At 66.3% G+C, this 57,671-nt stretch carries 48 protein-coding genes, 1 other RNA gene and 1 pseudogene (1 of these 50 running past the window's edge); 18 read left to right on the forward strand and 32 right to left on the reverse strand.

The features are described 5' to 3' along the window. The 4 genes from BLU17_RS25890 to BLU17_RS25905 form a co-directional block, all read right to left on the reverse strand. On the reverse strand, positions 1-613 hold a 613-nt coding region (locus BLU17_RS25890), incomplete at its 3' end, for an electron transfer flavoprotein subunit beta/FixA family protein (RefSeq protein WP_092003365.1). Positions 614-822: 209 nt separating this feature from the next. Next, positions 823-1,632 carry a MetQ/NlpA family ABC transporter substrate-binding protein gene (locus BLU17_RS25895; RefSeq protein ID WP_092003368.1) on the reverse strand — a complete coding sequence of 270 codons (810 nt, stop codon included), beginning with the start codon at positions 1,630-1,632 and terminating at the stop codon, positions 823-825. 55 nt (positions 1,633-1,687) lie between these two features. After that, on the reverse strand, positions 1,688-2,341 hold the full coding sequence (locus tag BLU17_RS25900; protein WP_092003371.1) for a methionine ABC transporter permease: 654 nt from the start codon (positions 2,339-2,341) through the stop codon (positions 1,688-1,690). Beyond that, entirely contained in the window at positions 2,331-3,365 is a 1,035-nt protein-coding gene (locus BLU17_RS25905; RefSeq protein ID WP_092003374.1) for a methionine ABC transporter ATP-binding protein, read from the reverse strand. The genes BLU17_RS25900 and BLU17_RS25905 overlap by 11 nt, the downstream gene beginning before the upstream one ends. A gap of 340 nt (positions 3,366-3,705) precedes the next feature. Here BLU17_RS25905 and BLU17_RS25910 point away from each other — a divergent pair. Then, positions 3,706-4,538: pseudogene (locus BLU17_RS25910) on the forward strand (lysophospholipase). A 15-nt stretch (positions 4,539-4,553) separates the two neighbouring features. On the opposite strand, the gene BLU17_RS25915 reads toward BLU17_RS25910, so the two are convergent. Then, positions 4,554-5,366: an enoyl-CoA hydratase gene (locus BLU17_RS25915; RefSeq protein ID WP_092003377.1), complete on the reverse strand. Its 813-nt coding sequence runs from the start codon at positions 5,364-5,366 to the stop codon at positions 4,554-4,556. A gap of 49 nt (positions 5,367-5,415) precedes the next feature. Then, on the reverse strand, positions 5,416-6,342 hold the full coding sequence (locus BLU17_RS25920; protein WP_092003379.1) for a histone deacetylase family protein: 927 nt from the start codon (positions 6,340-6,342) through the stop codon (positions 5,416-5,418). Positions 6,343-6,557: 215 nt separating this feature from the next. On the opposite strand from BLU17_RS25920, the gene mltB reads away from it, so the two are divergent. Continuing rightward, a complete protein-coding gene (gene mltB, locus BLU17_RS25925; RefSeq protein ID WP_092003382.1) occupies positions 6,558-7,850 on the forward strand; it encodes a lytic murein transglycosylase B in 1,293 nt (430 codons plus the stop codon). Between the two features lie 69 nt (positions 7,851-7,919). On the opposite strand, the gene cysM is transcribed toward mltB, so the two are convergent. From cysM to gyrA, 16 genes are all read right to left on the reverse strand, one after another. Then, on the reverse strand, positions 7,920-8,822 hold the full coding sequence (cysM, locus tag BLU17_RS25930; protein WP_092003385.1) for a cysteine synthase CysM: 903 nt from the start codon (positions 8,820-8,822) through the stop codon (positions 7,920-7,922). Between the two features lie 274 nt (positions 8,823-9,096). Next, positions 9,097-9,447: a ComEA family DNA-binding protein gene (locus tag BLU17_RS25935; protein ID WP_092003388.1), complete on the reverse strand. Its 351-nt coding sequence runs from the start codon at positions 9,445-9,447 to the stop codon at positions 9,097-9,099. 73 nt (positions 9,448-9,520) lie between these two features. Next, positions 9,521-10,513 (reverse strand): ADP-glyceromanno-heptose 6-epimerase, encoded by a 993-nt coding sequence (gene rfaD, locus BLU17_RS25940; protein WP_092003391.1) that lies wholly within the window; start codon positions 10,511-10,513, stop codon positions 9,521-9,523. Positions 10,514-10,618: 105 nt separating this feature from the next. Then, positions 10,619-11,563, reverse strand: coding sequence for a D-glycero-beta-D-manno-heptose-7-phosphate kinase (gene rfaE1, locus BLU17_RS25945; RefSeq protein WP_245747018.1), 945 nt, complete (start codon positions 11,561-11,563; stop codon positions 10,619-10,621). 19 nt (positions 11,564-11,582) lie between these two features. After that, the gene (locus BLU17_RS25950) at positions 11,583-12,980 is read right to left on the reverse strand and encodes a UDP-glucose dehydrogenase family protein (protein WP_092003396.1); all 1,398 of its coding nucleotides are present in this window, start codon (positions 12,978-12,980) and stop codon (positions 11,583-11,585) included. Positions 12,981-13,049: 69 nt separating this feature from the next. Further along, the gene (gene lapB, locus BLU17_RS25955; RefSeq protein ID WP_092003399.1) at positions 13,050-14,225 is read right to left on the reverse strand and encodes a lipopolysaccharide assembly protein LapB; all 1,176 of its coding nucleotides are present in this window, start codon (positions 14,223-14,225) and stop codon (positions 13,050-13,052) included. A gap of 64 nt (positions 14,226-14,289) precedes the next feature. Then, entirely contained in the window at positions 14,290-14,583 is a 294-nt protein-coding gene (locus tag BLU17_RS25960) for a lipopolysaccharide assembly protein LapA domain-containing protein (RefSeq protein ID WP_092003402.1), read from the reverse strand. Positions 14,584-14,877: 294 nt separating this feature from the next. Beyond that, the gene (locus BLU17_RS25965; protein WP_092003404.1) at positions 14,878-15,201 is read right to left on the reverse strand and encodes an integration host factor subunit beta; all 324 of its coding nucleotides are present in this window, start codon (positions 15,199-15,201) and stop codon (positions 14,878-14,880) included. Positions 15,202-15,227: 26 nt separating this feature from the next. Continuing rightward, positions 15,228-16,958: a 30S ribosomal protein S1 gene (gene rpsA, locus BLU17_RS25970; RefSeq protein WP_342713866.1), complete on the reverse strand. Its 1,731-nt coding sequence runs from the start codon at positions 16,956-16,958 to the stop codon at positions 15,228-15,230. A gap of 222 nt (positions 16,959-17,180) precedes the next feature. Then, positions 17,181-17,864, reverse strand: a complete 684-nt coding sequence (gene cmk, locus BLU17_RS25975) for a (d)CMP kinase (RefSeq protein WP_092003408.1) — start codon at positions 17,862-17,864, stop codon at positions 17,181-17,183. Positions 17,865-17,892: 28 nt separating this feature from the next. After that, positions 17,893-19,197, reverse strand: a complete 1,305-nt coding sequence (aroA, locus tag BLU17_RS25980) for a 3-phosphoshikimate 1-carboxyvinyltransferase (protein ID WP_092003411.1) — start codon at positions 19,195-19,197, stop codon at positions 17,893-17,895. Between the two features lie 58 nt (positions 19,198-19,255). Continuing rightward, positions 19,256-20,200 (reverse strand): prephenate dehydrogenase, encoded by a 945-nt coding sequence (locus BLU17_RS25985; RefSeq protein WP_092003413.1) that lies wholly within the window; start codon positions 20,198-20,200, stop codon positions 19,256-19,258. 154 nt (positions 20,201-20,354) lie between these two features. Further along, the gene (gene pheA / locus BLU17_RS25990) at positions 20,355-21,440 is read right to left on the reverse strand and encodes a prephenate dehydratase (RefSeq protein WP_092003416.1); all 1,086 of its coding nucleotides are present in this window, start codon (positions 21,438-21,440) and stop codon (positions 20,355-20,357) included. 43 nt (positions 21,441-21,483) lie between these two features. Further along, entirely contained in the window at positions 21,484-22,566 is a 1,083-nt protein-coding gene (serC, locus tag BLU17_RS25995; RefSeq protein WP_092003419.1) for a 3-phosphoserine/phosphohydroxythreonine transaminase, read from the reverse strand. Between the two features lie 220 nt (positions 22,567-22,786). Continuing rightward, positions 22,787-23,392, reverse strand: a complete 606-nt coding sequence (locus BLU17_RS26000; protein ID WP_092003624.1) for a DUF2059 domain-containing protein — start codon at positions 23,390-23,392, stop codon at positions 22,787-22,789. A gap of 176 nt (positions 23,393-23,568) precedes the next feature. After that, on the reverse strand, positions 23,569-26,166 hold the full coding sequence (gene gyrA, locus BLU17_RS26005; RefSeq protein WP_092003423.1) for a DNA gyrase subunit A: 2,598 nt from the start codon (positions 26,164-26,166) through the stop codon (positions 23,569-23,571). Between the two features lie 558 nt (positions 26,167-26,724). Here gyrA and ompA point away from each other — a divergent pair. The 4 genes from ompA to ssrA all read left to right on the forward strand — a co-directional run bounded on the left by ompA (position 26,725) and on the right by ssrA (position 29,551). Beyond that, positions 26,725-27,369 (forward strand): outer membrane protein OmpA, encoded by a 645-nt coding sequence (gene ompA / locus BLU17_RS26010; protein ID WP_042260999.1) that lies wholly within the window; start codon positions 26,725-26,727, stop codon positions 27,367-27,369. A gap of 210 nt (positions 27,370-27,579) precedes the next feature. Continuing rightward, on the forward strand, positions 27,580-28,278 hold the full coding sequence (gene ubiG / locus BLU17_RS26015) for a bifunctional 2-polyprenyl-6-hydroxyphenol methylase/3-demethylubiquinol 3-O-methyltransferase UbiG (protein ID WP_092003426.1): 699 nt from the start codon (positions 27,580-27,582) through the stop codon (positions 28,276-28,278). Between the two features lie 91 nt (positions 28,279-28,369). Then, positions 28,370-29,092: an HAD-IA family hydrolase gene (locus tag BLU17_RS26020; RefSeq protein WP_092003429.1), complete on the forward strand. Its 723-nt coding sequence runs from the start codon at positions 28,370-28,372 to the stop codon at positions 29,090-29,092. Between the two features lie 89 nt (positions 29,093-29,181). Beyond that, positions 29,182-29,551: a transfer-messenger RNA gene (gene ssrA / locus BLU17_RS26025) on the forward strand. Positions 29,552-29,744: 193 nt separating this feature from the next. On the opposite strand, the gene BLU17_RS26030 is transcribed toward ssrA, so the two are convergent. Both BLU17_RS26030 and BLU17_RS26035 read right to left on the reverse strand, forming a co-directional pair. Beyond that, positions 29,745-30,011, reverse strand: coding sequence for a hypothetical protein (locus tag BLU17_RS26030; RefSeq protein ID WP_092003627.1), 267 nt, complete (start codon positions 30,009-30,011; stop codon positions 29,745-29,747). Positions 30,012-30,160: 149 nt separating this feature from the next. Further along, on the reverse strand, positions 30,161-31,228 hold the full coding sequence (locus BLU17_RS26035; RefSeq protein WP_092003432.1) for a substrate-binding domain-containing protein: 1,068 nt from the start codon (positions 31,226-31,228) through the stop codon (positions 30,161-30,163). 130 nt (positions 31,229-31,358) lie between these two features. Here BLU17_RS26035 and BLU17_RS26040 point away from each other — a divergent pair, with 130 nt between their 5' ends. Genes BLU17_RS26040 through BLU17_RS26055 form a run of 4 tightly spaced genes read left to right on the forward strand, consistent with a single transcriptional unit; the run spans position 31,359 to position 36,633 of the window. Continuing rightward, entirely contained in the window at positions 31,359-31,883 is a 525-nt protein-coding gene (locus tag BLU17_RS26040; protein WP_092003435.1) for an NAD(P)H-dependent oxidoreductase subunit E, read from the forward strand. Continuing rightward, positions 31,880-33,439 (forward strand): formate dehydrogenase beta subunit, encoded by a 1,560-nt coding sequence (locus tag BLU17_RS26045; RefSeq protein ID WP_092003437.1) that lies wholly within the window; start codon positions 31,880-31,882, stop codon positions 33,437-33,439. The genes BLU17_RS26040 and BLU17_RS26045 overlap by 4 nt, the downstream gene beginning before the upstream one ends. 13 nt (positions 33,440-33,452) lie before the next feature. Further along, positions 33,453-36,389 carry a formate dehydrogenase subunit alpha gene (gene fdhF / locus BLU17_RS26050; protein WP_092003440.1) on the forward strand — a complete coding sequence of 979 codons (2,937 nt, stop codon included), beginning with the start codon at positions 33,453-33,455 and terminating at the stop codon, positions 36,387-36,389. Positions 36,390-36,393: 4 nt separating this feature from the next. After that, a complete protein-coding gene (locus BLU17_RS26055; RefSeq protein ID WP_092003444.1) occupies positions 36,394-36,633 on the forward strand; it encodes a formate dehydrogenase subunit delta in 240 nt (79 codons plus the stop codon). A gap of 43 nt (positions 36,634-36,676) precedes the next feature. Here BLU17_RS26055 and BLU17_RS26060 read toward each other — a convergent pair whose 3' ends face one another. The 3 genes from BLU17_RS26060 to BLU17_RS26070 all read right to left on the reverse strand — a co-directional run bounded on the left by BLU17_RS26060 (position 36,677) and on the right by BLU17_RS26070 (position 39,975). Beyond that, the gene (locus BLU17_RS26060) at positions 36,677-38,359 is read right to left on the reverse strand and encodes an FAD-dependent monooxygenase (protein WP_092003447.1); all 1,683 of its coding nucleotides are present in this window, start codon (positions 38,357-38,359) and stop codon (positions 36,677-36,679) included. Between the two features lie 120 nt (positions 38,360-38,479). Further along, a complete protein-coding gene (locus BLU17_RS26065) occupies positions 38,480-39,658 on the reverse strand; it encodes a cation diffusion facilitator family transporter (RefSeq protein WP_092003450.1) in 1,179 nt (392 codons plus the stop codon). Further along, on the reverse strand, positions 39,655-39,975 hold the full coding sequence (locus BLU17_RS26070) for an ArsR/SmtB family transcription factor (protein ID WP_092003453.1): 321 nt from the start codon (positions 39,973-39,975) through the stop codon (positions 39,655-39,657). The genes BLU17_RS26065 and BLU17_RS26070 overlap by 4 nt, the downstream gene beginning before the upstream one ends. Before the next feature lie 131 nt (positions 39,976-40,106). On the opposite strand from BLU17_RS26070, the gene BLU17_RS26075 reads away from it, so the two are divergent. Beyond that, complete coding sequence (locus BLU17_RS26075) at positions 40,107-42,035, forward strand: tetratricopeptide repeat protein (RefSeq protein WP_092003456.1); 1,929 nt, start codon at positions 40,107-40,109, stop codon at positions 42,033-42,035. 88 nt (positions 42,036-42,123) lie between these two features. Here BLU17_RS26075 and tcuC read toward each other — a convergent pair whose 3' ends face one another. Then, on the reverse strand, positions 42,124-43,419 hold the full coding sequence (gene tcuC, locus BLU17_RS26080; RefSeq protein WP_092003459.1) for an MFS transporter: 1,296 nt from the start codon (positions 43,417-43,419) through the stop codon (positions 42,124-42,126). 344 nt (positions 43,420-43,763) lie between these two features. On the opposite strand from tcuC, the gene BLU17_RS26085 reads away from it, so the two are divergent. Together BLU17_RS26085 and BLU17_RS26090 are read left to right on the forward strand one after the other, a co-directional pair. Then, positions 43,764-44,294: a GNAT family N-acetyltransferase gene (locus tag BLU17_RS26085; RefSeq protein ID WP_092003465.1), complete on the forward strand. Its 531-nt coding sequence runs from the start codon at positions 43,764-43,766 to the stop codon at positions 44,292-44,294. A gap of 218 nt (positions 44,295-44,512) precedes the next feature. Continuing rightward, positions 44,513-45,589 (forward strand): hypothetical protein, encoded by a 1,077-nt coding sequence (locus BLU17_RS26090; protein ID WP_092003468.1) that lies wholly within the window; start codon positions 44,513-44,515, stop codon positions 45,587-45,589. Between the two features lie 95 nt (positions 45,590-45,684). Here the strand turns inward: BLU17_RS26090 and BLU17_RS34630 are convergent, their stop codons facing one another. The 4 genes from BLU17_RS34630 to BLU17_RS26115 all read right to left on the reverse strand — a co-directional run bounded on the left by BLU17_RS34630 (position 45,685) and on the right by BLU17_RS26115 (position 49,959). Then, complete coding sequence (locus tag BLU17_RS34630; protein WP_425434142.1) at positions 45,685-45,987, reverse strand: DUF2968 domain-containing protein; 303 nt, start codon at positions 45,985-45,987, stop codon at positions 45,685-45,687. 66 nt (positions 45,988-46,053) lie between these two features. Next, entirely contained in the window at positions 46,054-46,152 is a 99-nt protein-coding gene (locus tag BLU17_RS34635) for a DUF2968 domain-containing protein (RefSeq protein WP_092003474.1), read from the reverse strand. Positions 46,153-46,653: 501 nt separating this feature from the next. Next, positions 46,654-48,051, reverse strand: coding sequence for a gamma-glutamyl-gamma-aminobutyrate hydrolase family protein (locus tag BLU17_RS26110; protein WP_092003481.1), 1,398 nt, complete (start codon positions 48,049-48,051; stop codon positions 46,654-46,656). 150 nt (positions 48,052-48,201) lie between these two features. Continuing rightward, positions 48,202-49,959, reverse strand: a complete 1,758-nt coding sequence (locus BLU17_RS26115; protein ID WP_092003483.1) for a cation:proton antiporter — start codon at positions 49,957-49,959, stop codon at positions 48,202-48,204. A gap of 217 nt (positions 49,960-50,176) precedes the next feature. On the opposite strand from BLU17_RS26115, the gene BLU17_RS26120 reads away from it, so the two are divergent. The 5 genes from BLU17_RS26120 to xdhC form a co-directional block, all read left to right on the forward strand. Next, the gene (locus BLU17_RS26120) at positions 50,177-51,577 is read left to right on the forward strand and encodes an amidase (protein ID WP_092003486.1); all 1,401 of its coding nucleotides are present in this window, start codon (positions 50,177-50,179) and stop codon (positions 51,575-51,577) included. Positions 51,578-51,712: 135 nt separating this feature from the next. Continuing rightward, positions 51,713-52,243: a disulfide bond formation protein B gene (locus tag BLU17_RS26125; RefSeq protein ID WP_092003489.1), complete on the forward strand. Its 531-nt coding sequence runs from the start codon at positions 51,713-51,715 to the stop codon at positions 52,241-52,243. 377 nt (positions 52,244-52,620) lie between these two features. Then, positions 52,621-54,183 carry a xanthine dehydrogenase small subunit gene (gene xdhA / locus BLU17_RS26130; protein ID WP_092003491.1) on the forward strand — a complete coding sequence of 521 codons (1,563 nt, stop codon included), beginning with the start codon at positions 52,621-52,623 and terminating at the stop codon, positions 54,181-54,183. Next, positions 54,180-56,612 carry a xanthine dehydrogenase molybdopterin binding subunit gene (gene xdhB, locus BLU17_RS26135; protein WP_092003495.1) on the forward strand — a complete coding sequence of 811 codons (2,433 nt, stop codon included), beginning with the start codon at positions 54,180-54,182 and terminating at the stop codon, positions 56,610-56,612. The genes xdhA and xdhB overlap by 4 nt, the downstream gene beginning before the upstream one ends. A 47-nt stretch (positions 56,613-56,659) precedes the next feature. Then, positions 56,660-57,671: the 5' portion of a xanthine dehydrogenase accessory protein XdhC gene (gene xdhC, locus BLU17_RS26140; protein ID WP_092003498.1), read on the forward strand. 38 nt of this gene lie beyond the right edge of the window; the window shows 1,012 of its 1,050 coding nt (coding positions 1-1,012); it begins with the start codon at positions 56,660-56,662; its stop codon lies off the right edge, out of view.

Genomic DNA, 57,671 nt, shown 5'->3' on the forward strand with positions numbered 1-57,671 from the left:
CGGGCTTGATCGTTTCGAGCGGCTTCTTCTTCGCCTTCATGATGTTCGGCAGCGTCACGTAGCGCGGCTCGTTCAGGCGAAGGTCGGTCGTGACCACTGCGGGGAGCGTCAGCGACAGCGTTTCCGCGCCGCCATCCACTTCGCGCGACACGGTGGCCTTGCCGTCAGCCACGACCACCTTCGACGCGAAGGTGGCCTGCGGCAAGCCGGCCAGCGCGGCGAGCATCTGGCCGGTCTGGTTCGAATCGTCGTCGATGGCCTGCTTGCCGAGGATCACCAGTTGCGGCTGCTCCCTGTCGACCAGCGCCTTCAGGAGCTTGGCGACCGCGAGCGGCTGGAGGTCTTCACTGGACTCGATGAGGATCGCGCGGTCCGCGCCGATGGCGAGCGCCGTGCGCAGCGTTTCCTGCGCCTGGGCGACCCCTGCGGACACCGCGATCACTTCGGTCGCGACACCGGCTTCCTTCAACCGCACCGCTTCTTCCACGGCGATTTCGTCGAACGGGTTCATCGACATCTTCACGTTGGCGATGTCGACGCCCGTGCCGTCCGACTTCACACGGACCTTCACGTTGTAATCGACTACGCGTTTGACTGGCACAAGGACTTTCATTCACATGCTCCGAAGTTACGAATACGTCAACCTGGCGGACATTATAGCGATAGCCTCCGTAAGGCCGATCTGCCGCCTGCATTTTTTACGAACCACCCTGCCGCCACGGGTCACCAATATCGAACGATCGTGCGATTTTACGGTGAAAAAAACCCGGGCTTCAAGCCCGGGCGCCGACCGATATCTCTAAACTCACGGCGTCAAGCCGCTTACCAGGAAGAAATGACCGCGCCGCCAAACTTCGCATCGATGAATTGCTTCACCTCCGGCGAGTGGTACGCAGCCACCAGTTTCGCTACCCACGGCTTGTTGCGATCGGCCTCGCGAATCGCAAGGACGTTCACGTACGGGCCCTTCGGGTCTTCGATTGCGATCGCGTCCTGTTTCGGCTTCAGACCTGCTTCCATCGCGAAATTCGTGTTGATCGCGGCGGCGTCCACGTCGTCGAGCGAGCGCGGAATCTGCGCGGCGTCGAGTTCGACGATCTTCAGCTTCCTGGGGTTTTCCACGATGTCGAGCGGCGTCGCCTTCAGGCCGGCATCGGCGCGCAACTTGATGAGGCCCTGCTTCTGCAGCAGCAGCAACGCACGGCCGCCGTTCGTCGGATCGTTCGGCACGGCAATGCGCGCGCCCGGCTTCAGGTCGGCCAGCGACTTGATCTTCTTCGAATAAATGCCCATCGGGAACGTGACCGTGTCCGCGATCTTGATGAGCTTGTAGCCGCGATCCTTTACCTGCGCATCGAGATACGGCGCGTGCTGGTAGCTGTTCGCGTCGAGATCGCCGCCCGCGAGCGCCGCGTTCGGCTGCACGTAGTCGGAAAACTCGACGATCTTGATGTTCAGGCCGTTCTTCGCGGCCACGTTCTTCACGACTTCCATCACCTGCTCGTGCGGGCCGCCCGTCACGCCTACCTTGATGGTTTCGTCCGCGTGCGCCGTGACCGGCGCAAAAAGCGGGGCGATGAGCGAGGCGGCACCGAGCGCCGCCGCGAGCCGGATCATGAAACGACGTTGCATACCAAACCTTTGTCCTGTGTAGTTATGTTGATCGAAAGAGCGCTTGTTTTAAGGCTTATTTATGGCTCAGCCGCCGCACGAGCCAGTCGCCGAACGACTGCACGAGCTGCACGAACACGATCAGGATCACGACGACGATCAGCATGACTTCGGGCTCGAAGCGCTGATAGCCGTAGCGGATGCCGAGGTCGCCGAGACCGCCGCCGCCGATCGCGCCCGCCATCGCCGAATAGCCGACGAGCGAGATGAACGTGATCGTGAGCCCGGCCACCACGCCCGGCAGCGACTCGGGCAGCAGCACCTTGAAGACGATCTGGCTCGTGCTTGCGCCCATCGCCTGCGCGGCCTCGATGAGACCGCGGTCGACTTCGCGCAGCGCCGCTTCGACGAGACGCGCGATGAACGGCGCCGCGGCGATGGTGAGCGGCACGATGGCGGCCGCCGTGCCGATCGACGAGCCCACCACGAGGCGCGTGAAGGGAATCACCGCGACGAGCAGGATGATGAACGGCGTCGAGCGCACCGCGTTGACGACCACGCCCATCGCGCGATTCGCGGCGAGGTTCTGGAGCACGCCGTCGCGGTCGGTGAGATAGAGCAGCACGCCGAGCGGCAGGCCGACGGCCGCGCCCACGAGCCCCGAGATGCCCACCATGACGAGCGTCTCCCAGAACGACTGGACGAACATGTCGAACATTTCACTCCACATGGGACAGCTCCTCCACCACCACGCCTTGCTCGCGCAGCCACGCAATGGCCTGCGCCACCTTTGCCGGCTCGCCGCCCGCGAGCACCGCGAGCGAGCCGAACGCCTGCCCCTGGATCTCGTCGATCTGCCCGTGCAGGATGTTGAAATCGAGCTCGAAGCGGCGAATCGTCTCCGAAAGCACCGGCTGGTCGACGCCCGTGCCCGTGAAGGCGAGGCGCAGCAGGTGCCCGTTGCCCTTCGTGAGGCGCTCGGCCACGCGCGCCTTCAGCGCGGGCGGCAGTTCCTGGGCGATCACGTCGCCGAGCAGCGCGCGCGTCACGTCGTGGCGCGGCTGCAGGAACACGTCGATCACGGGGCCCGTCTCCACGACGCGGCCCGCGTCGAGCACGGCCACGCGGTCGCAGACCTGTTTGATGACTTCCATCTGGTGCGTAATCATCACGATCGTCAGGTTCAGTTCGCGATTGATCTTGCGCAGCAGGTCGAGAATCGCGCGCGTGGTTTCAGGGTCGAGCGCGGAGGTCGCTTCATCGGAAAGCAGCACTTTCGGCTTGCTCGCGAGCGCGCGCGCGATGCCCACGCGCTGCTTCTGGCCGCCGCTGATCTGCGACGGATAGCGATCCTTTTGCGCCGTCAGGCCGACGAGTTCGAGCAGCGGCAGCACGGTTTCGTCGATCTGCGCGCGCTTCGCGCCCGCGAGTTCGAGCGGCAGCGCAACGTTGTCGAACACCGTGCGCGACGACAGCAGGTTGAAGTGCTGGAAGATCATGCCGATCTCGCGGCGCGCCTCGCGCAGGTCGGCCGACGAGAGCGACGTGAGCGTTCGCCCGTTGACGACGATGTCGCCCTCTGTGGGCCGCGTGAGCAGGTTGATGGTGCGCACGAGCGTGCTCTTGCCCGCGCCGCTGCGCCCGATGATGCCGAACACTTCGCCCGGCGGAACCGTCAGATTGACGTTATGCAGCGCCTCGATCCAGCCTTGTGGGCCGGCGAAGCGCTGGGACACGTTTCGAATTTCGATCATGGAAAAAAGAAACGGCGGATGTGCCGCGCGCCGCTCGCATGGTCCGCACCTTTTGAGGACGGAAAACGCGTCGCGCCGGCAGATAGCCGCCGTTTGCTGGACTGGATTTAGCCCGCCATTTTACCCTGGCATGCAAAATTCCTTTTAATAATCAATTTCGATACTTTCATAACGCCCATGCATTAGAGGACGTTTGCGGCGCGCCGCGGCTCAGGCGGCCACTACACTGCTGCCGGAGCTGTCACCGACAACGAACCGCCCACCAGGGAATGAGATGGAAACGAGTCAGAAGATCGGCGCACCCGCTTCGACCCAGGCCGCCGGCCCCGAACGCTCGACACTGCGCACGCGCGACGGCGTCGAACTACCGCTCTACGTCTGGCGCACGAAAACGCCGCCGCGCGCAGCCCTTGCACTGGTTCATGGCCTGGCTGAACATGCCGGCCGCCATGCGGCGCTTGCCGCCAGGCTCAATGCTGCGGCCATCGACGTGTCTACGCAGTCGACCTGCGCGGCCATGGGCGCGCCCCCGGACGCCGCACGTGGGTCGCGCGCTTCGACGAATACCTCGACGATACGCAAGCGCTCCTCGCCCATGCGAGCGCGCAATGCGCCGCGCAGCGAACGCCACTCTTCCTGATGGGACACAGCATGGGCGGCGCCATCGCCGCGCTCCATGCCATCGAGCGCTTGCCGCAAACCGGTATGCCGCTCGCGGGCCTGCTGCTTTCGAGCCCGGCGCTCGCGCCGGGCCGCGACGTACCCGCATGGATGATCGCCGCGAGCCGCGTCGTCAGCGCGATCTGGCCGCGCTTTCCGGCCATGAGAATCGACGCCGCGCTGCTCGCGCGCGACGCCGCGGTGGCCGAAGCCAATCGCGCCGATCCCCTCGTGCATCACGGCGCGATTCCCGCTCGCACGGGTGCGCAGTTGCTGGAAGCGATGAAGCGCATCGAAGCGGGCCGCGCGCAGTTGCGCGTACCCGTGCTGATCTGGCACGGCACCGAGGACAAGCTCACCGAGCCCGAAGGCAGCCGCGCGTTCGGCGCGACCGTGGGATCGCCCGATCGCACGCTCACGCTCTACGAAGGCAGCTATCACGAAACGCTCAACGATCTCGACCGCGAACGCGTGATCGGCGCAATGCTGGACTGGATCGACCGGCATAGCTGACCGGCAGCCGCCGCGCTATTTCGCCCCGCGTTTTTCGATGAACGCCTGCACGCCGTCGAGCGCGGGGTCGGTCATCATGTTGCACGCCATGGTCTGCCCGGCTAGCTGATACGCGGCTTCGATACCCATTTCGAGCTGCCGGTAGAACAGGCCCTTGCCCGCCTCGACCGCCTCGCGCGGCTTCGCGCAGATGCTCGCGGCCAGCGCCGTCACGGCGGCATCGAGTTCGCCGGCGGCGACCACGCGGTTCACGAGGCCCTCGCGCAGCGCCGCTTGCGCGTCGATGAATTCGCCAGTCATCAGCATCTCGAAGGCCGCCTTGCGCGAAACGTTGCGCGAGAGCGGCACGGCGGGCGTCGAGCAAAACAGGCCGAGATTGATGCCCGACACGGCAAAGCGCGCCGAATCCGCCGCCACCGCGAGGTCGCACATCGCGACGAGCTGGCAGCCGGCCGCCGTCGCCACGCCCTGCACGCGCGCGATGACGGGCTGCGGCATCTTCTGGATCGCCAGCATCATCTTCGAGCAGCGCTCGAACAGCCTCGCGTAGTAGCCATGCGACGGCGCCGCGCGCATCTCGCGAAGATCGTGGCCCGCGCAGAACGCTCGCCCCGCCGCCGCGATCACGACCACGCGCGCGTCCGATTTCGCCAGCGCGGCGAGTTCGGCCTGCAACGCGTCGATAAGGGCTTCGGACAGCGCGTTGAACGCATCGGGGCGATTGAGCGTGAGACGCACGACGCCCGGTATGCCGTACGCGTCGCGCGTGACTTCGACGAGCGGCGCGGCGCCGGAGGACGACGGCGATGCGGACGGAACAGCACTCATGTTGCACGTCTCCTTCGTTCGATGTCGATGGCGGGTGACGCGGGCCGCGCTAGATATCCGCCAGCACGCGCAGATGCGCAACCACGCTGCGGCCCAGCGCCGAAAGGTTATAGCCGCCTTCGAGGCAGCTCACGATGCGCCCCTTCGCATAGCGGCCCGCGATCTCGCGAATCTGTTCGGTGATCCATGCGTAGTCGTCCTCGACGAGCCCGAGGTTGCCGAGATCGTCCTCGCGGTGTGCGTCGAAGCCGGCCGAAATGAACACCATCTCCGGTTTGAACTCGTGCAGCCGGGGTAGCCACATGATGTCGATGGCTTCGCGCACTTCCATGCCCTTCGTGCGCGCCGCGACCGGCACGTTGACCATGTTCGGCGCCGTGTTCTCCGCGCCCGAGTAGGGATAGAACGGATGCTGGAAGAAGCTGCACATCAGCACGCGCGAGTCGCCCGCGAATGCCGCTTCGGTGCCGTTGCCGTGATGCACGTCGAAATCGATGATCGCCACACGTTCGAGACCATGGACCTCGAGCGCATGGCGCGCCGCGACCGCCACATTGTTGAAAAAACAGAAACCCATCGCGCGCGCGGGCTCCGCGTGATGGCCGGGCGGGCGCACGGCGCAGAACGCGTTTTCGTAGCGTCCCGCGACGACCGCGTCGGTGGCGGCTATCGCCGCGCCCGCCGCGCGCAGCGCTGCCTGCCACGTGTGCGGATTCATCAGCGTGTCGGCGTCGATGCTCGCGTAGCCTTCGGTGGGCGCGGTGCTACGGATGAAGTCGATGTGCGCCTGGGTGTGCACGCGCAGGAGGTCTGCTTCGGTGGCAAGCGGCGCCGATTCGTCGCGCTCGATCAGCGCGTCGATGCGGCTGGCAATCAGTTGGTCTTCGATGGCCTGCAGGCGCGCCGGGCATTCGGGATGCCATTCGCCCATCTCGTGCAGCAGGCAGTCGGGGTGAGAGAAGAAACCGGTCGTCATGAGTCGCACTGGCCGCGGGCCTGGCGCGCACGGGCGCGGCCGCGGGTCTCCTTCTGTCTTTTGTCTGGTGGCGCGCCGGCCGGCGCGCGATCAGACATCACGTTACCACAGCGACCGGGCGCACACGCGCCGCCGCGGCACGCAAGGGCCCAATTCGCTCAAGTCGCTCGGTTATACTGCCCGGGATCTTTGGACCGCTCTCCCCCCTCTCGCTCATGACGCTCAAGACCGCTCTGTCCGCCTCCAGCCGCCCACGCCACACGACCTTCGGACTCGCGCTTTGCGTCGCGGCGTCGTTGTGTACCGGAGCGGCGCGCGCGCAGACTTCCGCGCCGATAACGCGACAGACGCCGCTCACGCTCGCCCAGGCGCAACCGCAAACGCCCACGCAGCAGGGTCAGACGTTCGAGGAGGAAATCGTCCCGCAGCGCTACGCGAACAATCCGGACGTCGACGGCTTCATCAACGACATGGTGGCGCGCTACGACTTCGATCCGACGGCGCTGCACGCGCTCTTCGCGAGCGCGAACTATTCGGCGACGGCGGTGAAGCTCGTCACGCCCTCGCCCGTTCCGGGCATCAAGAACTGGCGCGCCTATCAGGCGCGCTTCCTCGACCCGGTGCGCATCAATGCGGGCGTGCGCTTCTGGCGCCAGAACCAGGCCACGCTGCAGCGCGCGTCGGAAGAGTTCGGTGTGGCGCCCGAAGTGATCGTCGGCATCATCGGCGTGGAGACGATCTACGGGCGCTACATGGGCAATTTCCGCGTGCTCGACGCGCTCACGACGCTCGCGTTCGATTACCCGGACACGCCTAACCGCGCCGACCGCATGGCGACGTTCCGCAAGAACCTCGAGGACTATCTCGTGTGGACGCGCGACGCGCAGATCGACCCATCGTCGGTGCTCGGTTCGTACACGGGCGCGATCGGCATTCCGCAGTTCCTGCCGAGCAGCATCGTGCAATACGCCGTCGATTACGAAGGCAACAACCATATCGACTTGCGCGCGAGCCAGTCCGATGCGATCGGCAGCGTGGCGAATTATCTGCGGCAGAACGGCTGGGAAACGGGCCGGCCCGTCGTGTGGAAGATCGCGTCCGATGCGGGGAGCCTCGGCATCGCGCAGGCCGCAGCGGACGGCAAGCCCGAACCGCGCTGGCCGCTCAGCCAGTTGCTGCGTTCGGGCCTCGTGCTCGACCAGCCGGACGTGGACATCGCCGCCGAGGCGGGCACGCCCGTCACGGTCATCGACTTGCCCACGCCGGGCCGCGGCACCGAATACATGCTCGGGCTCAGGAATTTCTACGTGCTGACACGCTATAACCGCAGCTTTTTCTATGCCCTCGCGGTGTATCAGCTTGGCATGCGCGTGAAAGCGCAAATGCTCGCGACGCAGCCCGGCGTGGGCGTGGGTCCGTCGAACGGCAATGGAAACGGCAATGGCATGAACAGCGTCCCCGGCAACACGACCGCCGCGGGCACCGCACCCGCCGGACAACACGACTGAGCTCGGCAGCCCCAAGCAAAACGGCCTTCGGAAACACCGAAGGCCGTTTTTTTTACCTGTGCGCTTCAGTCAAGCCGGAAACACGCCCGTAGACAGATAGCGGTCGCCACGATCGCAGACGATGAACACGATCGTCGCGTTTTCGACCTGGCGCGCCAGGCGCATCGCGACCTCGCATGCACCGCCCGAGGAAATGCCGGCGAAAATGCCCTCGACTGCGGCAAGACGACGCGCCATGTTTTCGGCGGCGGCCTGGCTCACGTTCTCCACGCGATCGACGCGGCTGCGGTCGAAGATCTTCGGCATATAGGCTTCGGGCCACTTGCGAATGCCCGGAATGCGCGAGCCTTCCTCCGGCTGCGCACCCACGATCTCGATAGCCCGATTCTTTTCCTTGAGGAACTGGGACGTGCCCATGATCGTGCCGGTAGTCCCCATCGACGAGACGAAGTGCGTGATGCGCCCTTCCGTGTCGCGCCAGATTTCGGGCCCGGTGCCCTCGTAGTGCGCAAGCGGATTGTCGGGGTTCGCGAACTGGTCGAGGATGATGCCCTTGCCGTCGCGCTGCATCTGCTCGGCGAGGTCGCGGGCATATTCCATGCCGCCTTTCACCGGCGTGAGCATGATGTCGGCGCCGTAGGCGGCCATGCTCTGGCGGCGCTCGACCGAAAGGTCCTCCGGCATGATGAGCACCATCTTGTAGCCGCGGATAGCCGCCGCCATGGCGAGCGCGATGCCCGTATTGCCGCTCGTCGCCTCGATGAGCGTGTCGCCCGCCTTGATGCGGCCGCGCTCTTCGGCTTTGCGGATCATCGAGAGCGCGGGGCGGTCTTTCACCGACCCAGCCGGGTTGTTGCCTTCCAGCTTGGCCAGAACGACGTTGTTGCGTGCGCGGACTTCGTCGTCCGGCAAGCGGACGAGCTGCACGAGCGGCGTATTGCCGATCGTGTCTTCAATGGTCTTGTAGGGCATGGAGATGGCAGTGAGGCGCAATGACGTGATCCGTCGATTCTAAACCACGCAGCCAGCGATCGCAGTGGGTCCCCTGCTGCCCGTATGGGCGTAGGCGGCGCACGAGCGGCAACGCCTCGCGGGAGCACATGGGAGCGCACAACAACGCGCAACGGCGCGCGGCAAAAAGCCCGCGGCCCAGGCCGCGGGTCAACGTCGCCGAAGCGACACCTGAAGGAGACTGTGACCCCGCGACGGTGACGCAAAACGCGCGGGACAAAACGGAAGACGGCGCCTACTTCTTGACCGCCACGGCAGCCGGCTGCTGCGCGCCTGCCTTTGCGGGCGAGGCCTGCGCGATCTTCGCCTGCGCCGACTGCGCATTGGCGGGACCGACCGACAATCCTTCGGCCTGCAAACGTTCGACGGTGTGGCCGCCCATGCCCTTCACACGCTTGCCGAGGTCAGCGGCATCCTTGTACGGGCCGTGCGCGCCGCGCTCGTCGAGAATGGCCTTGGCGCGCGCGGGCCCGATGCCCTTGATGCCGCGAAGCGCGTCTTCGTTGGCGGTGTTGACGTCCACGGCCGCGAAGGCGTGGCCGAGTACGGCCAGAAGCGCGGCCGCCGCAAGGAATTTTCGGAACATGCTGGATCTCCGTAGATACGCCGGCGACCATCGCCGGCGAGGAGAGTCCAGTTTATGAAGTCGCGGCTTTGCGTTACACCTGGCCGGAAAGCCAACGTACGTAGCGATCCACGCCTTCCTGCACCGTCAGGAACGGCGCGTCGTAGCCCGCCGCGCGCAGCTTCGTCTGGTCGGCCTGCGTGAAGCATTGATACTTGCCGCGCAATGCATCGGGGAACGGAACGTACTCGATCAGGCCTTCCTTGACCTGCTCTTCGAGCGTGAGCGCAGGCTTGCCCTCCATCGCGCGCAGCGTGTTCACCACCGTCGTGGCGATGTCGTTGAACGGCTGCGCCCGTCCGCTGCCCAGATTGAAGATGCCCGTCTTCTCCGGGTGATCGAAGAAGAACAGATTGACCTTCACCACGTCCTCGACGGAAACGAAATCGCGCGTCTGCTCGCCCGGCGCGTAGCCGTTGTACTCGCCGAACAGCTTCACCTTGCCTTCCGCGCGGAACTGGTTGAAGTTGTGGAACGCCACCGACGCCATGCGCGCCTTGTGCGTTTCGCGCGGACCGTAGACGTTGAAGTAGCGAAAGCCCGCAATCTGGCTTTGCGCCGTGGGCAACACGCGGCGAATCACCTGGTCGAACAGGAACTTCGAATAGCCGTACACGTTGAGCGGCGCTTCCACCTCGCGCTCCTCGACGAAGCGGCTCGAGCCGCCATAGATCGCCGCCGACGACGCATACAGAAACTGCACGCGCTGCGTGAGGCAGGCGTCGAGCACGGCGCGGCTGTAGCGGAAGTTGTTGTCCATCATGTAGCGGCCGTCGGTTTCCATGGTGTCCGAACAGGCGCCTTCGTGGAATACCGCGCGCACATCGCCGAAATCGCCGCGCGCGAAGCGCTCGACGAACTCGGTCTTGTCGATGTAGTCGTCGATCTCGCAATCGACGAGATTCCTGAACTTGTCTGCGCGGGTGAGATTGTCGACGGCGATGATGCGGTCTTCGCCGCGGTCGTTCAGCGCCTTCACGAGGTTGCTGCCGATGAAGCCGGCCGCGCCGGTGACGATGAGAGTCATGATAGGTCTGCGGTGACGAGGTTCGCGCGAGGTTGATGCCCGGCCGGAAAAACGCTGCGGAAATCCCGGCCGGCACGCGAGCGCCGCGCGGATGCGCGCGGCACGTTATTGAAAGAGTTCGTCGTAGTCGACGGTGGCCGTACCGAGCTTGCCGACCACGATGCCGGCCGCGCGGTTCGCGAGCGCGACGCACTCGACGAGCGGCAAGCCCGCGCCGAGCATGACCGCGACGGTCGCGATCACGGTGTCGCCGGCGCCCGAGACATCATACACTTCGCGTGCATCGGCCGCCGCGTGCAGCACGCCGGCGTCGGAAAAGAGCGTCATACCCTCTTCCGAGCGCGTGAGCAGCAGCGCATCGAACTGCAGCTCGCGGCGCAGCTTCGTCACGCGCGCGAGCAGATCCTCCTCCGACTTCCACGTGCCCACCACTTCGCGCAGTTCCGCACGGTTCGGGGTGATGAGGCTCGCGCCGCGGTAGCGCTCCCAGTCGTCGCCCTTGGGGTCGACGAGCACCGCCTTGCCCGCGGCGCGCGCCTTCGAAATCATTTGCGTGACGTGCGTGAGTCCGCCCTTCGCGTAGTCGGAAAGCAGGATCACGTCGTAGGTGGGCAGCAGCGCGTCGAAGCGCGCGAGGCCGGCGAGCAGGATCTCATGCGCGGGCGTGTTCTCGAAGTCCATGCGCAACAACTGCTGCTGGCGCGACAGCACGCGCAACTTGATGGTGGTCGGCAACGCGGGATCGCGTTCGAGGTACGCGTTCACGTGACTCTCGCCGAGCAGCTCGACAATGCGCTCGCCGGGCTCGTCGTGACCCACCACGCAGAGGAGACCGGCATGGGCGCCAAGCGCGGCCGCGTTGCGCGCCACGTTCGCCGCGCCGCCGAGGCGGTCTTCCTTGCGCTGCACGTGCACGACCGGCACCGGCGCCTCCGGCGAGATGCGGTTGACGTCGCCGAACCAGTAGCGATCGAGCATGACGTCGCCCACCACCAGCACGCGCGAGGCGGCGAGCTTCTCGCGCGGCACGACGCGCACTTCGGACGCCATGGCGGGAGTCAGCGCGGTTTCAGGCTGCGGAATTTGCGGGAGTGACATGGGGTCGCCCAATCGAGTGATAGTCAATGCCGAGCTCCGCCATCGCGTCGGGCTCGTAGAGATTGCGTCCGTCGAAGATACGCGGCGCCTTGAGCACCTTCTTCAAGTGCGCGAAATCGGGCGCCTTGAAGGCCGTCCATTCGGTGACGATCACGAGCGCGTCCGCGCCCGTGAGCGCGTCGTCCTGGCTGGACGCGAACGTGAGGCGCGCATGCTGCTCCGGCACGTGGGCGAGATCGAGCGCGAACACGCGCCTCGCCTCCTCCGCCGCGACCGGGTCCCACGCCACGACCGTCGCGCCGCGCGCGAGCAAATCGGCGATCAGACGGCGGCTCGGCGCTTCGCGCATGTCGTCGGTGTTCGGCTTGAACGCAAGGCCCCACACCGCGAAGCGCTTGCCGCCCAGATCTTCGCCGCACGCGCCGACGATCTTCTTCACGAGCACTTCCTTCTGCCCGTGATTCACCTCCTCGACCGCTTCGAGCACGCGCAGGTTCTGGCCCGACTCCGCAGCCGTGCGGATCAGCGCCTGCACGTCCTTCGGGAAACACGAGCCGCCATAACCGCAGCCCGCATAGAGAAAGTGATAGCCGATGCGCGGATCGGAACCGATGCCCCGGCGCACCGACTCGATGTCGGCGCCCACGCGATCGGCGAGATTCGCCATCTCGTTCATGAACGAGATGCGCGTGGCGAGCATGGCGTTGGCCGCGTATTTCGTGAATTCGGCGGAACGCACGTCCATGTAGATCGTGCGCTCGTGGTTGCGGTTGAACGGCGCGTAGAGACGCTTCATCTTCTCGCGTGCCGCGTTGCCGTTCTCGTCTTCGTCGAGGCCGATGATGATGCGGTCCGGGCGCATGAAGTCGTCCACGGCCGCGCCCTCTTTGAGGAACTCGGGGTTCGAGACGACCGAGAGGCGGTGCGCCTCGCTGCCCGCGAGGCCGCGCTTCGCGAGTTCTTCGGCAACCACGCCCTGCACCCTTTGCGCCGTGCCGACCGGCACCGTCGACTTGTCGACGATCACCTTGAAGCCATTCATGTAGCGGCCGATGCTGCGCGCCGCCTCGAGCACGTATTGAAGGTCGGCGGAGCCGTCTTCGTCGGGCGGCGTGCCCACGGCGATGAATTGCACGTCGCCGTGTTCGACGCTCGCCTCGACGTCGGTGGAAAACGTGATGCGCCCGGCCGCGCGGTTTCGCGCGATGAGTTCGAGCAGGCCCGGCTCGTGAATCGGCACGCCGCCGCCATTGAGGATTTCGATCTTGCGCGGATCGACATCGAGGCAAAACACGTCGTGGCCGATTTCGGCAAGGCACGCACCGGTAACGAGGCCGACGTAGCCGGTACCGACAATGGTGATCTTCATAGGCGCTCCGGTGACAGATGCTGATGATGGGATGACTGTGAGGCGCCCGGCTGGGGCGCGCGCCCGGGCTCAGCTCGACGCGGGAACCGGCTCGACGCGGCGCGGCGCATAGGTTTCCCAGCCGCTGCAGCCCGGACATTGCCAGTAGAAGAGGCGCGCCCGAAAGCCGCAGTTCTGGCAGGTGTAGCGAGGCAGGTTCTTGGTGCGCTGCTGGAGCAGCTTGCGCATCAGCCCGAGTTCGCTGCGGCGTGGCTCTTCGGCCGTAGCCTGCTGAGCCTCGAGCAGACGCGCCATGCCGGCGAGATTCGGCGACTTCTGCATCTGCGTGCGCGCGAGCGCGTGTGCCGCGTCGGCGCCGCGCAGCTCGGCCACATACTTATAGGCGACGTCGAGCAAGTCGTTCGACGGATACGCATCGACCCACGCAATGAGCACATGCGCGCCTTCTTCGGCGCGGCCGAGCGCCTCGTAGGCCTTCATGACCTTCTCGGCGACGAGCGGCAGATACGCGGGATTCTGCGCCTCGACCTCGCGCCAGTGGGCGAGCGCGGAGTCGGGGGCGCCGCTCGCGGCATCGACATCGCCCGCGAGGATCGTCGCGCGCACGTTCTGCGAGTTGGCTTTGAGTGCGAGCGCGAGCTGACGGCGAGCCTCGTCCGGCTTCTTCTGCTGGAGCGCCTCCTGCGCGAGCTCGCAATGGAACTGCGCGATTTCGAGGTCGAGCGACGCCGCACCCATGGTTTCGAGGTGACGCGCGGTGTCGATACAGCGGTTCCAGTCCTTTTCGATCTCGTAGATCGCGAGCAGCGCACGCTGCGCACCGAGCGCGAAGTCGCCCGACTTGAGCTTGCCGAAGGTCTCCTCGGCGCGATCGAGCATGCCGGCCTTGAGGAAGTCCTGACCCAGCTCATAGAGCGCGTGATCGCGCTCGTTCGCGGGGAGGTCGGAACGCGAAAGCAGATTCTGATGCACGCGGATCGCACGATCGGTCTCGCCGCGGCGGCGAAACAGATTGCCCAGCGCGAAGTGCAGTTCGACGGTTTCGGGATCGAGCTTCGCGACTTCGATGAACGCGTCGATGGCCTTGTCCGGCTGCTCGTTGAGCAGGAAATTCAGGCCGCGGAAATACGAGCGCGGCAACGTGGCGCTTTCGGAAAGCAGTGCCTTCAGGTCGTAGCGCGACGCCATCCATCCGAGCGCGAACGCAACGGGAATGACGAGTAGCCACCAGAAATCGAGATCCATGCGAGCGATGGTGTGAGCGGAAAATCATCCGCACGCCGGGAGGCGCGCGGCACGGCAATACTATTCAGATGAGCGGCGGCAGCGGCGGCTCCGCGCTCGGCACGGGCGTCTCGCGCGCGACACGCAGATCGCGTTTGAGGCGCCCGTTTTCCATGCGCAGCCGGAACACGCCGGGCAGCGCCGAAAGCAGCCCCGCCAGCAAGCCGACGACGAAAAACGCGAGGCCGATCAGGATCAGCGGAGCCTGCCACGCATAGCCGGCCAGAAAATTCAGCGTCGCGGTTTGCGTGTTGGCGAGTGCGAGCACGAGCAGCAGCACGAACACCAGCACACGGATCACCCAGGCGATCAATCTCATGAAGGATTCTCTTGGCAGTTGCGGAAGGCACCGGCAAGGCCGGCATGCTGCGCCGCAGCATGGGCCGCGCCGAAGTGTCCCGTATTGTAATTGAACGGCTCGCGCACCGGCATGTGAGAGCGACCGCAGAGCGCAGATCAATACGGCGTGCTGAGGCAAACGTCGTCCAAAAAGCGCGGACAAAAAAAACGCCGGGGTTATTCACCCCGGCGTTTTTTTACCGGTCCATGCGTTCTGGCCATCTGGCATTGACCGCCGACGACCGCAATTGCCCGATCCGAACCGATCGAGCGCTTACAGGTCGTCGTCCGGCTCTTCCGCCTTCAGCGGCTCGCCCGAATTGCGGTCCACGCGTTCGCGCAGTTCCTTGCCCGGCTTGAAGTGCGGCACGTACTTCTCAGGCACCAGCACTTTTTCACCCGACTTGGGATTGCGCCCGACGCGCGACGGCCGACGATTCAGGCCAAAGCTGCCAAAGCCGCGAATTTCGATGCGATGGCCCTTGGCAAGCGCCTCGGACATCGCATCGAGCATCGTCTTGACCGCGAAATCCGCGTCCTTGAGAACAAGTTGCGGAAATCGCGTAGCCAGCTGCGCGACCAATTCAGATTTGGTCATACTTCAGCTTGCCCCCGTTTGAGGCTTTACTGGTTCTGGCCGTCGAGCTTGGCCTTCAGCAGCGCGCCGAGGTTGGTCGTGCCGGTGGCAGCCGAACCCGCATCAGCCGACATGCTGCGCAGCGCTTCTTGCTGCTCGGCCGAGTCCTTCGCCTTGATCGACAGGTTGATGCCACGCGACTTGCGATCGATGTTGATGATCATCGCGTTGACCTTGTCGCCTTCCTTCAGCACGTTGCGGGCATCTTCCACGCGGTCTTGCGCGATTTCCGAAGCACGCAGGTAGCCTTCGACGTCCGCGTTCAGCGTAATCACAGCGCCCTTGGCGTCGACCGACTTGACCGTACCGTCGACGATCGAACCCTTGTCGTTGACAGCAACGAAGTTGCTGAACGGGTCGCCTTCGAGCTGCTTGATGCCGAGCGAAATGCGTTCCTTCTCGACGTCGATGCCCAGAACCACGGCCTCGACTTCGTCGCCCTTCTTGTACTTGCGAACGGCTTCTTCGCCAGCTTCCGACCACGACAGATCCGAGAGATGGACCAGGCCGTCGATGCCGCCGGGCAGACCGATGAACACGCCGAAGTCGGTGATCGACTTGATGGCGCCCTGGATCTTGTCGCCCTTCTTGAAGTTGCGGCTGAAGTCATCCCACGGATTCGGCTTGCACTGCTTCATGCCGAGGCTGATACGGCGGCGGTCTTCGTCGATCTCGAGGACCATGACTTCGACTTCGTCGCCCAGCTGGACAACCTTCGACGGCGCAACGTTCTTGTTGGTCCAGTCCATTTCCGAGACGTGGACGAGGCCTTCGATGCCCGACTCGACTTCGACGAACGCGCCGTAGTCGGTGATGTTCGTGACCTTGCCGAACAGGCGCGTGCCCGACGGGTAGCGGCGCGAGATGCCTTCCCACGGATCGTCGCCCAGTTGCTTGATGCCGAGCGAAACGCGGTTCTTTTCCTGGTCGAACTTGAGGATCTTCGCGGTGACTTCCTGGCCAACCGAGAGAACTTCGCTCGGGTGACGCACGCGGCGCCATGCGATGTCGGTGATGTGCAGCAGGCCGTCGATGCCGCCGAGGTCCACGAACGCGCCGTAGTCGGTGATGTTCTTGACCACGCCGTTGACGATCGCGCCTTCCTTCAGCGTTTCGAGCAGCTTCGCGCGCTCTTCGCCTTGCGTGGCTTCGATCACCGCGCGGCGCGACAGCACGACGTTGTTACGCTTGCGGTCCAGCTTGATGACGCGGAATTCGAGCGTCTTGCCTTCGTACGGCGTCGTGTCCTTGACCGGACGCGTGTCGACGAGCGAACCCGGCAGGAACGCGCGGATGCCGTTGACCATGACGGTCATGCCGCCCTTGACCTTGCCCGTGATCGTGCCGGTCACGAGTTCGTTGTTGTCGAGGGCCTTTTCCAGCGACAGCCACGAAGCGAGACGCTTGGCCTTGTCGCGCGACAGGATCGTGTCGCCGTAGCCGTTTTCCAGCGCGTCGATCGCGACGGAAACGAAATCGCCCGCCTGAACCTCCACTTCGCCCTGGTCGTTCAGGAATTCCTCGATGGGAATGTAGGCCTCGGACTTGAGACCTGCGTTGACGACCACGAAGTTGTGGTCGACGCGCACGACTTCAGCGGAGATGACTTCGCCGGCGCGCATGTCCTGGCGGGTCAGCGACTCTTCGAACAGAGCCGCGAAAGATTCGGTATTCGGGGTGGAGGTTTGCAGGTCGGACATAAAAATCTGGATTTGCATGGTTTTCGCTGCACCGGCAGCCAGTCTTGACTGCGGGGCGTTGATGCCGGAACGCGAGTTCACGGCGAAAATGCAAAAGCCATACGGGGTTAAAGGGTTGACATACGCTCCGCCGCCTTTTTCGGCATGACACGGAGCACCAACAGGTACACAACAACGACAACGACTGCTTTACTGCTCTTTCGGTCGCGCTTTGCCGCGTTTGCCGGACCGAAATCGGACTCACCGCACGGGCAATGCCTGATACCACTGCACCACCTGTTCGACCGCCTGGTCGATGGACAGCGCCGAGGTATCGAGAAGCTGCGCATCCGCTGCGGGCTTGAGCGGCGCGGCCGCACGGTTACTGTCGCGCGCGTCGCGTTCACGCAAATCCCGAAGCAAGTCATCCATATTAGCAGAAAAACCTTTTTGGATCAATTGCTTATACCGGCGGGCCGCGCGAGCCTCCACGCTGGCCGTCAAAAACACCTTCAGCACGGCGTCCGGAAAGATGACGGTGCCCATGTCGCGGCCGTCCGCCACGAGTCCGGGAAGCTTGCGAAACGCCCGCTGGCGCGCCACCAGCGCCGCGCGGACGCTGGGGTGCGCGGCGATCATCGAGGCCCGGTTGCCCACTTCCTCGGCGCGGATCTCGTTCGAAACGTCAACGCCGTCGAGCTGCGCAAGCCCCTCGCGGAACGTGATATGGAGATCGTCGATCAGCTTCGCAAGGCCGTCCGCGTCGTCGGCCGCGAGAGCGTAGCGCACGCTCGCCAGCGCCGCGAGCCGGTAGAGCGCGCCGCTGTCGAGCAGGTGAAAGCCAAGATGCGCGGCGACCAGCGCGGCCACTGTGCCCTTGCCGGAAGCGGTCGGGCCGTCGATCGTGATGACGGGCGTCGGATAAAAGGGACGGGTTGATTTCATGCGGCAACGGTACTCGGCTTCTGGTCAATCAAGGTTGTGCGAGCGCGAGGAAGCGCTCGAAATAATCGGGAAACGTCTTGCCGACGCACTTCGGGTCGTTGATGCGCACCGGCACGCCGCCGAGGCTCACGAGCGAGAAGCACATCGCCATGCGGTGGTCGTCATAGGTGTCGATCGCGGCGTTCGGCGTGAGCTTTTCGGGCGGTCGCACGACCAGATAGTCGGGGCCCTCTTCCACGTTGGCGCCGACCTTGCGCAGTTCTCTCGCCATTGCCGCGATGCGGTCGGTTTCCTTCACGCGCCAGCTCGCGATGTTGCGCAACGTGGTCGCGCCGTCCGCGAAGAGCGCCGCCACCGCGATCGTCATGGCCGCGTCCGGAATCAGGTTGAAGTCCATGTCGATGGGGTCGAGCTTGCCGTGATCGTTGCCGATGCCGCGCACCTCGATCCAGTCGTCGGCCATCGTCACATTCGCGCCCATGCGCCCGAGGGCCGCCGCGAAACCCACATCGCCCTGGATGCTCGCGCGCCCGACGCCCTCCACGCGCACGGGGCCGCCGCCGATCGCGCCCGCGGCGAGGAAGTACGACGCCGACGACGCATCGCCTTCCACCATGATCTTGCCCGGCGACTGGTAGCGCACGCCGGCCGGGATCTCGAAGCGATGCCAGCCATGGCGCTCGACCTTCACGCCGAAGCGCTCCATCAGCTTGATCGTGATCTCGATATAGGGCCTGGAGATCAGTTCGCCGTCCACCTCGACGATCGTCACGCTGTCCTTGGCGCGCACGAGCGGCAGGGTGAGGAGGAGCGCCGTTAGGAACTGGCTCGATACGTCGCCGCGCACACGGATGGGCGCCTCGACGGAAATCGCCGCCGGTCGGATGCGCAGCGGCGGGTAGCCCTCGTTCTCTTCGTAGTCGATCTTCGCGCCGATCTGGCGCAGGCCGTCGACGAGATCGCCGATCGGCCGCTCATGCATGCGCGGCACGCCGAAAATGCGGTAGTCGCCGCCGTTCACCGCGAGCGCGGCCGTGAGCGGACGCACCGCCGTGCCCGCATTGCCGAGGAAAAGATCCGCGCGCACCGCCGTAAACGCGCCGCGCGTGCCCTGCACGACACAGGTGTCGTCGTCGCGCTTGAGCTTCACGCCGAGCTTTTCGAGTGCGTCGAGCATCACGCGCGTATCGTCGGAATCGAGCAGATTCGTGATGGTCGTTTCGCCCTCGGCCAGCGCGGCGAGCAGCAGCACGCGGTTCGAGATGCTCTTCGAGCCGGGTAGACGGATCGTGCCGGACGCACGGGTGAACGGTCCGAGATCGAGGTGTTCCATGAGCGTGTCCTGAGATTGCCTTGAATGGCGGCGCTCGCGCCGCACGGCTGATTCCTGCTTACTGGTCTGGCGCGGTTTCGACGGCCGCCGCCGCGCCCTTGCCGCCGCGCTCCTGCCACGCCTCGCGCGCGGCGCGCGAGCGCGCGAATACGGCTTCGAGCGCGGCGCCGTCGCCGGCGTCGATGGCGGCGCGCAGCTTCGCGAGCACTTCAGTGTAGCTGTCGAGTTCGGCGAGCAGCGCGGCGCGGTTCGCGAGGCATACGTCGCGCCACATTTCGGGGCTCGACGCCGCAATGCGCGTGAAATCGCGGAAACCGCCCGCCGCGAAAGAGAACTTCAACTGGGCGTCGGGCGACGCGAGGATCTGGTCGACGAGCGCGAACGACAACACATGCGGCAAATGACTTACCGCCGCGAACACGCGATCGTGCTGCGCAGCCGGCATCTCGCCGATCACGGCGCCCGCCGCGCGCCACATCGCAGCAATGCGTTCGACCGACGCCGGCGCATTCTCCACGAGCGGGCACAGCACGACATTGCGGCCGACGTACAGGTCGGGCAACGCGGCGTCGACTCCGCTCGATTCGCGGCCCGCGATCGGATGCCCCGGCACGAACTGTGCGATGCGCGCGCCGAGCGCGGCGCGCGCGGCGGCGATCACGTCGCTCTTGGTGCTGCCCGCGTCGGTGACGATGGTTTCGGCGCCGAGGTGCGGCGCGATGCGTTCGAGCAGCGCGCGGGTCTGGGCGACCGGCGCGGCGATCAGCACGATGTCGGCGCCGGCGAGCGCGGCGGCGAGCGCCGCTTCGTCGTCGAGCGTGGCGGCCGCATCGATCACGCCGAGTTCGAGCGCGCGCGCTACCGAACGCGCGTTGCGTCCCACGCCGATCACCTGCGCGCCGTCACGGGTTTGCGGGCCGCGCTCGCGCAACGCGCGAGCGAGCGAGCCGCCGATCAGACCGACGCCGAAAATCACCAGTTTGCTAAAGGAAAACGCACTCACAACGTCACCGGAAAAAGTAAAAGTTGCGCGCTCACGCGGACCTGACGCTCGATCGAGGGCCGCGACGAGCGTGCGGTGGCACGTTGGCTGGCATGCAGAAGCCTGTTCGGGACGGGCTCGGAAACGCGTGGCCCGGTGCCGCGCCGTCCGCGCCCTAGCGCGCGCGCGGATACGAGCCGAGGATCTTCAGATACGCGGCTTTCTTGCTGAGCTCGTCGAGCGCCGCAGCCACGGCGGGATCGTCACGATGGCCTTCGAAATCGATGTAGAAGTAGTACTCCCACGTGCTGCCAAGGCGCGCCGGACGCGACTCGAAACGCGTCATCGAGACGCCGTGGCGCGCGAGCGGCTCAAGCAGCTTGTACACGGCGCCCGGCTCGTTCTTGACCGACACGATCATCGAAGTCTGGTCGCGGCCCGTCGCGCCCGCCGGCTGCTTGCCGATCATCACGAAACGCGTGCGGTTGTGCGGGTCGTCCTGGATCAGTGCGTTCGCGATGAGCAGGCCGTAGTGCGTGGCGGCGCGCTCGCCGGCAATCGCGGCGACGCCCGGGTCGGCTGCCGCGAGACGCGCGGCCTCGGCGTTGCTCGACACGCTCTGGCGCTCGAGTTGCGGCGCGTTGGCCGTGAGCCAGTGCTGACACTGCGCGAGCGCCTGGGGGTGCGCGCACACGCGCGTCACGCCGGTCAGGTTGCCGCTTCGCGTCATCAGGTTGTGCTGGATCGGCAGCGCGATTTCGCCACCGATCACAAGCTGTGTTTCGAGGAACAGGTCGAGCGTGCGCGAGACGGCGCCCTCGGTCGAATTCTCGACCGGCACGACGCCGAACTCGGCGGCACCCGCCTCGACCGAGCGGAACACCTCGTCGATCGACGGACACGGCAGCCCTTCGATCGACTGACCGAAGTACTGGTACATCGCCTGCTCGCTATAGGTGCCCACCGGCCCGAGGAACGCCGCCGAAATCGTCTTTTCGAGCGAGCGGCTCGCAGCCATGATCTCGCGCCAGATCGCGCTGATGTGATCGTTGCCGAGCGGGCCCTCGCTCATGTCCTGCAGACGCGCGATGACCTGCATCTCGCGCTCCGGGCGGAACACCGGCGCGTTGAAGTGCTTCTTGACCTCGCCGACTTCGAGCGCGACCGAGGCGCGCTGGTTCAGAAGCGCGATAAGCTGTGCGTCGATCGCGTCGATGCGTTCGCGCAGCGGCTTGAGTTGGGAGTTGAGTTCGTCGTCCATGCGTGAAACCGGCAATAGGAAAGGATGCACGAAGAAGCGTGCTTCAAGCGTGCGTCGCCTCGAATTCCTTCATGTACTCGACCAGCGCCTTCACTGCCTCGAGCGGCACCGCGTTGTAAATCGATGCCCGCATGCCGCCGACGGACTTGTGGCCCTTCAGCTGCAACAGCCCGCGCTCCCTGGCGCCGGCGAGGAAATCTGCGTTACGTGTTTCGTCGGCGAGGAAGAACGGGACGTTCATCCGCGAGCGCGCGCGGCGCTCCACCTTGTTGATGTAGAAGCTGCTCGCGTCGATGGTGTCGTAGAGCAGCTTCGCTTTTTCGACATTGCGCGCCTCGATGACTTCGAGACCGCCCTGGCGCTTCAGCCACTTGAACACGAGCCCGGCGATATAGATCGCGTAGGTGGGCGGCGTGTTGAACATCGAGTTGTTCGCGGCCACCGTCTTCCATTCGAACGCGGACGGACAAATCGGCATGGCGCGGTCGAGCAGGTCTTCGCGCACGATCACGACCGTCACGCCCGCCATGCCGATGTTCTTCTGCGCGCCGCCGTAGAGCACGCCGTATTTGCCGATGTCCATCGGGCGCGACAGGATGTGCGACGAAGCGTCGGCCACGAGCGGAATATCGCCGAGGTCCGGGATCTCGAAGGTCTCGACACCGTCGATCGTTTCGTTCGTGCACAGGTGCACGTAGGCTGGGTCGTCGGAGAGCTGCCATTCGCTCTTCGGCGGCGAATGCGTGAAGCCGGCCTCAGTGCGGCCCGTCGCGGCAATGTGCGCCGCGCCATACTTGAGCGCTTCCTTCTGCGACTTCTGCGACCACGCGCCCGTAATCACGAAGTCGGCGCGCGGCTTCGCACCGAACAGGTTGAGCGGCACGATCGCGTTCTCGCCGATGCCGCCGCCTTGCAGGAAGAGGATCTGGTGGCTCGCGGGCACCTGCATCAGCTCGCGCAGGTCGAGCAGCGCCTCGCTGTGAATCTGCATGAACTCCGGCCCGCGGTGGCTCATTTCCATCACGCCCATGCCGCTGCCGTGCCAGTCGAGCATTTCGTCGGCGGCCTGACGCAGGACCTCTTCGGGCAATGCCGCCGGACCGGCTGAGAAGTTGTAGACGCGCATCGTAATGGGATCCCCGAGGCAGGCGCTGTGGCAAAAACCGCCGGAAAACACGCCAGAAAAAGAAAATGGCCGCTTGCGCTCATCGCGCAAACGGCCATTATCGCATTGTCGCCCGGAACCCGCCACGCGCGGCGCGGCGGCGGTTTCCTGGCCTACGCGCCCGACCCGGCCTCGATGCCGTGCTTCACGGCGGACCAGAGGGCGCGCTGCGCCGGAAGGCTTACTTGCCGACCTTGACCGAAGCGACTTCCTTGTCGGCCTGGTCGCGCGTCGCCTTGATCGACTGCGGCATGTACTTCTGCATCAGGCTGTTTACGACGTCGCGGCCAACCTGATCCTGAACCTGAATGAACTTGCGGCCCGTCGGGCTGCGGTAGAACGTGGTCAGGTCCTTGATTTCCTGCGTGCTGTAGTACTTCGCGTATGCGTCGTACTGAGCTTGCATGGCGTCCTGCTTGAACGAGTCGGTCGCGAAGACCTGGCCCGCCGAGTCAACCAGCTTCGGCACGGCGTTCTTTTGCAGCGACGGGACGGCGGCCTGCTTCTGCTTGTCCGTCATCGTCTTGTTTTCCGAGAGCGCGTCCGACAGGATAGCCGGGACGAGCTGCTTGGCTTGCATCTGGGCGCTGTTGCCGATTGCGCCGACGAGCTTCTGTGCGTCGATCGCGTCGAGCAGGTCCTTGATCGCGGCTTGCTTGGCCGGATCGACGGGTGCTGCGGCCGCGGCCGGTGCCTGGGCGGGCGCCTGGTTCTGGAGCGCCTGAGCCATGGCAAACGTCGGCACGAGAGCGGCCAGCAACATCACCTGCTTGAATCGTTTTTGCATCATTACTCCCTTTGAGAAATTAAATCGGGCTGCGTTGCCGCGCGGACCGCGGGGCGTTTTTTCGCCCGCTCACCGTCGCGCCCGGCGCAACATTCATTTGACTGACAGTAACAAGACTCGCTGAAACCTGACTTGAAGGCCCGCGTAAGCACACTCTCGCGGGCCGACATGACGCATCACGCTTCGCCTTCGCCCGGCTCGCCCTCGCCTTCGGCGTCCGCCTCGGCGATCTGCTGCAGGCCCGAGAGCTTCGTGCCTTCGTCAAGGCTGATGAGTGTAACACCTTGCGTTGCACGGCCCATTTCGCGAATCTCCGACACGCGGGTGCGGATCAGGACACCCGTGGTCGTGATCAGCATGATCTCGGCTTCGGGGTCGACGAGCGTTGCCGCAACCACCTTGCCGTTGCGCTCCGAGGTCTGGATCGCGATCATGCCCTTCGTGCCGCGGCCGTGGCGCGTGTACTCGGTGATCGGCGTGCGCTTGCCATAGCCGTTCTCGGTTGCGGTGAGCACTGACTGCTGCTCGTCGCCCGCCACGAGGAGCGCGATGACCTGCTGACCGTCGTCGAGCTGCATGCCGCGCACGCCGCGCGCTTCGCGGCCCATCGGACGCACGTCGTTCTCGTCGAAACGCACGGCCTTGCCGGCGTCGGAGAACAGCATCACGTCGTGCTCGCCGTCGGTGATCGCGGCGCCGATCAGGTAGTCGCCGTCGTCAAGACCGACCGCAATAATACCCTTGCGCAACGGGCGGCTGAAAGCTTCGAGCGGCGTCTTTTTGACGGTGCCGAGCGCCGTAGCCATGAACACGAACTTGTCGGCGGAGAATTCCTTGACCGGCAGCACGACCGTGATCTTTTCGCCGTCCTGCAGCGGGAACATGTTGACGATCGGACGGCCGCGCGAGTTACGCGAGCCCTGCGGCACTTCGTACACCTTCACCCAGTACACGCGCCCGCGATTCGAGAAGCACAGGATGTGATCGTGCGTGTTGGCGATGAAGAGCGTGTCGATCCAGTCGTCTTCCTTCATCTGGGTCGCCTGTTTGCCGCGACCTCCGCGCTTCTGGGCGCGATATTCCGACAACGGCTGCGATTTTACGTAACCGGAGTGCGACATGGTCACGACCATGTCCTGCGGCGTAATCAGGTCTTCGGTGTTGAGCTCCGTCGCGTTCATCTCGATCTTCGAGCGGCGAGCGTCGCCGAATTCGCTCTTGATCGAGGTGAGTTCGTCGAAGATCATGGCCGTTACGCGCTCCGGGCGCGCAAGGATGTCGAGCAGGTCGGCGATCTGCGCCATGACGTCGCGGTACTCGCCGATGATCTTGTCCTGCTCGAGGCCCGTCAGGCGCTGCAGACGCATTTGCAGGATTTCCTGCGCCTGCGTGTCGGACAGACGGTAGAGACCGTCGGACTGCATACCATATTGCGGGTTCAGCCCTTCCGGACGGTAGGCTTCGCGACCGCCTGCCGCCGCGTTCTCCTGCTCGGCGCGCGTCAGCATGTCGCGCACGAGCGACGAATCCCACGAACGGTTCATCAACTCCTGCTTCGCGATCGGCGGCGTGGGCGCGGCCTTGATGATCTCGATGAATTCGTCGATGTTCGCGAGCGCAACGGCGAGACCTTCGAGCACGTGGCCGCGCTCGCGTGCCTTGCGCAGTTCGTACACCGTGCGCCGCGTGAGCACTTCGCGGCGGTGCGACAGGAAATGCTCGAGCATTTCCTTCAGGTTCAGCAGCTTCGGCTGGTTGTCCACCAGCGCGACCATGTTCATGCCGAACGTGTCCTGGAGCTGCGTCGCCTTATAAAGATTGTTGAGAATGACCTCGGGCACTTCGCCGCGCTTGAGCTCGATCACGACGCGCATGCCGCTCTTGTCGGACTCGTCGCGAATATCGGAGATGCCTTCGAGCTTCTTCTCGTTGACGAGCTCGGCGATGCGCTCGAGCAACGAGCGCTTGTTCACCTGATACGGCAGCTCGTCGACGATGATCGCCATGCGCTGGCCGCGGTCGATCTCCTCGAAGTGCGTGGCCGCGCGCATCACGACACGGCCGCGCCCGGTGCGATAGCCGTCGCGCACGCCGGCGACGCCATAGATGATGCCGGCGGTCGGAAAATCGGGCGCGGGGATGATCTCGATCAATTCGTCGATCGTTGCCCCGGGATTCTTCAGCAGATGCTGGCAGGCGTCGACGACTTCGTTGAGGTTGTGCGGCGGGATGTTCGTGGCCATGCCGACCGCGATACCCGACGAGCCGTTGATCAGCAGGTTCGGGATGCGCGCGGGCAGGATTTGCGGCTCGCTTTCGCTGCCGTCGTAGTTCGGCCCGAAGTCGACGGTTTCCTTGTCGATGTCGGCCAACAGTTCGTGGCCGATCTTGGCCATGCGGATTTCGGTGTATCGCATGGCGGCGGCGTTATCGCCGTCGATGGAGCCGAAGTTGCCCTGGCCGTCGACCAGCATGTAGCGCAGCGAGAAGTTCTGCGCCATACGAACGATCGTGTCGTAGACCGCCGTGTCGCCGTGGGGGTGGTACTTACCGATGACGTCGCCGACGATACGCGCCGACTTCTTGTAAGCGCGGTTCCAGTCGTTGTTCAGCTCGTGCATGGCGTAGAGCACGCGCCGGTGCACGGGCTTCAGGCCATCGCGAACATCCGGAAGTGCTCGCCCGACGATCACGCTCATCGCGTAATCGAGATACGAGCGGCGCATTTCCTCTTCGAGGGAGATTGGCAGAGTCTCTTTGGCGAATTGATCCATTATCGATGTCTTATTTGGGCACGCGGTGCGCCAGCGCCTCGCCGCGGAGAAGAAGCAGGGGCGCGAACGGCACCGCCAAAGGCCCAGCTGTCGCATGGACGCCGCGGACGCAGCGCATCACGCGATTCTACCACGCACGACACCCCCGCCCGCCGTCTACGTATACCTATTAGAGGGATGACGCCGAAGCGCCCAAAAACGCGCTGAGCGTGGCGCAAACGCCGCAGTGCGACCCGGAATCAGATGCATCGCGGCGGATTTGGATGACAATGGGGAATGCTCTCGCTACCAGGCGCACTACCAGGTAAAATTCAGGGAACTTTTTGTTGCGGGTGTACCACATTCGCCGATCCCCGATGAAAGGGGCGGATTTTTTTATCGTTGGAAGGGAACGATATGGCAAAATGCCAACGCACAAAGTTAGACACGGCTCGAAGTCTACACAACGCAAAACGTTCCCCACAACGTGCCAATGTTATACTTCGAGCAATGTATGACTTGTCTTCGTCATATGGCTCGCAGTAAACCTGCGGTAATCTCAATTTCGAGAGGAGAAATATGAATAAACTTTCAAAGCTCGCGTTCATTGCAGCTACCGCAGTTGTGGCTGCATCCGCTCAGGCACAATCGGTGCCGGCGTCGCGACAAGCCGTCAATGACAACTGGGTGAATGGTACCGGCGAATACGTGTGGATGAACGGCACGAACGAGCTTTGCTGGCGCGATGCGTTCTGGACGCCGGCCACCGCCAACGCGAAGTGCGATGGCGCCCTGGTCGCCCAGGCACCGCAGCCGCCGGTCGCTCCGCCGCCGCCGGCCATCACCAGCCAGAAGATCACGTACCAGGCTGATGCCCTGTTCGACTTCGACAAGGCTATCCTGAAGCCGGCTGGCAAGGAAAAGCTGGACGATCTGGCAAGCAAGATCCAGGCTCTGAACCTCGAAGTCGTCGTCGCGACGGGCTACACCGACCGCATCGGCTCGGTTGCCTACAACGACCGTCTGTCGCTGCGCCGTGCGCAAGCCGTCAAGTCGTATCTGGTCAGCAAGGGCGTTCCGGCAGAGCGTATCTACACGGAAGGCAAGGGCAAGCGCAACCCGGTTACGACGGGCTGCAACCAGAAGAACCGCAAGGCTCTCATCGCCTGCCTCGCACCGGACCGTCGCGTGGAAGTCGAAGTCGTCGGCACGCAAAAGCAGTAATCGCGAGCTGCGACCACAAGTCTCAAAGCCCCGCTTCGGCGGGGCTTTTTTTATCCCGAATCCCCTCTTTCATTTCGCCTGTTTTCACGCGCGGTATTTGTCGTTTTGGAAGGTTTGCGTCGCGGCGCGGTATTTTGCCGCCCCGTACCCCCGCCTATATACTCGGGGTTTATCCTTTCCGACCCGCACCGCGCTTCAGGCTGCCACGACATGACGAATGCCGATCCCCACGAGCTGCAGAAATTCAGCGATCTCGCTCATCGCTGGTGGGACCCGAACGCCGAATTCAAGCCGCTGCACGAACTCAATCCTGTTCGCCTGAGCTGGATAGACAGCCATGCGCACCTACCGTCCAAACGCGTGCTCGACATCGGTTGCGGTGGCGGCATCCTTTCCGAATCGATGGCGGGACTCGGCGCGAACGTGAAGGGCATCGACCTGTCGAGCGAGGCGCTCGGCGTGGCCGACCTCCATAGTCTCGAAAGCGGCGTGACGGTGGACTACGAGCTGATCGCCGCCGAAGCGATTGCCGCGCGCGAGCCGGCGTCGTTCGACGCGGTGACCTGCATGGAAATGCTCGAGCACGTGCCGCAGCCGGCCGAGGTGGTGAAAGCTTGCGCAACGCTCGTGAAACCGGGCGGCTGGGTGTTCTTTTCGACGCTCAATCGCAACGTGAAGTCGTATCTTCTTGCCGTGATCGGCGCGGAGTACATCGCGCAGATGCTGCCCAAAGGCACGCACGACTACGCACGCTTCATTCGTCCTTCGGAGCTTGCCGCGTTCGCGCGCGACGCAGGCCTGCGCGTCGCCGATATCAAGGGCATTACGTATCACCCGCTCACGCGGCATTTCGCGCTTTCGAACGATTCCAGCGTCAACTACATGATCGCCTGCCGGCGCGACGCCTGAACGGCGCGCGGCGCATCCACCGCCGCGCGAGCTCGCTGCCCGGCGGCGGCATGCTCCGCACGCCGGCGCGCCGCACCATTTCCTGTCCGACATGAACTCATCCACGAACGCTCATTCTGCCGCGGACAGCGGCGCGGCACTTGCCGCCTGCGACGCCGTCTTGTTCGACTTCGACGGCACCCTTGCCGATACGGCCCCCGACCTCGCCGCCGCCGTCAACCAGATGCGTCACGCGCGCGGCCTCGCGCCGGCGCCCATCGAGAAACTGCGTCCGCTTGCGTCGGCGGGCGCACGCGGCCTGATTGGCGGCGCATTCGGGATTGGCCCCGACGATCACGAATTTGCCGCCATGCGCGAAGAGTTCCTGGCCAACTACGAGGCGAATCTGCGTGTCGAGACGGCGCTCTTCGCAGGCATCGACGCGGTGCTCGACGACCTCGATGCCCGCAGCGTGCGCTGGGGCATCGTGACCAACAAGGTCGCGCGTCTGACCGAACCGCTCGTGAAACTCATGCATCTGGACACGCGCGCGAGCTGTGTAGTGAGCGGCGACACGACGCCCTACTCCAAGCCGCATCCCGCGCCGTTGCTGCACGCGGCCGAAGTGCTCGGCATCGCGCCGCTGCGCGTGGTGTATGTCGGCGACGATCTGCGCGACGTGCAGGCGGGTGCAGCGGCCGGCATGGCGACGATCGCCGCCGCGTACGGCTACTGCGGCAACGACGTGCCGCCCGCCAGCTGGAACGCCCAATATCTGGCCGACACCACCGCGACGCTCTTCGCCCTGCTCCAGCACGTCGGCAAGCGCGACTGAGCAGCTTTCGCGCGAGGGGCGAGCGCACGCCCTTGAACCGGGCGCGATTCACCTCATATGGCGAACTATGGGATAATTGCCATTCTCCTGGGGCCGACCTGGTTTCGACAGGGGTTATGAAGTAATCAGGGCATGCCGAGGACCCGTCACCTCGTTAATCAATGGGAAAAACGTAACTGCAAACGACGATACGTTCGCACTGGCAGCCTAAGGGCCGCCGTCCTCTGCCTGGCTCACTGACGGGCTAGCGTCGCAAGACCGGTAGCAATACCGCCAGAGGTCATTTACGTCAGTTAAGCCTTGGTGGCGTCACGACGCCAAGGTCGAAAATCCAGTGAATCGCCGTAGCGCAGCGTGTTCGTCCGCGTCGCTGCGGTTAAATCAAATGACAGAACTACGCATGTAGAACTGGTTATGGACTGCTTCTGGACGCGGGTTCGATTCCCGCCGGCTCCACCAGACATCCCCCGAACGTCGACGACGAACGGGCCGAAAGCCCCGGCGCCACAAGGCGGCCGGGGCTTTTCTTTTTTCCTGTTCCGACGCCGGTTCCCCCCACGGAGCGCACACAAAAAAACTCGCGAAAACCGTTCGAGCTTCGCGAGTTCTTGCCTTGCTGGCGGCGAAAGCTACCCGCCGTCTCCAGAAGCCATTAGTTGCCCTGCGGGCACTGCAGATTGCAGCCATTCGGGTCGCCCATGTCGCCGCGCTTGCGTGCGGCAGTCGGCTTGCCGTGCTGATACTTGCCCGAGGGCGCGGAAGCGGCGAACTGCATCTGCGGATGCTCGTTAAACTTGAATTGATCGCTGAGGATGCCGCCGGGAACACCCGGAGAGTTCTGCGCAAAGGCGAGATTGAACGTAGCAAACAACGCCGCAGCCGTGGCGGCCGCAACACCAGCTTTGAAGACAAAATTCATGATCGGTCGGCGCGCCGGGCGCGCATATGAAACGTAAGGGCGAATACCAACCGAAAGTATCACAAAAAGCGCCCCGGTCTGCAGCATCGCCCGACCTATGCATTGCCTTCTATTACAGCGACAGCGCCCATGCCTCGCCCCGACCCGGGTCACCCCAATGCGGCATCGAGTTCCACCACGTCGCCGCAGGCGGCCGGATCGTACCCTTCCAGTTGCGCCACCGACGCGCGAAAGCTCGCGCCGCGCAGCAACCCGAGTACGGTGGCAAGCGGCTCATGCGGCAGATGCGCGCGATCGCACGCGAAATAATAGTCTTCGTCGGCGATTTCGATGAAATCCAGCCCGAAATGGTGCGCAGCGGGCTCCACACCGAAGCCGACGTCGGCCATGCCGCTCGCCACGAACGCCGCGATTGCCGAATGCGTCAGTTCCGATGACGCGTAACCGTTCACGCGCTCCGGATCGACGCCGATCCGGGTAAGCAACTGGTCGATCAGCATGCGGGTGCCCGAGCCCGGCTGACGGTTCACGAACCGGATATCGCCGCGCGCGAGATCGGCGAGACCAGTGATCTGTTTCGGGTTGCCGCGCCCGACGAAAAGCCCTTGCTTGCGTTGCGTGAGATGAATCAGCACATGCCGCTGCGGGTCTAGCCAGCGGCGATAGGCATTCGCGCACGCAGCGCGAAAGTCCGCGCGCGGCAAGTGAAATCCCGCGAGATCGCATTCGCCGCGCGCGAGCGCCGTGATCGCGTCGACGCTGTCGCGATACTTGATCTCCACCGGCACCTGATCGGTGACGAGCGCCGTCACGAGCGCCGCCACCGCATACCCGTGCGAGGCGTGGATGCGCAGATCCTGCGCCGCCGGCGCGAGCCAGCGGTTCAGATCGCTCGCCACTTCGCTCGCCAGGGCCTCGAGATTGCCCTGCAGCCGCTCCGCGCACAAACGCTGCGAGCGCAGCACGGCCTCGCCCAGCTCGGAGAGCACGGAGCCGCGGCCACGCGCCTTCGCGATTAGCGCGCCGCCTAGGCGCTCCTCCACTTCGCGCAATACGCCCCATGCATGGCGATAGGACAAACCCTTACGCTGCGCGGCCTGCGCAATGCTGCCTTCTTCCGCGACGAACGCGAGCAGCGGCACAACGTCCGTCAGGCTTGCCTCGCGGCCATCCGCGTCGCGCACAACGAGCTGAGCCTGACACTCGACCTTGATCATTATGAAGTCACCCTTCCTATTGCGTCCGCCTTTGCACGAGCCTATTGTTCGTTCAGACAACAAGACAACCGGAGCATAGATGCACACTTTATGAATAACAAGTGCATATATGCCCAGGAGAAGCCCCACTATGGAAGAGACAACGATGAGCGCGCACGACGATCTCGTCCGGCGTCACGTGCAACCCGGCCGCACGCTGCTCGCAATCCTGCACGCCATCCAGGACGAAACCGGCTTCGTGCCGCCCGAAACCGTCGTGTCGCTCGCGAAGGCGTTGAACCTCTCGCGCGCGGAGGTACACGGCGTCATCACCTACTATCACCACTTCCGCACGGCGCCACCCGCGCAGGTCACGGTGCAGCTATGCCGCGCCGAGGCGTGCCGCAGCATGGGCAGCGAGGCGCTCGCGCAGCATGTCGAGGCGCATACCGGCTGCCGTTTCGGGCAGCACGGACACGACGGCGGGCACGCGCACGAACATGCGGGCCCGGTCGCGCTGGAATCGGTCTACTGTCTCGGTCAATGCGCGCTCTCGCCCGCCATGATGATTAACGGCACGCTGCATGCAAAAGTGACTCCGCAGAAGTTCGACGCGCTGCTCGACGCCGCCATGACCGCCGTCGCTGCCGTTGCCCGCGCCGAGGAGGCCGCATGACGCGCGTTTACGTTCCCCGCGACTCGTCGGCCCTTGCGCTCGGCGCCGACGCCATCGCCGAAGCCATCGAACGCGAAGCCGCCGCGCGCGGCGCGAGCATCGAACTCGTGCGCAACGGCTCGCGCGGGCTGCTCTATCTCGAACCGCTCGTCGAGGTGGAAACGCCCGAGGGCCGCGTCGGCTACGCGAACGTCGAACCCGAGGACGTGAGCGCCCTCTTCGACGCCGGCTTCCTGCATGGCGGGCAGCACGCGCGCGGCGTGGGCCTCGTCGAGCAGATTCCGTATCTGCGCAGGCAGCAGCGCCTCACGTTCGCGCGCATCGGCGTGACCGATCCGCTTTCCACCAGCGACTACGTCGCCCACGGCGGCCTCGAAGGCTTGCGCAACGCGCTGCAGACGACGGGCGAGCGCCTCTGCGAGGCGCTGATCGAATCGGGCCTGCGCGGCCGCGGCGGCGCGGCGTTCCCGGCCGGGATCAAGTGGCGCACGGTCGCGAACGCGCAGGCCGACCAGAAATACATCGTCTGCAACGCCGACGAAGGCGACTCGGGCACGTTCTCCGACCGTCTCGTGATGGAAAGCGATCCGTACGTGCTGATCGAGGGGATGATGATCGCGGGCATCGCCGTAGGCGCGACAGTCGGCCATATCTACGTGCGCAGCGAGTATCCGCATTCGATCGCCGCGCTCGAAGAAGCCATCCGCCGCGCGCGCGCAGCGGGCTGGCTCGGCGACGACGTTCTGGGCAGCGGCAAGCGCTTCGACCTGTTCGTCGCCAGGGGCGCGGGCGCCTACGTGTGCGGCGAGGAAACGGCGCTGCTCGAATCGCTCGAAGGCAAGCGCGGCATCGTGCGCGCGAAGCCGCCGCTGCCCGCGCTCGCGGGCCTGTACGGCAAGCCCACGGTCATCAACAACGTCATCACGCTCGCCACCGTGCCGGTCATCTTCGCGAAGGGCGCGGCGTTCTACAAGGACTTCGGCATGGGCCGCTCGCGCGGCACGCTGCCGTTCCAGCTCGCGGGCAACATCGCGCGCGGCGGGCTCGTCGAGCTGGCGTTCGGCGTGACGCTGCGCGAGCTGATGTTCGACTACGGCGGCGGCACCGCCAGCGGCCGTCCGGCGCGCGCCGTGCAGGTGGGCGGCCCGCTCGGCACCTATCTGCCCGAGAGCCAGTGGGACATTCCCATGGACTACGAAGCATATGCGGCGGTCGGCGCGGTAGTGGGCCACGGCGGACTCGTCGTCCACGACGACACCTCGAATCTCGCCGAACTCGCCCAGTACGCAATGGAATTCTGCACGCTCGAATCGTGCGGCAAATGCACGCCCTGCCGCATCGGTTCGACGCGCGGCGTCGAGGTCATCGCGAAGATCCGCAACGGCGACACCTCGGAAAAGCAGGTCACGCTGCTGCGCGACCTCTGCGACACGATGGTGTCCGGCTCGCTCTGCGCGATGGGCGGCATGACGCCCTATCCCGTGATGTCCGCGCTCAACCATTTCCCTGAAGATTTCGGTCTCGAACCCGCTGCGCAGCCCGCGGCGACCGCCTGAACGAGGAACCCCCATGTCCGACACGCTCATGTCCCAGGCCGGCGGCTGCGGTTCCGGCCATTGCGCCTGCAAGTCCCAGGCGACGAAGCAGCGCTCGCCATTCGACGACACCGACTACGGCACGCCGCTGCGCCACGCCGACGTCGACGTCACGCTCGACATCGACGGCCGCTCCGTCACCGTGCCCGCAGGCACTTCGGTCATGCGCGCCTCGATCGAGGCCGGCATCAACGTGCCCAAACTGTGCGCCACCGATTCGCTCGAACCGTTCGGCTCGTGCCGTCTGTGCCTCGTCGAGATCGAAGGGCGGCGCGGTTATCCCGCTTCGTGCACGACGCCCGTCGAAGCGGGCATGAAAGTGCGCACGCAAACCGACCGCCTGCAGAAGCTGCGCCGCAACGTGATGGAGCTGTACATCTCCGATCACCCGCTCGACTGCCTCACCTGCCCCGCCAACGGCGACTGCGAACTGCAGGACATGGCCGGCGTGACGGGTCTGCGCGAAGTGCGCTACGGCTTCGACGGCGCGAATCATCTCGACAACAAGAAGGACGAATCGAATCCGTACTTCACCTACGATCCGTCGAAGTGCATCGTCTGCAACCGCTGCGTGCGCGCCTGCGAGGAAACGCAAGGCACGTTCGCGCTGACCATCGCGGGGCGCGGCTTCGAATCGCGCGTGGCCGCGGGCGCGAGCGAGCCGTTCATGGACTCGGAATGCGTGTCGTGCGGCGCGTGCGTGGCCGCGTGCCCCACCGCCACGCTGCAGGAAAAAAGCGTTGTGATGCTGGGCCAGGCCGAACACTCGGTCGTGACGACCTGCGCGTACTGCGGCGTGGGCTGCTCGTTCAAGGCCGAGATGAAGGGCAACGAAGTCGTGCGCATGGTGCCGCACAAGAACGGCCAGGCGAACGAAGGCCACGCCTGCGTGAAGGGCCGCTTCGCTTGGGGCTACGCCACGCACAAGGACCGCATCCGGAAGCCGATGATCCGCGCGAAGATCACCGATCCGTGGCGCGAAGTGAGCTGGGAAGAGGCGATCGGCTACGCCGCGAGCGAGTTCCGCCGCATCCAGGCGAAGTACGGACGCGATTCGATCGGCGGCATCACGTCGTCGCGCTGCACGAACGAGGAGACTTATCTCGTGCAGAAGCTCGTGCGCGCCGCGTTCGGCAACAACAACGTCGATACCTGTGCGCGCGTGTGCCACTCGCCCACCGGCTACGGCCTGAAGACGACGCTCGGCGAATCGGCGGGCACGCAGACCTTTGCCTCGATCGATCACGCCGACGTCGTCATGGTGATCGGCGCGAATCCCACCGACGGCCACCCCGTGTTCGGCTCGCGCCTGAAGCGGCGCGTGCGCGAGGGCGCGAAGCTGATCGTCGTCGATCCGCGCCGCATCGACATCGTCGATACCGCGCACGTGAAGGCCGAACAACACCTGCAATTGCGCCCCGGCACCAACGTCGCGATGGTCAACGCGCTCGCGCACGTGATCGTCACCGAAGGGCTCGTGAACGAAGCGTTCGTGGCCGAGCGCTGCGAAGCGCGCGCGTTCGGGCAATGGCGCGATTTCGTCGCGCTGCCGGAGAACTCGCCCGAAGCCATGGCGGAGATCACCGGCGTGCCGGCCGAACAAGTGCGCGCCGCCGCGCGTCTTTACGCGCGGCAAGGCAACTCGGCGATCTACTACGGCCTCGGCGTGACCGAGCACGCGCAGGGCTCGACCATGGTGATGGGCATCGCGAACCTCGCCATGGCCACGGGCAACATCGGGCGCGAAGGCGTGGGCGTCAATCCGCTGCGCGGCCAGAACAACGTGCAGGGTTCGTGCGACATGGGCTCGTTCCCGCACGAACTCCCGGGCTACCGTCACGTCGGCGACGCCGCCACGCGCAGTCTCTTCGAGGACGCCTGGAACGTCGCGCTGCAAAGCGAGCCGGGCCTGCGCATTCCGAACATGTTCGGGGCGGCGCTCGACGGCAGCTTCATGGGCCTCTACTGCCAGGGCGAGGACATCGTCCAGTCCGATCCGAACACGCAGCACGTGGCGGCGGCGCTCTCGTCGATGGAATGCATCGTCGTGCAGGACATCTTCCTGAACGAAACGGCGAAGTACGCGCACGTGCTGCTGCCGGGTTCGTCGTTCCTCGAAAAGGACGGCACCTTCACCAACGCCGAGCGCCGCATCTCGCGCGTGCGCAAGGTCATGCCGCCCATCGCCGGTTACGCCGACTGGGAAGTGACGATCCTGCTCGCGCGCGCGCTTGGCTACGAGATGGATTACACGCACCCGTCGCAGATCATGGACGAGATCGCGCGCCTCACGCCCACCTTCCATGGCGTCTCGTACGCGCGCCTCGACGAGCTGGGCAGCATCCAGTGGCCGTGCAACGACGCGGCGCCCGACGGCACGCCGATCATGCACGTCGACGCATTCGTGCGCGGCCAGGGCAGGTTCGTCATCACGAAGTTCATCGCTTCGCCGGAGAAGGTCACGCGGCGTTTCCCGCTGTTGCTCACGACAGGCCGCATCCTCTCGCAGTACAACGTGGGCGCGCAAACGCGCCGCACCGAGAACTCGCGCTGGCACGAAGAAGACCGCCTCGAGATTCATCCGGTGGATGCCGAAGATCGCGGCATCCGCGACGGCGACTGGGTCGGCATCGAGTCGCGCGCGGGGCATACGGTGCTGCGCGCGAAGGTCAGCAGGCGCATGCAGCCGGGCGTCGTCTACACGACGTTCCACTTCCCCGAGTCGGGCGCGAACGTGATTACGACGGAATCGTCCGACTGGGCCACCAACTGCCCCGAATACAAGGTGACGGCCGTGCAGGTCAGCCACGTGCAGCAGCCTTCGGAATGGCAGCGCGAGTACTCCCGCTTCAACGCGACGCAACTCGACCTCCACCGCCAGCGCGAACCGCTCATCACTTCAGGGAAATAAAGCGATGAAAGCAGATCACCTGATCGAAATGGCGAACCAGATCGGCATGTTCTTCGACTCGCTGCCCGATCGCGAAGAGGCGCTTACGGGCATCGCGGAGCACATCCGCAGATTCTGGGAGCCGCGCATGCGCCGCACGCTGCTCGCGGCGCTCGACGGCGAAGGCGCGCAAGCGGGCTTCTCCGAGATCGTGCTCGCGTCACTGACGAAGCATCGCGAAGCGTTGGCGCCGGCGGCATCCTGACGCGAGTCGCGCACGCGAACGGCGCCGCGCCGGTCCAGGCGGCTCAGCCCTGCGGCGCCTGGGCGAAGCCCGGGGCCGCATACCACGTTTCGCAGTGGCGCAGCAGCGCATTGAGATCCGACGCGGGGCGGCCGCGCGCTCCGATGTACCCGTCAGGACGCACGAGATAGAACGCGGGACGCGTGCGTCCATACGATTCGTCCAGCGAGGGCGCGCCCTCGCCCGCCAGCGGCGTCTCGCCGTCGGCGAGGCTGGCGATCCACCACACCCGCAACGCCTGGGGGAACAACCGCTCCACGACTTCGGCAAAATGCTTGAGCGTGGCGTTCGCGTCCGCGCCGTTTTTCGTCGCGGCGACGTCGTCTTCCACGAGCAGGAACAGCGAGAAGCACGCCGGATCGTGAAGGTCGAAAATGCGCCCTTTGTCGGGCGCCTTGCCCAGTGGCCCATCCACCACGCGCACGAGCGCATCGGGCGCGCGCTCTCCCGCGCGCGGGCCGCCGTCGAGCACCCGTTCGAGCGAAAGCGGGCTGCGGCGGTACTGGATCGACAGCTCGCTCACCGCCTGGCGCGCCGCATCGCGCAGCGGCCCGAGCGCAACGAGCGCCGGCATCACACGTTCGCGCAGCAACTTGAGCGGCCCATGATCGGCTTCGACCAGTTGCGTCATGAAGCTGGTTTGCTGCAGCACGAGGCGCTCGATGGGATAGCGTTCGGCATGATAGGTATCGAGCAGGCGCTCCGGCGCGCCGCCCGCATGCACGCGCGCAATCTTCCAGCCCAGATTGAAGGCCTCCTGAATGCCCGTGTTCATGCCCTGCGCGCCAGCGGGGCTGTGGACGTGGGCGGCGTCGCCGGCGAAGAAGGTGCGCTCGACGCGCAGTTGCCGCACCATGCGGCTGTTCACGCTGAAGTAGGACGCCCAGCTCATGTCCGACACGGAGACGGGATGATGGACGCGCTGCACGATGATGTCACGGCACTCGTCGAGCGTGGGCACGGGAGTCGTGCCTTCGGGCGCGGCGGGCAGCATCGCCTTGTGATCGGCGATCAGGCGGTAACGGCCCTGGCCGAACGGAAAGAGCGCGGCGAAGCCCTCGCCTGAAGCGAAGATATGAAACTCGTCGTCGGACCAGGGCGTGCTCGCGCTCAGGTCCGCGAGCAGGAACGACTGCGCCATCGTCTCGCCGTCGAACTTCATGTCGAGGCGGTGGCGCACGGTGCTGTGCGCACCGTCGGCGGCGATCACGTATGCGCAGCGCAGCGACTCGACGCGGCCATCGGGGCGGCGCACTTCGGCGCTCGCGCCGGCCGAGCCCTGCGTGTATTCGAGCAGTTCGCAGCCGCGCTCGATTTCGACGCCCAACGCGGCGAGATGCCCCGTGAGAATGCGTTCGGTGACGGTCTGGTCGATGAAAAGCAGATAGGGATAGCGCGTGAGGAGCGGGTCGAAGTCGAGGCGCGCCCGGCGCTGGCCGTTCGAGTAGAGATTCGCGATATGCGAGCGGTGGCCGAGTTCGAGAAACGGCTCGACAATGCGATGCTGCTCGAACAGTTCGAGCGTGCGCGCCTGAATGCCGATCGCCCGCGAGTGACGCCCCGGCTGCGGCGCGCGATCGATCAGCCGGACGGGAATATGCGCGCGCGCGAGACTCATCGCGGCGGCGAGCCCGGTGGGGCCCGCGCCCACGATGAGCACGGGCGCAAGAGAAGAAGCCACGGCCATGCAGACCTCCATGCGCTCGATACGTTACGTAGTGTATCGCCCGCGCCTCGACCGGTCGCGCGGCAGCGCATCAAATGCTGCCTGAATCGCCAGGCAAACGGCGACGCGAAACGGCGCGCTTCAGTGGGCGTGCGGATGCGTGGGCGCCGGCGCTTGTCGATGCGCGCCGCCCGGCACGTCGAGCGCGCAGCGATGCTCGCTCGTGCCGAGGTCCACCTGCAGCGTCACATGGCGCATGCCGAAGCGCGCGCTGAGCGACTCGACGACGCGATCGAGCGCGGCGTCGCCGGGGTGGCCCGCCGGCATCACGAGGTGCGCGGTAAGCGCGCAGCCCGTGGTCGAAAGCGCCCACACGTGGAGGTCGTGCACGTCGACCACGCCTTCCTGTTCCGCCAGGAAGCCCCGCACGCGCACGATGTCGACGCTCTCGGGCACGGCGGCGAGCGCAAGACGCACCGACTCGCGCAGCAAGCCCCACGTGCCGTACACGATCACGAGCACGACCGCGATGGACATGAGCGGATCGAGCCAGCTCCAGCCGGTCGCGAGGATCAGCAGGCCGCTCACGGCCACGGCGGCGGACACGCCCGCGTCGGCGGCCATGTGCAGGAATGCGCCGCGAATGTTCAGATCGTCCTTTTGCCCGCGCATGAAGAGCCATGCCGAAAAACCGTTGACCACCATGCCGACGGTCGCGACGATGAACACGTCGAGGCCCGCGACCGGCGCGGGGTGGAGCAGGCGCTCGAACGCCTGCGCAAGGATGGCGCCGCAGGCGAGCAGCAGCAGCGCGGCGTTGGCAAGCGAGGCGAGAATCGACGAGCTGCCGAACCCGAACGTGAAACGCGCGGACGGGCGGCGCGTCGCGAGCCATGCGGCGCCCCAGGCGAGCAGCAGGCCGAGCACGTCGGAGAGGTTGTGGCCGGCGTCGGCGAGCAGCGCGGTGGAATGGGCCAGCATCCCATAAACCGTCTGGACGACCACGATGACGACGTTCAGCGCGACGGCGATCGCAAACGCGCGGCCATGCCCCGCGACCGGCGCGTGATGATGGTGATGACCGTGCGCATGACCATGGCCGTGGTCGTCATCGTGACCGTGGTCATGCCCGTGCGATGCGTGGACGCCTTCGTGGTCGTGCCCGTGATGCCCATCGTCGTCATGACGACGATGGGCCTGCGCGGTGGTTTCGCCCTGATCCTGCGCGCGCGCCGGCCCCGGGCCACCCGTCTCGTCGAACCACACGGGCGCGTGCTCGTCCTCGCGCTCCTCGGCGCGTTCGCGGTTGGCAGCCGTCATGCGCCCTCCTGCCATTGCGTCGAGGGCTCGGCCACGTGCTCCAGCATGCCGGCGAGCATCGCGCTGATATGCGAATCGGCGGCGGCATAGAACACCTGCTTGCCCTCGCGCTCCGCACGCACGATGCGCGCCGCACGCAGGAGCCGCAAATGGTGGCTCACGAGCGACGGCGACAATCCGAGCGCATCGGCAATCGCCCCCACGGCAAGGCGCTCCTGCACGCACGCCAGCACGATGCGCAGGCGCGTGGCGTCGCCGAGCAGGCGAAAGAGGTCAGCGAGCGGCACCACGCGCTCGTCGTCGGAAACGGGAGTCATGAATATGAACCAAACAAGTGAATAGGTGTTCAAATGTTAATTGAGCAACGGATTCCCGTCAACTCGGGGAACGGGTCCGCGAGTGTGGGAAAATGCCGGCTTTGCGTCCCGATCGGTTTGCTTCTTCAGTCATGGAACAGTTTTTTGTCCGCGCGTATGCCGCACATCGCGACGGCCGGCTGGACGACGCCGAGCGCGGCTACCGCGCGACGCTCGCCGCCGATCCCGTGCACGTCGATGCGCTGCATCTGCTCGGCGTGCTGCGCCATCAGCAGGGCCAGCACGCGGAAGCCGCGGACCTCGTGCGCCGCGCGGTCGCCTTGCGCCCCGACGACGCCGCGCTCCAGCTGAATCTCGGCAATGCCCTGAAGGCGCTCGGCGAGCTCGACGGCGCGATCGAGCGCTTTCGCAACGCGCTCACGCTCGCCCCCGCTTTCGCGCTCGCGCACTACAACCTCGGCAACGCCTACGCGGCCATCGGTCGCCACGAAGACGCGATGTACGCGTTCAGCCACGCCGTGCGCCTGCAACCCGGCGACGCCTCGTCGCACAACAATCTCGGCAACGCGCTGCACGCGCTCGGCCGCCACGGCGAAGCGGCCGACTCGTTTCGCCGCGCGCTCAAGATCCGTCCCGGCCACGCAGGCGCGCACAACAATCTCGGCATGTCGCTCAACGCGCTCGGCGACAGCGCGGGCGCGCTCGAGCAGTTCCGGCAGGCGCTGCGCGCGCAGCCGCGCTTCGTGGCCGCGCACTTCAATCTCGCGAACACGCTCGATGCGACCGGCCATCATCACGAGGCCGCGACCGCCTTCGAAGCCGCGCTTGCGCTGCAGCCGCGCTTCGTGCCCGCCCTCTTCGGACTCGGCAACGCGCTCGCGGCGCTCGGCCGTCACGACGAGGCCGTCGGGCCTTATGAGCGCGCGATCGGCTTCGATCCCAAATTCGCGCTCGCATGGCTTGCGCTCGGCGCGGCACATCACGCGCTCGGCCGTCATGCGGCCGCATTGCGCGCCTTTGACGAAGCGCTGCGCGTGCGGCCCGATCTCGCCGCCGCGCATCTGAATCGCGCGCTCGCATGGCTCACGCTCGGCGATTTCCGGCGTGGACTGCCCGAGTACGAATGGCGCCTCGATCCGGCCGCCCGCGAGCAGGCGCACGCCAACACGCCGCTCGGCGCGGGCTACGCGGCAGCCCTGACGCCCGCCGCGCCGGGCCTGGCGGCCAGCGCGCTGCCGCGCTGGCACGGCGAGCCGCTGAACGCCCGCACCCTCGTCATCGAAGCCGAGCAGGGCTTTGGCGACACGCTCCAGTTCGTGCGCTTCGTGCCGCTCATCGCGGCGGCGGCGCAGCATGGCAACGCGCGCATCGTGCTCGAAGTGCAGCGCGCGCTCGTGCCGCTCATTGCACCCGCAGCCGAGGCCTGGCGCATCACGCTCGTCGAGCAAGGCGCGCCGCGCCCCGCCGCCGACCTGCGCTGTCCGCTCCTTTCGCTACCGCTCGCGCTCGGCGCGACCCCGGACACGCTGCCCGCGCGCACGCCCTACCTCAATGCGAGCGCCGCCTACCGGCGCAAATGGCGCGGCTCTCTGGGCGGCCAGGCGCGGCGCAAGATCGGGCTCGCGTGGTCGGGCCGCATCCAGAAGCACGAGAACCGCGCGATTGCGCTCGCCATGCTCGACCCGCTCTTCGCACTCGACGGCATCGACTGGATCGTGCTGCAGCCCGACCTGAGCGACGCGGAGCACGCGGCGCTCGACGCGCATCCGCGGGCGCGCTCGATCCATCGACTGGGAAACAAGCTTCAAGACTTCGCGGACACCGCCGCGGTAATCGAACGTCTGGACAGCGTGGTGTCGATCGACACGTCGATCGCCCACCTCGCGGGCGCGCTGGGCGCGAAGCTCTGGCTCATGCTGCCGTTCGCTGCGGATTGGCGCTGGTTCACGGGCACCGACGAGAGCCCCTGGTACCCGCGCGCGCGGCTCGTGCGCCAGCCGCGGCCGCATGCATGGGCGGAAGTCATCGAGACGGTCGCGCGGGAATTGCGCGACGCGTGAGCGAAATCCGCAAGACGCCACCCAACGAAAACGGGGCGCCCGAGCGCCCCGTTTTCATTGGTTCCGCTGCGAGAGCGGAATCGATCGATCAAGCCGTCTTGTACTGGTTGCGCGCTTCGGGCGTGCGATAGAGCACGAGCGTCGCGATGAGACCGCACACGCCCGCCACGCCCATCCACGCACCCGGCGCGGCCTTGTTGCCGCTCACGTGGATGAGGTACGTCGAGATCGCCGGCGTGAAGCCGCCGATCGTCGTCGCGAGGCTGTAGGCGAGCGAAAAGCCGGCGGTGCGTACGTCGGCGGGCATGACCTCGGTGAGCGCCACGACCATCGCGCCGTTGTAGCAGCCGTAGAGGAACGAGAGCCACAGCTCGACCGACAACAGGCGGCCAAAAGACGGCTCTCCCACGAGCCACTGCACGGCCGGGTAGGCGGTGAGGATCGTGAGCACGGTGAAGACGAGCAGCACCGGGCGACGGCCGACGCGATCCGACACCGCACCCGATACCGGTAGCCAGAACAGATTCGACAAGCCGATGCAGACGGTCACGATCAGCGTGTCGAGTTCGTTCATCTTGAGCACCTCCTTGCCGAAGGTCGGCGTGTAGGCGGTGATCATGTAGAACGAGACGGTGGTCATGATGACCATGCCCATGCCGGCGATCACGACGCCCCAGTTCTGCACCATCGAGGCCATGATCTCGCCCATCGACGGACGATGCTTCTTCTTCGCGAACTCCTCGGTTTCCTGCAGCGAGCGCCGGATCATGAAGAGGAACGGCACGATCAGGCAGCCGATGAGGAACGGCACGCGCCAGCCCCACGCCGTCATATGCTCGACGGGCAACAGGCGATGCAGCAGCACGCCGAGCAACGCGGCGAACACGACGGCGACCTGCTGGCTACCCGATTGCCACGAGACATAGAAGCCCTTGTTGCCCTTGGTCGCGATCTCGGAGAGATAAACCGAGACGCCGCCCAGTTCCACGCCCGCCGAAAAACCCTGCAGGAGACGTCCGAGCAGCACGAGAGCTGGCGCGAGTATGCCGATCGTCGCATAGCCCGGGACGACCGCCACCGCGAGCGTGCCGAACGCCATCAGCCCGAGCGTGAGCATGAGGCCCTTGCGGCGGCCGTGATGGTCGATATACGCGCCGAGAACGATGGCGCCGAGCGGCCGCACGAGAAAGCCCGCGCCGAACACGGACAGCGCCAGCATCAGGGAAGCGAAGGCGCTGTCGCTCGGGAAATAGGTCCGGGCGATCGCCGAAGCGTAATAGCCATAGACCATGAAATCGTACATTTCCAGAAAGTTGCCGCTGACGACGCGGAAAACGGTCCGGAATCTGGATTCTCTGGGAGATGCGTGGGACGCGGTAGACATGACATTCTCGGTAAAGCCTGCCCGGGAAGCCGCGGCGGCTCGCGGGAAAGTAAAAGACAAGGGTCTGCGAGAAGCGGGCAGCGCGCGTGCGCGCCCGCGCGGGCAATTATTATGCGGTGCGTGGATGGTGTCGGATATTCGGGCATTTCCTTAAAAGTTGCCAGCAAAAATCGCCGATCGCCCAGTTTCTTTCACTTTATTTCCAGAATCCATTCACATCTCTTTCAGATTGGACGAACCCACCGCGAACGCCTGCCGGATGCGGCACAATAGGACGCGGTAGGGCTCGGCGCGCGGCCCCCGACGCGCGCCCTGATCCAGGCAGCCGTACGCCATCCATCCGCATGCCCCAAACCCCCGACCTCACGCTGCGCCCGGCCACCGTGGCCGATGCCCCATTGCTCGCCGCCATGCATGCCGCGAGCTGGCAGGCCACTTATCCGGCGCTGCTGCCCGCCGCGTTCCTCGAGCGCGAGGTCGGCGCCGAACGCGCCGCCTACTGGCGCGCGCGCATGGAAGCGCCAGGCAGCGAACGCCGTCTCGTGCTGATCGCCGAGCTCGAATCGGGTGTCGCCGCGGGGTTCGTCTGCGTCGAACGCCAGCCCGGGTCGCCTTGGGGCGTGCTGCTCGACAATCTCCATGCGCTGCCCGCGCACCAGGGTATCGGCGTCGGCAAGCGCCTCATGCGCGCGGCGCAGGACTGGGCGCGCGCCCAAGGCGAAGCGCAGCTCTATCTGTACGTGCTCGACGGCAACACGCCCGCGATCGCGTTCTACGAGCGCCAGGGCTGGACCTACTCGGGCTCGGAGCCCGACCGCATGGGCGGCATCGACATCACGGCACTGCGCTACGTCTACCGGCTCGACGGCGTCTGATGCATGTGTGCGTCGCAGCGCTCCGAGACGCGACAGTGCGCGATGCAGAGCAAAGGCAGCAGCCTTTTAAGAGATCTCCGATAGAACGACGGAATGACAACCGTCACTATGCCCGGCACGTCTTCATTTTCACCCGGCGCGCCACCAGCAGCCCATCCGCGCGCCGCAGATGACATTGCCACCCGGCACCTTCCGCGTGTCGGGCCTGCGAGATACCGATGTCGACATTTCCGTTCGTTCAGATCGAGGGTGCGCTCGCTTTGCCGCACATCCGCCCGCTTGTCCGTCTGCCCGTATCGTTCGGCCGGGAGTGGACGCTAACGCCCGCGCATGCCAGCCTGCGCGCTGAGCTGCACGCGCTCTACGCGGCCATCCTGCGGACCGTGTGCCTGAGCGCCGAAGCGTTTCGCGCAGCGGCTCGCTGGGACCGCAACCACTCCCCCGCGCCACAGCCTCGCACGCCCGTTGCCGCAGCCGTGTTTGAGCCCGAGAACACCGGCGGCTCGCCGGCCTCCCGGACCGCTGAAGCAGGCATGCCCGCCATGTCGTCTTATGGCGCCCCGGCGTTCGAGCGCCGCAAGCTCGCAGGCGGCGCGGTCGCAATTGGCGGTGCGGCTCTGCTTGCATGGATCGTCGCGAGCCACACGCCGCACGACACCGCGATAGACATGACAGGCACCGCCCAGCAACCTGCCGCTGCCGAGGCGAGCGAACCCCCGCCCGCACCCGCTCTGCCAGGCACGGCGGGTACGAGGTCCGCAGAAGCCAGCGCCTCGCGTCCGGCGAACAAGCCGGATCAGGCAACGGCTCCGTCTCCTGCGCGGATTCCCGCAACGCCAGCCATCGATGAGCGCTCGTGGACGCAAACGAACGATCCCGTGCGCGCACAGCCCCATTTGGGCGTACGCATGGAGCCGAAAGCCGGATTGCCCGCGAGGCTCGTCCAGCGCGAAATGCGCGCCGGCGAAAGCGCAGTCAACCGCGGCGCGGGTCAACGCGTCGCGGAACGCAGTGCGAGCACGCGGCACGACGCGCAGGAGTTCGCGCCGTCTCGCGACGCGTCGCGAGTCACGGTGCCTCGCTCGCATGGCGGCTATTCAGAGACACGCGGCTATTCGCCCCGGCAAACGGGCGCAATCGGAGCCGACGAATACGCCTCCATCTTTTCTTATGCGAAGACATACGCGCCAGCGCCCACGTTCAACCGGCCAGCCATACCGGCGGACAGCACCGACTGGGTCAACCACGTTTCGCAACGTCGCATCACCGAGGTGCCGGAACGGTTCACGAAGTAACGCGCCGTTCTGCCAGAAAGCAAAAAGCCCGGCAAATGCCGCGCTTTTTCGTTTCGCAAGCGCGGGCGATGCGCCACCCCCGCCGCCCCTACTGCTCAATGCGGCGGCCCAGGCAGACCCACCTCCGTTGCGCGCTGGAGCGCGTCCACCTGCCGCTGCACCCCGCGCAATTGCGCCTGTGCATGGACCTTCTGCTCGCCGAGCGCTGTCGCGTCGCCCTGCGCCTGTCGCTGGTCATCGTCAATCCGGGCCTGTTGCGGACACGCTATATCGAGATCGGCCTGCAGCCGGCAAACGCGCGCGTCGAACAATGCAATCACGTGTTCGATGAACGTTTTCTGCGCCTCAAGCCGCGTGCGTCGTATTTCGGCATGGGCGAGTTGCCCGTTTTGCCACATGAAGTCGGCGCAAATCGCCTCGGAACATGCCTCGTCCTGCGTCCTGAAACAGCACGACGGAATACATCATCTCTGCGGGTAGAAGAAAGGGCTCGCGCCGTAACTCGCGTTATAGGTCATACGCAGTTCGACGAGCAGCGAGTCGTGAATCAGTTGCATCAGCATGGCAACGTCGCCTTGAGTAGCACCGCCGCCGGCCTGCTCCCCGGGTTCGCTCACGGGCGGCAGAGAACCGGCCGGCTGCGGCGCCGAGCCGCCGGGCGACGGCTAACCGCCAGCGGCGCGCGGACTCCGGCCGCGCCGGACATGGCGGCCGTGCTCGCAGCGTCGGCGGGCACGTCGGCCCACGCCATCGCGCCCTGCGGTAATGGCATGAAGGCCTCGGCGCAAAGCAGCAGACGACACAACGCGATTGCATGCTTCATAGCTGCCCGTTCCATGCGAGATTCCCGGTAATCCACCATCAGCGCCGCGTGAAAATCCCAAAATACGCGCTTTAGTTTTGGAAAGCGACGAATCGGAAGACGAGATCGAATCTTGTGCAGAACGCACTCCACTCCGGTCCAAAGCGGAAGAGCGGCCGAGTATGCAGGACTCCGGCCGAAGCAACGGGAATAGAAAGGCCGCGCGTGGGCTGCGCGCGGCCGGAACAACCGGGGGTTGCGCTCAAAAGCGCGTTTCGCGCGCCGAGCGCAGGAAGGTATCGAGCAACGGCGTGCAGTCGAGCAGTTCAGGGCCGCCCGCGCGATGGAACTCGGGATGCCACTGCACCCCCACGACAAACGGCGCGCGCCGGTAGCGCACCGCCTCGATAAGCCCATCGCTCCCCGACACGGCTTCGACGGTCAGGTCGCGGCCGAGGCTTTTCACCGCCTGGTGGTGTATCGAGTTGACGATGGCTTCGCGCCGCCCCGGGAACATGCTCGAGAACGTCGATCCTTCCGGGAACGTAATCGAATGGCGATGCTGGTCGTAATGCTCGCTCACATGAACGCCGGCCGTGGGTACGTCCGTGGCGATGTCCTGATAAAGCGTGCCGCCGAATGCCACATTGATGAGCTGGCAACCGCGGCATACGCCCAGCACCGGCTTGCCCGACTCGACGAACTCGTGGAGCAGTTCGAGTTCGTACATGTCGCGCACGCGGTCGCCCGGCCATTCGGGGCGCGGCGAAATTTCCGCATAGGTCTGCGGCGAGACGTCGGCGCCGCCCTGCAGCAGCAGGCCGTCGAGATGCTTCGCGTAATCGCGCAGGCGGATATTGCTCGGATGCAGCATGCCCTGGTGGCCGACCGTCGGGATCATGAACACGATGACGTCGCGCGACATCACCCAATGGGCGATCGACTCCTCGAGGTATTGCAGGGTCTTGCCGCGCAGCCCCTGCGCGCCCGGCTCGGGGTGGAAGATCCGCGCGGAAACGCCGATGCGCAGCGTACGTTGCGTGATGCGTTGACCGGCACGGTCGAAGAGCTGGCGCGCGCGCGCCGCGATGATGCGGCCGAACACCGCCCACGCGGAATCGCTCGGGCGCAGGTAGCGCGGCGGTTCGGGCGGAATCGCACCCGGCGGCGGCGGATTGTGCGCCGAGAAGTCGGGCGCCTGGCCGAACCCGGCGGGCGCCGCGCCTCGACGCGGCGGCGGCACGGCGGACGCCGGCGCCTCGCCGGCATCCGCGGGCCCGGTCTGCGCGGTCGGCGCGGGCGCGGACTTGCCGGCCTCGCCAGTCTCGCCGATCGGGATGCGCGGCGCCTCCGCGGCGGCCGGCGCGTGCTCCGGCCGTTCGTCCGGTGTCGGCGCTGCGGGCTCCCCGGCTCCCGGCGTGACCGCAGGGGTGACCGCAGGGGTGACCGTAGAGGCACTCTCGGGCGCATCCGTCGAAGCGCGTTGCGCGGCTTTTTCGGAGGGCGAAGCAAAAGTCGATGCGGGAGAAGAACCAGGAGGGGTGCCGACAGGACCGGCAGCGGAAGGAGTCGAGGAGGCGGCTGTGCCGGCAGGATCCGCATCGGCGGGACGGCTTGCGCCGTCAGGGACCTCGGGATGGTCTGATTTGTTTTCGCTCATGACGTGGGGTCAAGCGCGCGGCGCGCGAACGAATGAACAGGCTTCGATTATCCGTCGCACCGCACGCCGCCGCCACCCCCGCACACAATTGCTCACATCCGGTCACACTCCCGGCCGCTCCGGCGCACGAACATGGCTGCGCCCATCGGCTCAAGCATCGGGCCGTTCGTCGAAGGTCTCTCGCAACGCAATCTGCATCGACGCGTGGATCTTCACGCACCAGCGCCACAGCAGCATGGTGAGCGCCGCCGCGCACACGAGCACGCCGACGAGGAAACCCGTGGGCGGCAGGATCGTCCCCGACAGCGCGGCCACGAGCAGGAACACGCCGAACATCGAGACCACGGGCACCAGCTCCGCAATCACATGACGGATCGCGCGCGTGAAGCGCCCCGCCTTCTCGGGCTGCACGCTCACCTCGGCGAGCAGGAGCGCGAGCGACTGCGTCTTGCGCCACACCGCCACGAGAAACGGCATGGCGAGCACAAGCGCGGCGCTCCACAGCACGACGCGCTGGATGCGCTCGTCGCCGATCCAGTGCGCGAGCAGCGGCGCCGCGTAGCGCGCGCCATACGAAACGCCGATGAAGATCGCCGAGACAAGCGCGAGATTCACGGCGATCTGCACGACGATGCGCTTCGTGAGCGCAAAGAGCGTCGGTCCTTCGGAGCGCGGCACGAGGCAGCTCAGCCATCGGCTGTACATGCCGAACACGTTCGAGACGGCGGGCGGCATGGCGCGCGCGAGGCGCCGCGAGAGCGGATCGGCGATGCGGATGAGATACGGGGTGGTGAGCGTCGTGATTGCAGAAACGGTCACCGCGATCGGATAGAGAAAGCTGCTCGTCACCTTCAGCGTGAGGCCGAGCGAGGCGATGATGAACGAGAACTCGCCGATCTGCGAGACGGTCATGCCCACGCGCATGGCGGTGCGTCCGTCACGGCCCGCGAGAAAGGTGCCGAGACCGCACGACACGAGCTTGCCGAGCACCACGGCGATCGAGATCACGGCGATCGGCCACGCGTAATCGACCAGCACGAGCGGGTTGAGCATGAGGCCGATCGTCACGAAGAAGATGGCCGAGAACGCGTCGCGCAGCGGCGCCACCAAGTGCTCGATGCGACGCAGATGGCGCGACTCGGCCATGATCGCGCCGATCAGGAACGCGCCGAGCGCGATCGAATAGTCGAGCTTCACGACGAGCAGGCAGAAGCCGAAACAAAAGCCCAGCACGGAAACGAGCAGCATCTCGTCGCTGCCCACGCGCGCGACGTAGCCCAGCACGCGCGGCACGACCAGAATGCCCGCGAGCAGGGAAACCAGCATGAAGAGCAGCAGCTTGCCGAGCGTGACGAGCGCGAGGCCCGGCGAAAGCTCGCCCGTCTGCGCCATGCCGCCGAGCAGCACGAGCATCGCGATGCCGAGAATGTCCTCGACGATCAGGATGCCGAACACGAGCTGCGCGAACGGCTCGCGTTTCACGCCGAGATCGGAGAGCGCCTTGACGATGATCGTGGTCGAGGAAATGGCGAGGATCGCGCCGAGAAACAGCGAATCCATCGTGGCCCAGCCGAACGCGCGGCCGATTTCGTAGCCGAGCCACAGCATCAGCACGATTTCCGAGAGCGCCGCGACGATGGCGGTCGCGCCCACCTGGAAGAGCTTGCGCAAGCTGAACTCGAGGCCGAGCGAAAACATCAGGAATACCACGCCGAGTTCGCCCATGGTCTGGATGGTCTGCTCGTCGTGGATAAGCTGGAACGGCGGCGTGTACGGCCCGATGATCACGCCCGCCGCGATATAGCCGAGCACGACCGGCTGCTTCAGGCGATGAAACAGCACGGTGACGACGCCCGCGAGCGCCATCACGACTGCCAGATCCTGAATGAAGCCGATTCCCTCGTGCATGAAGGCCTTTCCTTACAAATAGCTATCGATTCCCTGCATGTTACCCGATGCGCGACCCGCGCCAAATTGCCCCCAGGAAAAAAAGCCGCCCTACAATGATGCGACCCTTGCTGGCGCCGGCGCCTTCGCTGACCGCCAGCCTGCCCGCCTTGCCGACCTGCGCGCAGCGAGGCCGCCGCGCGCGCCTTGAGCGCGCTTTATGGATTCTTCTGCCGCCATGACCACTGCATCCAACACCGTCACGCCCGCTTTTGGCCCCTTCCCGCCCTTGGCCCGGCTCGCCGCCGATCTGGCCGCAGGGCGCACGACGAGCCGCGCGCTTGCCGAGGCCGCGCTCGAACGCATCGCCGACCCGGCCGGCCAGGGCGCGACCGTCTTCACGCACGTCGCCCCCGACCGCGTGCGCGCCGCCGCCGACGCGCACGACCGTCTGCGCGCGGCGGGCACCGTGCTCTCGCCGCTCGCGGGCATCCCCGTTTCGGTAAAGGACCTGTTCGACGTGGCGGGCGAAGTCACGCGCGCCGGTTCCACGGCGCTCGCCCACGCGGCGCCCGCGACGGCGGACGCCGCCGCCGTCGCGCGGCTGCGTCTCGCGGGCGCGGTGCTCGTCGGCCGCACCAACATGAGCGAATTCGCGTTTTCGGGGCTCGGCTTGAACCCGCACTACGGCACACCGCTCTCGCCGTACCGCCGCGACGCTCACGGCGACGCGCGCGTGGCGGGAGGCTCGTCGTCGGGCGCGGCGGCCTCGGTCGCGGACGGCATGGCCGCTGTCGCGCTCGGCACCGACACCGGCGGCTCCCTTCGCATTCCGGCGGCGTTCTGCGGCCTCACGGGCTTCAAGCCCACCGCCGCGCGCATCCCGAAAACGGGCGGCGTGCCGCTCTCGCCCACGCTCGACTCGTTCGGCCCGATCGGCAACACGGTGGCCTGCTGCGCGCTCGTCGACCGCGTGCTCGCCGGGCTCGAGCCGCGCGTGCCGGCTGCGCGCCACCTCGAGGGCGTGCGTCTGGGCGTCCTCACCCACTACGTGACGGATGGCATGGACCCCGAAGTCGCCGAAACCATGGACACGGCGCTCAAGCATCTCGACGCCGCCGGCGCGATCGTGAGCGAAGTGCGCTTCTCCGCCTTCGAGCGCCTTGCCGGGATCAACCGCATCGGCTTCTCGCCGATGGAGGCGTACGCGTGGCATCGCGAGCTGATTGCGAAGCATCGCGATCAGTACGATCCGCGCGTGCTCGCGCGCATTCTGAAAGGCGAGCCCGCCACCGCCGCCGACTACCTGGACCTGGTCGCCGCGCGCGCCGCCATGATGGAGGAGGCGCAGGCCACGCTCTGGTCGCGCTTCGACGCCGTCATCGCCCCGACCGTGCCGATCGCGCCGCCGCCGGTCGCGCCGCTCGCCGCCAACGACGAAGTCTTCGCGCGCACCAATGCGCTCGTGCTGCGCAATCCGGGCGCGTTCAATTTCCTCGACGCCTGCGCGCTCTCGCTGCCGTGCCACCGCCACGGCGCGGCACCCGTCGGGCTGATGCTCGCCGCCGCGCCCTGGGCCGACGACGCGCTGCTCGCCATCGGGCGCGGCGTCGAGGCGGTGCTCGCACCGCTGCGCTAACGGGCGCGCGAGCCGCGCACCCGATTCCTGCGCGCGAACAAGGACGCCTCCGCGGCGCGCGCAGCCTTCGCGCTAGAATCCCGTCACGCCGTCGCAGCCCCTCGCTGCGCAAGACAACCCGAACGAACGAGCCACATGAACGACGATAACGCGCTGTTGCGCCGCGAGCGCAGCCTGCTGGTCCTCCTTGGCCTGATCTGCCTCGCGCTGCTGGGCGGCGCGCTGTACTTCCAGTACGTCGAGCACCAGGACCCCTGCCCGCTGTGTATCCTGGGGCGCTATTTCCTCATTCTGATCGCGATCTTCGCCTTCCTCGGCGCGCGCATGACGAGCTGGCGCGGCGTGCGCGTGCTCGAAGCGCTCGTGGCGCTCTCGGCGTTCGGCGGGGCGCTGTCGGCCGCACGGCTCGTCTGGGTGCAGGCGTTTCCGAACTTCAGCTGCGGGTTCGACACGCTGCAGCCCATCGTCGACGGATTGCCGTTCGCGCACTGGCTGCCGGGCGTGTTCAAGGTTCAGGGCCTTTGCGAAACGACCTATCCGCCGATGCTTGGCCTGACCATGCCGGTGTGGGCACTGCTGGCGTTCGTCATCGCGTTCGTCGCGGTGGTCTGGAGCCTGTGGCGCAACCGGCGCCGCCAGGTGTCGTGGCCCGGCATTCGCCGCTGAGCAGCCCGCGATGACGGCACGGGCGCGCCGCGCCCGCCGGCCGTCGCGATCGCATCATCGCCGCCGATTTCCCCGCGCGGCGCACGTCTGCTTGCTCGGCTGCGCCATGCCTTTGCACCGCATCGGGCAATCGCGCGAGCGCCCCGCACGCCCGGCCCCCGCCGGGCACGATCGCCGCATCGAACGGCGCGGTATCGCCGGGCCGGCGGTTGCCGCGTCATGACCGGGCACACATAACCCCCATCTCGCGGGGGAAATACTTTCCCGACACGAGCGGTGCTATCTTCGGAACTGGATGGCGATCTACGTGCGCGAGGCCGGCTTCGGCGCGCCCCCTGCGTAACGCGCGCCTGATCCGCAATGTCCCCGGGTTCACCATGACAACGCAAACCATCCGCTTCCTCCACCGAGGCTCCGTGCACGAAGTGCGCGACCTGCCTCCCACGCGTACGGTGCTCCAGCATCTGCGCGAGGATTTGCGCGCCTGCGGCACCAAGGAAGGCTGCGCGGAGGGCGACTGCGGCGCATGCACGGTCGTCGTGGGAGAGCTCGATCGCGACGGCAAGCTCGCGCTCAAAGCCGTCAACGCCTGCATCCAGTTCCTGCCCACGCTCGACGGCCGCGCGCTCTATACCGTCGAAGACCTGCGCCAGCCCGATGGCGCGCTGCACCCCGTCCAGCAGGCGATGGTCGATTGCCACGGCTCGCAATGCGGCTTCTGCACGCCGGGCTTCGTGATGTCGTTGTGGACGCTCTACGAGAACCAGCCCGCCGGCGCGGGCCTGCCTGGTCGCGACGAGATCGGCCAGGCGCTGTCCGGCAATCTGTGCCGCTGCACCGGCTACCGGCCGATCATCGAAGCCGCGCGGCGCATGTTCGACGAAACCCGCCATCCGCGCGTCGCGCTCGATCGCGAGCGTGTCGAGGCGCAACTGCGTTCGCTGCGGCGTGCCGACACCTTCGCGTATCGCGGACCCGACGCGCGCGGCGCAGCGCATGGCGAAAGCACGTTCTACGCGCCGCGTACGCTCGAAGCGTTCGCGGCGCTGCGCGCCGAGCACCCGCAAGCGCGCGTGCTCGCGGGCGGCACCGATATCGGCCTGTGGGTCACGAAGCAATTCCGCGATCCGGGCGACCTCGTTTATACAGGCAACGTCGCCGAACTGACGACCGTTTCGCGCGACGCCCAGACGCTCACGATCGGCGCGGCCGTACCGCTCGAAGAGGCATACGCGGCGCTCGCCGTCGACTACCCCGAACTCGCGGAACTGTGGGCGCGCTTCGCCTCGCTGCCCATCCGCAATGCCGGCACGCTTGGCGGCAACGTCGCGAACGGCTCGCCGATCGGCGATTCGATGCCCGCGCTGCTCGCGCTCGACGCCTCGCTCGTGCTGCGCCGCGCGTCGCATGTGCGCACGCTGCCGCTCGCGGCGTTTTACAGCGGCTACCAGAAGAACGTGCTCGAAGCGGGAGAATTCGTCGAGGCGATCCGCGTCCCGCGCCCAGCACCGGCACTGCGCTTTCGCGCCTGCAAAGTCGCGAAACGGTACGACCAGGACATTTCGGCCGTGTGCGCGGCGTTCGCGCTTCACGTTTGCGAAGACGGCACGATCGGGCGTGCGCGCATCGCCTATGGCGGCATGGCGGCCGTCCCGCAGCGTGCCGCTCACGCAGAAGCCGCGCTAACCGGCGCCCAGTGGGACGAAGCCGCCACGCGACTCGCGATGGATGCGCTCGCCGCCGACTTTCAGCCGCTCACCGACATGCGCGCAAGCAGCGCCTATCGCCTGAAGGTGGCGCGCAATCTGCTGTGGCGCTGCTGGCTCGAAACGCGCGACCACGCGCCGCTCGCGCTCTGCGACGTGGACGTCTTCGCCGCCTTCGCCGCCGACGGCGATGACGGCGTAGCCGAAGCGGCAGCCGCCGGGGCCGCGCCATGAACGACCAAGCCGATCCGCTCGCCATGCAAGCGGCGCCTGCCCGCGAACGCGCCCATGAACGCGCGCTCGGCGCGCCGCTGCCGCACGAATCGGCCGAGGCGCACGTGAGCGGCGAGGCGCGCTACACCGATGACATCCCCGAGCTGCACGGCACCGCGCATGCGGCGCTCGGTCTCTCGCGCCATGCGCACGCGCGCATCGCCGCGCTCGATCTCGAACGCGTGCGCGCGTCGCCGGGCGTGCTGGCCGTGCTGAGCGCCGCCGACATCCCCGGCGAGAACAACTGCGGCCCAGTCGTGCACGACGATCCGGTGCTCGCCGGCGAAAAGGTGCAATACCTCGGGCAGCCCGTGTTCGCGGTCATCGCGACAAGCCACGAGTTCGCGCGCCGCGCCGCCGCGCTGGCCGCCAGCGAAGACGTGGTGCGCTACGAGCCGCTCGAGGCCGTTCTCACCATCGACGAGGCCCGCCAGCGCCAGCATTACGTGCTGCCGCCGCTGCGTCTCGTGCGCGGCGCGCCCGACGCGGCGCTCGCCGCGGCGCCGCACCGCCTCACCGGCACGTTCGCCGTGGGCGGCCAGGAGCAGTTCTATCTCGAAGGCCAGGTCGCCTACGCGCTGCCGCAGGAGCAGACGGGCATGCTCGTCCACAGTTCGACGCAGCACCCGAGCGAAATGCAGCAGGTGATCGCCCATCTGCTCGGCTGGCCCGCGCACCGCGTCACCTGCGAATGCCGGCGCATGGGCGGGGGCTTCGGCGGCAAGGAATCGCAGTCGGCACTGTTCGCGTGCGTCGCCGCGCTCGCGGCCCACAAGCTGCAACGCCCGGTGAAGCTGCGCGCCGATCGCGACGACGACTTCATGATCACCGGCAAGCGCCACGATGCGCGCTACACCTACGAGGCCGGCTACGACGACGAAGGGCGGCTCCTTGGCGCACGCGTCGAAATCGCGCTGCGCGCGGGCTGTTCCGCCGATCTTTCGGGCGCGGTCGCCACGCGCGCCGTCTGCCACTTCGACAACGCCTACTATCTTTCGGACGTCGAAATCGTCGCGCTCTGCTGCAAGACGAACACGCAGTCGAACACCGCGTTTCGCGGCTTCGGCGGCCCCCAAGGCGCGCTCGTGATGGAGGTGATGCTCGACGAGATCGCGAAGGCGCTCGGGCGCGACCCGCTCGACGTGCGGCGCGCGAACTACTACGGCGTCGGCGAGCGCGATGTCACGCCGTACGGCCAGCGCGTGGAGGACAACGTGCTCGCGCCGCTCACCGACGAACTGCTCGCCTCGAGCCGCTATCGCGAGCGGCGCGCCGCGATCGCCGCGCACAACCGCGCGAGCCCGGTGCTCAAGCGCGGCATCGCGCTCACGCCGGTCAAGTTCGGCATCTCGTTCAACGTGCCGCATCTGAACCAGGCGGGCGCGCTCGTGCACGTGTACCGTGACGGCTCAGTGCTCGTGAACCACGGCGGCACCGAGATGGGCCAAGGCCTGAACACCAAGGTCGCGCAGGTCGTGGCGGGCACGCTCGGCCTGCCGCTCGCGCGTGTGCGCGTGAGCGCCGCCGATACGTCGAAGGTGGCCAACACCTCGGCGACGGCGGCCTCGACCGGCAGCGACCTGAACGGCAAGGCCGCCGAGGATGCCGCGCTCACGATCCGCGCGCGTCTCGCGGCGCTCGCTGCCGCACAATATGGCGGCGAGCCGCGAGACGTGACGTTCGAAGACGGGTTCGTGCGGACGAACGGCAACGCGATCGCGTTCGGCGCATTCGTCGAACTCGCGTATATGAAGCGCGTCCAGCTCTGGTCGGACGGCTTTTACGCCACGCCCAAAGTGCATTGGGACGCGCGCACGCTCACCGGGCATCCGTTCTATTACTTCGCGTATGGCGCGGCGGTGTCCGAGGTGGTCGTCGACACGCTCACGGGCGAATGGAAGCTTGTGCGCGCCGATCTGCTGCACGACGCGGGCGAGTCGATCAATCCGGCCATCGATCTGGGCCAGGTGGAAGGCGGCTTCATCCAGGGAATGGGCTGGCTCACGATGGAGGAGCTGTGGTGGAACCGCGACGGGCGGCTCATGACGCACGCGCCCTCCACCTACAAGATTCCGGCCGTCAGCGACATGCCGGAAGCGTTTCACACGCGGTTCTACCGCAACGGCAACGCGCAGCCGACGGTATTTCGCTCGAAGGCCGTGGGCGAACCGCCGCTCTTGCTGTCGTTCTCGGTGTTTCTCGCGATCCGCGACGCCGTGGGCGCGGCGGTGCCCGACGCGCGCGAAGCGGCGCCGCTGCGCGCGCCCGCGACGCCAGAAGCGATTCTGGACGCCCTCGATGCGCTGCAAGCGCGAAACCGCGAGCGTCTCGCGCACTCAAACCCGCAAGCGCAGTGCGTGAGCGGCCGGGAACGGCGCCACGAAGACTAACCGGCGGCGCATGCCCGAACGCGCCGCCCCGTAGGGAGAACCGCCAGATGCAAGCCTGGCTTTCCGATCTGCAGCAACTGCTCGCGCACGGCGACGCCGCCGTGCTGGTCACCGTGGCGCGCGCCGAAGGGTCCGCGCCGCGCGAGGCCGGCACGAAGATGATCGTCACGCGCGAAGCCGCGCGCCACACGATAGGCGGCGGCCACCTCGAATGGAAAGCCATCGAGATCGCGCGCCAGGTGCTGCGCGACGGCATGCGCACGCCGCACGCCCGGCGTCTCGAACGCCTCGCGCTCGGGCCGAGCCTCGGCCAGTGCTGCGGCGGCGCCGTGGTGCTCGCGTTCGAACGGCTCGACGTGGCCGACCTCGGCTGGCTCGCCACGCTCGCGCGCCGGCTCGCGGCGGGCGCATCGACCGTGCGTAGCGTATCATTTCGCTCCTCGCGGAACGGGAGCCTCGAAAGCGACGCCGATCCCGTCTTGCTGAGCGAGCCGGAACCGGGCGTCGAAGCGCCCGACTGCCTGCTCTGGGAAACCGGCGGCACGATGCTTCTCACCGAAACCATCGCGCCGAACGACTTCCCCGTCGTGCTGTTCGGCGCGGGCCACGTGGGCGCGGCGCTCGTGCGCGTGCTCGGTACGCTGCCCTGCCGCGTGCTGTGGGTCGACGAGCGCGACGCCGCGTTTCCGGCGCCCGAGGCGTTCGCGCGGCTCAATGCGCCCAACGTCGCGATCGACGTCAACGACGCGCCCGACGAAGCCGTCGACACCGCCCCGCCCGGCACGAGCTTCATCGTGATGACGCACGATCATTCGCGCGACCTCGATCTCGCCGAACGCATCCTGCGCCGCGGCGACTTCGCGTTCTTCGGCATGATCGGCTCGCATACGAAGCGCAAGCAGTTCGAGCACCGGCTCGCCGCGCGCGGCATCGACCCCATGCAGATCGCGCGCATGCATTGCCCGCTCGGCGTGGAGGGCATCGTCGACAAGTCGCCCGAAGTCATCGCGATCTCGGCCGCCGCGCAACTGCTGCAGGCGATCGAAGCCGCGAAGCCGG

This window comes from Paraburkholderia lycopersici (assembly GCF_900096975.1).
GTDB lineage: Bacteria > Pseudomonadota > Gammaproteobacteria > Burkholderiales > Burkholderiaceae > Paraburkholderia > Paraburkholderia lycopersici.

Excerpts from the sequence above, each read along its gene's own strand:
- BLU17_RS26115 (WP_092003483.1), bottom strand. The coding sequence starts at position 49,959 with ATGCACGAGGGAATCGGCTTCATTCAGGATCTGGCAGTCGTGATGGCG.
- BLU17_RS25900 (WP_092003371.1), bottom strand. The coding sequence starts at position 2,341 with ATGTGGAGTGAAATGTTCGACATGTTCGTCCAGTCGTTCTGGGAGACG.
- BLU17_RS26070 (WP_092003453.1), bottom strand. The coding sequence starts at position 39,975 with ATGACTCCCGTTTCCGACGACGAGCGCGTGGTGCCGCTCGCTGACCTC.
- fdhF (WP_092003440.1), top strand. The coding sequence starts at position 33,453 with ATGTCCGACACGCTCATGTCCCAGGCCGGCGGCTGCGGTTCCGGCCAT.
- serC (WP_092003419.1), bottom strand. The coding sequence starts at position 22,566 with ATGCGCGTCTACAACTTCTCAGCCGGTCCGGCGGCATTGCCCGAAGAG.
- BLU17_RS26075 (WP_092003456.1), top strand. The coding sequence starts at position 40,107 with ATGGAACAGTTTTTTGTCCGCGCGTATGCCGCACATCGCGACGGCCGG.
- BLU17_RS25915 (WP_092003377.1), bottom strand. The coding sequence starts at position 5,366 with ATGAGTGCTGTTCCGTCCGCATCGCCGTCGTCCTCCGGCGCCGCGCCG.
- BLU17_RS26035 (WP_092003432.1), bottom strand. The coding sequence starts at position 31,228 with ATGATCAAGGTCGAGTGTCAGGCTCAGCTCGTTGTGCGCGACGCGGAT.
- BLU17_RS26110 (WP_092003481.1), bottom strand. The coding sequence starts at position 48,051 with ATGAGCGAAAACAAATCAGACCATCCCGAGGTCCCTGACGGCGCAAGC.
- BLU17_RS25950 (WP_092003396.1), bottom strand. The coding sequence starts at position 12,980 with ATGAAGATCACCATTGTCGGTACCGGCTACGTCGGCCTCGTTACCGGT.
- BLU17_RS25935 (WP_092003388.1), bottom strand. The coding sequence starts at position 9,447 with ATGTTCCGAAAATTCCTTGCGGCGGCCGCGCTTCTGGCCGTACTCGGC.
- aroA (WP_092003411.1), bottom strand. The coding sequence starts at position 19,197 with ATGGAACACCTCGATCTCGGACCGTTCACCCGTGCGTCCGGCACGATC.
- rfaD (WP_092003391.1), bottom strand. The coding sequence starts at position 10,513 with ATGACTCTCATCGTCACCGGCGCGGCCGGCTTCATCGGCAGCAACCTC.
- BLU17_RS26000 (WP_092003624.1), bottom strand. The coding sequence starts at position 23,392 with ATGCAAAAACGATTCAAGCAGGTGATGTTGCTGGCCGCTCTCGTGCCG.
- cmk (WP_092003408.1), bottom strand. The coding sequence starts at position 17,864 with ATGAAATCAACCCGTCCCTTTTATCCGACGCCCGTCATCACGATCGAC.
- BLU17_RS26085 (WP_092003465.1), top strand. The coding sequence starts at position 43,764 with ATGCCCCAAACCCCCGACCTCACGCTGCGCCCGGCCACCGTGGCCGAT.
- mltB (WP_092003382.1), top strand. The coding sequence starts at position 6,558 with ATGACGCTCAAGACCGCTCTGTCCGCCTCCAGCCGCCCACGCCACACG.
- lapB (WP_092003399.1), bottom strand. The coding sequence starts at position 14,225 with ATGGATCTCGATTTCTGGTGGCTACTCGTCATTCCCGTTGCGTTCGCG.
- BLU17_RS25895 (WP_092003368.1), bottom strand. The coding sequence starts at position 1,632 with ATGCAACGTCGTTTCATGATCCGGCTCGCGGCGGCGCTCGGTGCCGCC.
- BLU17_RS26055 (WP_092003444.1), top strand. The coding sequence starts at position 36,394 with ATGAAAGCAGATCACCTGATCGAAATGGCGAACCAGATCGGCATGTTC.
- rfaE1 (WP_245747018.1), bottom strand. The coding sequence starts at position 11,563 with ATGGCGTCCGAAGTGCGCGTCGTGCCGCGCGAGAAGCTCGCCGCCTCG.
- rpsA (WP_342713866.1), bottom strand. The coding sequence starts at position 16,958 with ATGCAAATCCAGATTTTTATGTCCGACCTGCAAACCTCCACCCCGAAT.
- BLU17_RS26030 (WP_092003627.1), bottom strand. The coding sequence starts at position 30,011 with ATGAATTTTGTCTTCAAAGCTGGTGTTGCGGCCGCCACGGCTGCGGCG.
- BLU17_RS34635 (WP_092003474.1), bottom strand. The coding sequence starts at position 46,152 with ATGCTGATGCAACTGATTCACGACTCGCTGCTCGTCGAACTGCGTATG.
- BLU17_RS26090 (WP_092003468.1), top strand. The coding sequence starts at position 44,513 with ATGTCGACATTTCCGTTCGTTCAGATCGAGGGTGCGCTCGCTTTGCCG.
- BLU17_RS25905 (WP_092003374.1), bottom strand. The coding sequence starts at position 3,365 with ATGATCGAAATTCGAAACGTGTCCCAGCGCTTCGCCGGCCCACAAGGC.
- BLU17_RS25960 (WP_092003402.1), bottom strand. The coding sequence starts at position 14,583 with ATGAGATTGATCGCCTGGGTGATCCGTGTGCTGGTGTTCGTGCTGCTG.
- BLU17_RS26120 (WP_092003486.1), top strand. The coding sequence starts at position 50,177 with ATGACCACTGCATCCAACACCGTCACGCCCGCTTTTGGCCCCTTCCCG.
- BLU17_RS34630 (WP_425434142.1), bottom strand. The coding sequence starts at position 45,987 with ATGTGGCAAAACGGGCAACTCGCCCATGCCGAAATACGACGCACGCGG.
- pheA (WP_092003416.1), bottom strand. The coding sequence starts at position 21,440 with ATGGACGACGAACTCAACTCCCAACTCAAGCCGCTGCGCGAACGCATC.
- BLU17_RS26045 (WP_092003437.1), top strand. The coding sequence starts at position 31,880 with ATGACGCGCGTTTACGTTCCCCGCGACTCGTCGGCCCTTGCGCTCGGC.
- BLU17_RS26040 (WP_092003435.1), top strand. The coding sequence starts at position 31,359 with ATGGAAGAGACAACGATGAGCGCGCACGACGATCTCGTCCGGCGTCAC.
- BLU17_RS26020 (WP_092003429.1), top strand. The coding sequence starts at position 28,370 with ATGAACTCATCCACGAACGCTCATTCTGCCGCGGACAGCGGCGCGGCA.
- cysM (WP_092003385.1), bottom strand. The coding sequence starts at position 8,822 with ATGCCCTACAAGACCATTGAAGACACGATCGGCAATACGCCGCTCGTG.
- BLU17_RS26065 (WP_092003450.1), bottom strand. The coding sequence starts at position 39,658 with ATGACGGCTGCCAACCGCGAACGCGCCGAGGAGCGCGAGGACGAGCAC.
- BLU17_RS25965 (WP_092003404.1), bottom strand. The coding sequence starts at position 15,201 with ATGACCAAATCTGAATTGGTCGCGCAGCTGGCTACGCGATTTCCGCAA.
- gyrA (WP_092003423.1), bottom strand. The coding sequence starts at position 26,166 with ATGGATCAATTCGCCAAAGAGACTCTGCCAATCTCCCTCGAAGAGGAA.
- xdhA (WP_092003491.1), top strand. The coding sequence starts at position 52,621 with ATGACAACGCAAACCATCCGCTTCCTCCACCGAGGCTCCGTGCACGAA.
- tcuC (WP_092003459.1), bottom strand. The coding sequence starts at position 43,419 with ATGTCTACCGCGTCCCACGCATCTCCCAGAGAATCCAGATTCCGGACC.
- BLU17_RS26060 (WP_092003447.1), bottom strand. The coding sequence starts at position 38,359 with ATGGCCGTGGCTTCTTCTCTTGCGCCCGTGCTCATCGTGGGCGCGGGC.
- ompA (WP_042260999.1), top strand. The coding sequence starts at position 26,725 with ATGAATAAACTTTCAAAGCTCGCGTTCATTGCAGCTACCGCAGTTGTG.
- BLU17_RS25920 (WP_092003379.1), bottom strand. The coding sequence starts at position 6,342 with ATGACGACCGGTTTCTTCTCTCACCCCGACTGCCTGCTGCACGAGATG.
- ubiG (WP_092003426.1), top strand. The coding sequence starts at position 27,580 with ATGACGAATGCCGATCCCCACGAGCTGCAGAAATTCAGCGATCTCGCT.
- xdhB (WP_092003495.1), top strand. The coding sequence starts at position 54,180 with ATGAACGACCAAGCCGATCCGCTCGCCATGCAAGCGGCGCCTGCCCGC.
- BLU17_RS26125 (WP_092003489.1), top strand. The coding sequence starts at position 51,713 with ATGAACGACGATAACGCGCTGTTGCGCCGCGAGCGCAGCCTGCTGGTC.